53 protein-coding genes, 1 tRNA gene and 1 pseudogene (1 of these 55 only partly in view) are annotated in these 55,470 nt (G+C 71.9%); 33 read left to right on the forward strand and 22 right to left on the reverse strand.

What is annotated here, in order from left to right; genetic code table 11:
- The first annotated feature begins 29 nt into the window (after positions 1-29).
- Both ACZ4VA_RS28825 and ACZ4VA_RS28830 read left to right on the forward strand, forming a co-directional pair.
- Positions 30-88: transfer RNA gene (locus ACZ4VA_RS28825), tRNA-Ser, on the forward strand.
- Positions 89-517: 429 nt separating this feature from the next.
- Positions 518-1,570, forward strand: coding sequence for a DUF6215 domain-containing protein (locus ACZ4VA_RS28830; RefSeq protein WP_468083013.1), 1,053 nt, complete (start codon positions 518-520; stop codon positions 1,568-1,570).
- A 26-nt stretch (positions 1,571-1,596) separates the two neighbouring features.
- Here the strand turns inward: ACZ4VA_RS28830 and ku are convergent, their stop codons facing one another.
- Entirely contained in the window at positions 1,597-2,709 is a 1,113-nt protein-coding gene (gene ku / locus ACZ4VA_RS28835; RefSeq protein ID WP_452919648.1) for a non-homologous end joining protein Ku, read from the reverse strand.
- Between the two features lie 51 nt (positions 2,710-2,760).
- Between ku and ligD the strand changes: the two genes are divergently transcribed.
- Positions 2,761-3,645 carry a non-homologous end-joining DNA ligase gene (gene ligD, locus ACZ4VA_RS28840; RefSeq protein WP_356169334.1) on the forward strand — a complete coding sequence of 295 codons (885 nt, stop codon included), beginning with the start codon at positions 2,761-2,763 and terminating at the stop codon, positions 3,643-3,645.
- 321 nt (positions 3,646-3,966) lie between these two features.
- On the opposite strand, the gene ACZ4VA_RS28845 is transcribed toward ligD, so the two are convergent.
- Positions 3,967-4,911 (reverse strand): alpha/beta hydrolase family protein, encoded by a 945-nt coding sequence (locus ACZ4VA_RS28845; RefSeq protein WP_389390467.1) that lies wholly within the window; start codon positions 4,909-4,911, stop codon positions 3,967-3,969.
- Positions 4,912-5,056: 145 nt separating this feature from the next.
- Here ACZ4VA_RS28845 and ACZ4VA_RS28850 point away from each other — a divergent pair, with 145 nt between their 5' ends.
- Positions 5,057-5,647, forward strand: a complete 591-nt coding sequence (locus tag ACZ4VA_RS28850) for a TetR/AcrR family transcriptional regulator (RefSeq protein ID WP_355779986.1) — start codon at positions 5,057-5,059, stop codon at positions 5,645-5,647.
- A 642-nt stretch (positions 5,648-6,289) separates the two neighbouring features.
- Here ACZ4VA_RS28850 and ACZ4VA_RS28855 read toward each other — a convergent pair.
- Entirely contained in the window at positions 6,290-7,093 is an 804-nt protein-coding gene (locus tag ACZ4VA_RS28855; protein WP_468083016.1) for a nuclease-related domain-containing protein, read from the reverse strand.
- A 117-nt stretch (positions 7,094-7,210) separates the two neighbouring features.
- On the opposite strand from ACZ4VA_RS28855, the gene ACZ4VA_RS28860 reads away from it, so the two are divergent.
- The 7 genes from ACZ4VA_RS28860 to ACZ4VA_RS28890 all read left to right on the forward strand — a co-directional run bounded on the left by ACZ4VA_RS28860 (position 7,211) and on the right by ACZ4VA_RS28890 (position 14,410).
- Complete coding sequence (locus ACZ4VA_RS28860) at positions 7,211-7,717, forward strand: protein-tyrosine phosphatase family protein (protein WP_355794956.1); 507 nt, start codon at positions 7,211-7,213, stop codon at positions 7,715-7,717.
- A gap of 244 nt (positions 7,718-7,961) precedes the next feature.
- Positions 7,962-8,744: a hypothetical protein gene (locus ACZ4VA_RS28865; RefSeq protein ID WP_389390471.1), complete on the forward strand. Its 783-nt coding sequence runs from the start codon at positions 7,962-7,964 to the stop codon at positions 8,742-8,744.
- The gene (locus ACZ4VA_RS28870; RefSeq protein ID WP_468083018.1) at positions 8,741-10,087 is read left to right on the forward strand and encodes an ATP-binding protein; all 1,347 of its coding nucleotides are present in this window, start codon (positions 8,741-8,743) and stop codon (positions 10,085-10,087) included. Before ACZ4VA_RS28865 ends, ACZ4VA_RS28870 begins: the two co-directional genes overlap by 4 nt.
- Positions 10,088-10,372: 285 nt before the next feature.
- A complete protein-coding gene (locus tag ACZ4VA_RS28875; protein ID WP_355786164.1) occupies positions 10,373-10,840 on the forward strand; it encodes an SH3 domain-containing protein in 468 nt (155 codons plus the stop codon).
- Positions 10,841-10,935: 95 nt separating this feature from the next.
- Positions 10,936-12,303: an FtsW/RodA/SpoVE family cell cycle protein gene (locus ACZ4VA_RS28880; protein ID WP_355786167.1), complete on the forward strand. Its 1,368-nt coding sequence runs from the start codon at positions 10,936-10,938 to the stop codon at positions 12,301-12,303.
- Entirely contained in the window at positions 12,300-13,757 is a 1,458-nt protein-coding gene (locus tag ACZ4VA_RS28885) for a penicillin-binding transpeptidase domain-containing protein (protein ID WP_355786170.1), read from the forward strand. The genes ACZ4VA_RS28880 and ACZ4VA_RS28885 overlap by 4 nt, the downstream gene beginning before the upstream one ends.
- A 125-nt stretch (positions 13,758-13,882) precedes the next feature.
- On the forward strand, positions 13,883-14,410 hold the full coding sequence (locus ACZ4VA_RS28890; protein ID WP_468083021.1) for a DUF3291 domain-containing protein: 528 nt from the start codon (positions 13,883-13,885) through the stop codon (positions 14,408-14,410).
- A gap of 6 nt (positions 14,411-14,416) precedes the next feature.
- Here ACZ4VA_RS28890 and ACZ4VA_RS28895 read toward each other — a convergent pair whose 3' ends face one another.
- Positions 14,417-15,331 carry a hypothetical protein gene (locus tag ACZ4VA_RS28895; RefSeq protein WP_468083023.1) on the reverse strand — a complete coding sequence of 305 codons (915 nt, stop codon included), beginning with the start codon at positions 15,329-15,331 and terminating at the stop codon, positions 14,417-14,419.
- A gap of 28 nt (positions 15,332-15,359) precedes the next feature.
- Positions 15,360-16,469 (reverse strand): ferritin-like domain-containing protein, encoded by a 1,110-nt coding sequence (locus ACZ4VA_RS28900; RefSeq protein WP_355793966.1) that lies wholly within the window; start codon positions 16,467-16,469, stop codon positions 15,360-15,362.
- 153 nt (positions 16,470-16,622) lie between these two features.
- Between ACZ4VA_RS28900 and ACZ4VA_RS28905 the strand changes: the two genes are divergently transcribed.
- The 4 genes from ACZ4VA_RS28905 to ACZ4VA_RS28920 all read left to right on the forward strand — a co-directional run bounded on the left by ACZ4VA_RS28905 (position 16,623) and on the right by ACZ4VA_RS28920 (position 20,028).
- Positions 16,623-17,552, forward strand: coding sequence for an AurF N-oxygenase family protein (locus tag ACZ4VA_RS28905; RefSeq protein WP_468083025.1), 930 nt, complete (start codon positions 16,623-16,625; stop codon positions 17,550-17,552).
- A 122-nt stretch (positions 17,553-17,674) separates the two neighbouring features.
- Positions 17,675-18,400, forward strand: a complete 726-nt coding sequence (locus tag ACZ4VA_RS28910) for a TetR/AcrR family transcriptional regulator (protein ID WP_389390476.1) — start codon at positions 17,675-17,677, stop codon at positions 18,398-18,400.
- Positions 18,401-18,410: 10 nt separating this feature from the next.
- Entirely contained in the window at positions 18,411-18,755 is a 345-nt protein-coding gene (locus ACZ4VA_RS28915) for a hypothetical protein (protein ID WP_356168647.1), read from the forward strand.
- 103 nt (positions 18,756-18,858) lie between these two features.
- On the forward strand, positions 18,859-20,028 hold the full coding sequence (locus tag ACZ4VA_RS28920) for a C40 family peptidase (RefSeq protein WP_356168644.1): 1,170 nt from the start codon (positions 18,859-18,861) through the stop codon (positions 20,026-20,028).
- Here the strand turns inward: ACZ4VA_RS28920 and ACZ4VA_RS28925 are convergent.
- From ACZ4VA_RS28925 to ACZ4VA_RS28945, 5 genes are read right to left on the reverse strand one after another with little or no spacing between them, the layout of a single operon-like run.
- Positions 19,992-21,254 (reverse strand): styrene monooxygenase/indole monooxygenase family protein, encoded by a 1,263-nt coding sequence (locus tag ACZ4VA_RS28925; RefSeq protein ID WP_452919677.1) that lies wholly within the window; start codon positions 21,252-21,254, stop codon positions 19,992-19,994. The genes ACZ4VA_RS28920 and ACZ4VA_RS28925 overlap by 37 nt on opposite strands.
- 31 nt (positions 21,255-21,285) lie before the next feature.
- On the reverse strand, positions 21,286-21,948 hold the full coding sequence (locus tag ACZ4VA_RS28930) for a GTP-binding protein (protein WP_356168641.1): 663 nt from the start codon (positions 21,946-21,948) through the stop codon (positions 21,286-21,288).
- Positions 21,929-22,330 (reverse strand): DUF742 domain-containing protein, encoded by a 402-nt coding sequence (locus tag ACZ4VA_RS28935; RefSeq protein ID WP_356168638.1) that lies wholly within the window; start codon positions 22,328-22,330, stop codon positions 21,929-21,931. Before ACZ4VA_RS28935 ends, ACZ4VA_RS28930 begins: the two co-directional genes overlap by 20 nt.
- On the reverse strand, positions 22,327-22,830 hold the full coding sequence (locus ACZ4VA_RS28940) for a roadblock/LC7 domain-containing protein (RefSeq protein WP_356168635.1): 504 nt from the start codon (positions 22,828-22,830) through the stop codon (positions 22,327-22,329). Before ACZ4VA_RS28940 ends, ACZ4VA_RS28935 begins: the two co-directional genes overlap by 4 nt.
- Positions 22,827-25,646, reverse strand: coding sequence for a sensor histidine kinase (locus ACZ4VA_RS28945; RefSeq protein ID WP_468083030.1), 2,820 nt, complete (start codon positions 25,644-25,646; stop codon positions 22,827-22,829). Before ACZ4VA_RS28945 ends, ACZ4VA_RS28940 begins: the two co-directional genes overlap by 4 nt.
- A gap of 369 nt (positions 25,647-26,015) precedes the next feature.
- Between ACZ4VA_RS28945 and ACZ4VA_RS28950 the strand changes: the two genes are divergently transcribed.
- Entirely contained in the window at positions 26,016-26,804 is a 789-nt protein-coding gene (locus tag ACZ4VA_RS28950; RefSeq protein ID WP_356168629.1) for a protein phosphatase 2C domain-containing protein, read from the forward strand.
- A gap of 141 nt (positions 26,805-26,945) precedes the next feature.
- On the opposite strand, the gene ACZ4VA_RS28955 is transcribed toward ACZ4VA_RS28950, so the two are convergent.
- A complete protein-coding gene (locus tag ACZ4VA_RS28955) occupies positions 26,946-27,440 on the reverse strand; it encodes a MarR family winged helix-turn-helix transcriptional regulator (protein ID WP_355787061.1) in 495 nt (164 codons plus the stop codon).
- A gap of 296 nt (positions 27,441-27,736) precedes the next feature.
- Here ACZ4VA_RS28955 and ACZ4VA_RS28960 point away from each other — a divergent pair, with 296 nt between their 5' ends.
- The gene (locus ACZ4VA_RS28960) at positions 27,737-28,576 is read left to right on the forward strand and encodes a lysozyme (protein ID WP_356168625.1); all 840 of its coding nucleotides are present in this window, start codon (positions 27,737-27,739) and stop codon (positions 28,574-28,576) included.
- 99 nt (positions 28,577-28,675) lie between these two features.
- Here the strand turns inward: ACZ4VA_RS28960 and lon are convergent, their stop codons facing one another.
- Positions 28,676-31,102 carry an endopeptidase La gene (gene lon / locus ACZ4VA_RS28965; protein WP_468083033.1) on the reverse strand — a complete coding sequence of 809 codons (2,427 nt, stop codon included), beginning with the start codon at positions 31,100-31,102 and terminating at the stop codon, positions 28,676-28,678.
- 174 nt (positions 31,103-31,276) lie between these two features.
- Between lon and ACZ4VA_RS28970 the strand changes: the two genes are divergently transcribed.
- The 6 genes from ACZ4VA_RS28970 to ACZ4VA_RS28995 all read left to right on the forward strand — a co-directional run bounded on the left by ACZ4VA_RS28970 (position 31,277) and on the right by ACZ4VA_RS28995 (position 39,124).
- Positions 31,277-31,945 carry a GNAT family N-acetyltransferase gene (locus ACZ4VA_RS28970; RefSeq protein ID WP_468083035.1) on the forward strand — a complete coding sequence of 223 codons (669 nt, stop codon included), beginning with the start codon at positions 31,277-31,279 and terminating at the stop codon, positions 31,943-31,945.
- A 41-nt stretch (positions 31,946-31,986) separates the two neighbouring features.
- Positions 31,987-32,664, forward strand: coding sequence for a spermine/spermidine synthase domain-containing protein (locus tag ACZ4VA_RS28975; RefSeq protein ID WP_355785389.1), 678 nt, complete (start codon positions 31,987-31,989; stop codon positions 32,662-32,664).
- A gap of 113 nt (positions 32,665-32,777) precedes the next feature.
- Positions 32,778-33,515 (forward strand): response regulator transcription factor, encoded by a 738-nt coding sequence (locus ACZ4VA_RS28980; RefSeq protein ID WP_054236710.1) that lies wholly within the window; start codon positions 32,778-32,780, stop codon positions 33,513-33,515.
- A 40-nt stretch (positions 33,516-33,555) separates the two neighbouring features.
- Positions 33,556-34,656: a HAMP domain-containing sensor histidine kinase gene (locus ACZ4VA_RS28985; protein WP_355785386.1), complete on the forward strand. Its 1,101-nt coding sequence runs from the start codon at positions 33,556-33,558 to the stop codon at positions 34,654-34,656.
- 280 nt (positions 34,657-34,936) lie between these two features.
- Complete coding sequence (locus ACZ4VA_RS28990) at positions 34,937-38,761, forward strand: multifunctional oxoglutarate decarboxylase/oxoglutarate dehydrogenase thiamine pyrophosphate-binding subunit/dihydrolipoyllysine-residue succinyltransferase subunit (RefSeq protein WP_356168614.1); 3,825 nt, start codon at positions 34,937-34,939, stop codon at positions 38,759-38,761.
- A gap of 180 nt (positions 38,762-38,941) precedes the next feature.
- Positions 38,942-39,124, forward strand: a complete 183-nt coding sequence (locus tag ACZ4VA_RS28995; RefSeq protein WP_005312030.1) for a DUF6104 family protein — start codon at positions 38,942-38,944, stop codon at positions 39,122-39,124.
- A gap of 187 nt (positions 39,125-39,311) precedes the next feature.
- Here ACZ4VA_RS28995 and ACZ4VA_RS29000 read toward each other — a convergent pair whose 3' ends face one another.
- Complete coding sequence (locus tag ACZ4VA_RS29000; RefSeq protein WP_356168610.1) at positions 39,312-40,250, reverse strand: hypothetical protein; 939 nt, start codon at positions 40,248-40,250, stop codon at positions 39,312-39,314.
- A 180-nt stretch (positions 40,251-40,430) separates the two neighbouring features.
- On the opposite strand from ACZ4VA_RS29000, the gene ACZ4VA_RS29005 reads away from it, so the two are divergent.
- Both ACZ4VA_RS29005 and ACZ4VA_RS29010 read left to right on the forward strand, forming a co-directional pair.
- Positions 40,431-41,285, forward strand: a complete 855-nt coding sequence (locus ACZ4VA_RS29005) for a DUF4097 family beta strand repeat-containing protein (protein WP_355786278.1) — start codon at positions 40,431-40,433, stop codon at positions 41,283-41,285.
- 1 nt (position 41,286) lies between these two features.
- Complete coding sequence (locus ACZ4VA_RS29010) at positions 41,287-42,369, forward strand: helix-turn-helix transcriptional regulator (protein WP_355786281.1); 1,083 nt, start codon at positions 41,287-41,289, stop codon at positions 42,367-42,369.
- 307 nt (positions 42,370-42,676) lie between these two features.
- On the opposite strand, the gene ACZ4VA_RS29015 is transcribed toward ACZ4VA_RS29010, so the two are convergent.
- The 4 genes from ACZ4VA_RS29015 to ACZ4VA_RS29030 all read right to left on the reverse strand — a co-directional run bounded on the left by ACZ4VA_RS29015 (position 42,677) and on the right by ACZ4VA_RS29030 (position 46,205).
- On the reverse strand, positions 42,677-43,243 hold the full coding sequence (locus tag ACZ4VA_RS29015) for a Clp protease N-terminal domain-containing protein (protein ID WP_356168606.1): 567 nt from the start codon (positions 43,241-43,243) through the stop codon (positions 42,677-42,679).
- Positions 43,243-43,452 carry a helix-turn-helix domain-containing protein gene (locus tag ACZ4VA_RS29020; RefSeq protein ID WP_010984411.1) on the reverse strand — a complete coding sequence of 70 codons (210 nt, stop codon included), beginning with the start codon at positions 43,450-43,452 and terminating at the stop codon, positions 43,243-43,245. Before ACZ4VA_RS29020 ends, ACZ4VA_RS29015 begins: the two co-directional genes overlap by 1 nt.
- A gap of 132 nt (positions 43,453-43,584) precedes the next feature.
- Positions 43,585-44,550 carry a zinc-binding dehydrogenase gene (locus tag ACZ4VA_RS29025; protein ID WP_355788302.1) on the reverse strand — a complete coding sequence of 322 codons (966 nt, stop codon included), beginning with the start codon at positions 44,548-44,550 and terminating at the stop codon, positions 43,585-43,587.
- 431 nt (positions 44,551-44,981) lie between these two features.
- A complete protein-coding gene (locus ACZ4VA_RS29030; protein ID WP_355788304.1) occupies positions 44,982-46,205 on the reverse strand; it encodes an NAD(P)-dependent malic enzyme in 1,224 nt (407 codons plus the stop codon).
- 540 nt (positions 46,206-46,745) lie between these two features.
- Here ACZ4VA_RS29030 and ACZ4VA_RS29035 point away from each other — a divergent pair.
- Genes ACZ4VA_RS29035 through ACZ4VA_RS29045 form a run of 3 tightly spaced genes read left to right on the forward strand, consistent with a single transcriptional unit; the run spans position 46,746 to position 49,456 of the window.
- Positions 46,746-47,699: an ABC transporter substrate-binding protein gene (locus tag ACZ4VA_RS29035; RefSeq protein WP_355788307.1), complete on the forward strand. Its 954-nt coding sequence runs from the start codon at positions 46,746-46,748 to the stop codon at positions 47,697-47,699.
- Positions 47,700-47,729: 30 nt separating this feature from the next.
- Positions 47,730-48,668, forward strand: a complete 939-nt coding sequence (locus ACZ4VA_RS29040; RefSeq protein WP_355788310.1) for an amino acid ABC transporter permease — start codon at positions 47,730-47,732, stop codon at positions 48,666-48,668.
- A complete protein-coding gene (locus ACZ4VA_RS29045; RefSeq protein WP_356168598.1) occupies positions 48,665-49,456 on the forward strand; it encodes an amino acid ABC transporter ATP-binding protein in 792 nt (263 codons plus the stop codon). The genes ACZ4VA_RS29040 and ACZ4VA_RS29045 overlap by 4 nt, the downstream gene beginning before the upstream one ends.
- Positions 49,457-49,535: 79 nt before the next feature.
- Here the strand turns inward: ACZ4VA_RS29045 and ACZ4VA_RS29050 are convergent, their stop codons facing one another.
- Positions 49,536-50,315 carry a class I SAM-dependent methyltransferase gene (locus tag ACZ4VA_RS29050; protein WP_355786291.1) on the reverse strand — a complete coding sequence of 260 codons (780 nt, stop codon included), beginning with the start codon at positions 50,313-50,315 and terminating at the stop codon, positions 49,536-49,538.
- 100 nt (positions 50,316-50,415) lie between these two features.
- Here ACZ4VA_RS29050 and ACZ4VA_RS29055 point away from each other — a divergent pair, with 100 nt between their 5' ends.
- Complete coding sequence (locus tag ACZ4VA_RS29055) at positions 50,416-51,045, forward strand: CGNR zinc finger domain-containing protein (RefSeq protein ID WP_356168594.1); 630 nt, start codon at positions 50,416-50,418, stop codon at positions 51,043-51,045.
- Here the strand turns inward: ACZ4VA_RS29055 and sodX are convergent.
- Positions 50,949-51,383: a nickel-type superoxide dismutase maturation protease gene (gene sodX / locus ACZ4VA_RS29060; protein WP_355792300.1), complete on the reverse strand. Its 435-nt coding sequence runs from the start codon at positions 51,381-51,383 to the stop codon at positions 50,949-50,951. The genes ACZ4VA_RS29055 and sodX overlap by 97 nt on opposite strands.
- A gap of 145 nt (positions 51,384-51,528) precedes the next feature.
- On the opposite strand from sodX, the gene sodN reads away from it, so the two are divergent.
- From sodN to ACZ4VA_RS29080, 4 genes are all read left to right on the forward strand, one after another.
- Positions 51,529-51,924: a superoxide dismutase, Ni gene (gene sodN, locus ACZ4VA_RS29065; RefSeq protein WP_023546844.1), complete on the forward strand. Its 396-nt coding sequence runs from the start codon at positions 51,529-51,531 to the stop codon at positions 51,922-51,924.
- A 171-nt stretch (positions 51,925-52,095) separates the two neighbouring features.
- Positions 52,096-52,521, forward strand: coding sequence for a helix-turn-helix transcriptional regulator (locus ACZ4VA_RS29070; RefSeq protein ID WP_356238259.1), 426 nt, complete (start codon positions 52,096-52,098; stop codon positions 52,519-52,521).
- A 61-nt stretch (positions 52,522-52,582) separates the two neighbouring features.
- On the forward strand, positions 52,583-52,999 hold the full coding sequence (locus tag ACZ4VA_RS29075; protein WP_355792291.1) for a VOC family protein: 417 nt from the start codon (positions 52,583-52,585) through the stop codon (positions 52,997-52,999).
- A gap of 100 nt (positions 53,000-53,099) precedes the next feature.
- Entirely contained in the window at positions 53,100-53,858 is a 759-nt protein-coding gene (locus tag ACZ4VA_RS29080; RefSeq protein WP_355792288.1) for a VOC family protein, read from the forward strand.
- Here ACZ4VA_RS29080 and ACZ4VA_RS29085 read toward each other — a convergent pair.
- The 3 genes and pseudogenes from ACZ4VA_RS29085 to ACZ4VA_RS29095 form a co-directional block, all read right to left on the reverse strand.
- Entirely contained in the window at positions 53,795-54,301 is a 507-nt protein-coding gene (locus tag ACZ4VA_RS29085; RefSeq protein ID WP_468083042.1) for a GNAT family N-acetyltransferase, read from the reverse strand. The genes ACZ4VA_RS29080 and ACZ4VA_RS29085 overlap by 64 nt on opposite strands.
- Positions 54,302-54,813: 512 nt before the next feature.
- Positions 54,814-55,134 (reverse strand): annotated as a pseudogene (locus ACZ4VA_RS29090) (DUF952 domain-containing protein); the annotation flags it as partial.
- Positions 55,135-55,354: 220 nt separating this feature from the next.
- A protein-coding gene (locus ACZ4VA_RS29095; RefSeq protein ID WP_355794040.1) for a YciI family protein crosses the window boundary here: on the reverse strand, positions 55,355-55,470 show its 3' end. It continues 298 nt past the right edge of the window; 116 of the gene's 414 nt are visible here — the last part of the coding sequence; the start codon falls outside the window, past its right edge — the gene reads right to left on this strand; its stop codon occupies positions 55,355-55,357.

Genomic DNA, 55,470 nt, shown 5'->3' on the forward strand with positions numbered 1-55,470 from the left:
CCACGTGCAGGGCTCTGACCTGCTGCGTTGCCTGGGACCTAAGCGGCCTCCGGAGCCGTGTGCGCAGGTTCGAATCCTGCCGGGGGCACCTTGCAGAAGGTGCCCAAAGACCCCGTCACCAGCGGAAACGCTGAGGCCGGGGTCTTCGCGTATGTGCAGGCGGATGCCGCCGGAAGTAGCCGTTTGTCAGTGATCACGCTGTGTGGGACTCGGCCTCCTGGCCAATGCCGGCTTCCGCCCGATCGGGTCGGAAACCGCCGACACCGTCATGCCCACCGAACTCACCGCATAGCCCTAAAACGAGATCACCTAGCGGCCGTTGAAGCACCACTTCAGCGCACGTGACCTGGCAAGGGCGTCCGCGTCTCGGGGTGTGGCGTGGGGCGGAGTATCGGCTGCTTTGGTTTGGATCGCGATGGCTTTCGGCGGGCGGGGCGGGGTGCCCGTGTTGGAGCGTGGGGGCGGAACTGTGGCTTCCGTCATGGCGGGGGTGATCTTGGGCTGATGTGATCTGCGGATGCTCGGTTTCCTTCTCCGTCTTCTGCCCTTCTGGGTTCGTGAGCCGTTGCTCATCGCAGGCGGGACCGTCCTCGGCGTACGGCTCGTGTATCTCGCCGTCCGCGATCCCGATCTGGCCACGGCCGGTTTCGGCGCGCTGTTCCTCGTGTTCACCGCCGTACGCGTCCACACGGTGGTCCGGGCTCTGCGCGCGCGCCGGAAGCCGGGTCCGGCAGTCGCCTCGGGTGGCGCCGTCGTCGATGAGCCTGCTCAGGTCCAGCCGCAGGCCCAGGTCCCGGCCGCGGCGGCGGCCCCGGCCCCGGCCCCGGCGCCGGCGCCGGCCGCGACGCTTCCCGGTCCGGCGGCTCCGGAGAAGGACCACAACGCGTGGGGCCAGGCCGTTGCCGCCGTGGCCGTGTTCGGGGTGCTCGCGCTCGCCGTCTGGGCCGGCCCGCGCTTCATGCCGGCCAACGACAACACCCCAAAGCCCGCCTCGTGTTCGGACGGGGAGCAGGAGGAGCTGCCGAAGGCCTTCAAGCGGACGCCCAAGCCCGTGACCGGTGACCAGCTGTGCGAGGCGCTCAACCGTCCCGGCCTGGCCAAGGCCCTCGGGACGCCCGGAGAGATCGCCATCAGTGCCTCCGGCACCGACAACACCGCTCCGCTCACCGATGGGAAGGTCGCCCTCCCGGAGGCCACGGTCACGTTCGACACGTACACCGTGAACGTCTCCGCCACGTACAACCACCTGACGGTCGACCAGTACGTGAAGCTGATGAAGTACGGGTCGGAGACGGACGTCAAGTCGCTCCACGTGCTCGGCCGGCCCGCGGTCCTGTCCTCGGACCACACCATGAAGATCGAGATCGATCTCGGGAGCGGCGGGTCCGGCGGACCCGTCGAACAGGGCCCCTTGGCACGGACGCTGACGGTCGCTCTGGACCGCGAAGACCGGGGCGGCTACTGCGACATCTCCGTGTACAGCGCGTCCGGAGCCCTCCCGGACGACAGTGTTCTCCTCACCCTCGCCGAGAGGGTACTTCCCAAGATTCCCGAGTTACCTGCTCGTTGAGGCGCCCGCATCCCGCTGCTCCCGCGTCACGCTGACGCGCGTTTGCGGGGCGTGGTCTTCTTGGCCGCCTTCTTCGCCGTAGTCCCCGCCGTCTTCTTCGACGCCGTCTTCTTGGCCGCCGTCGCCTTCTTCTCCGCCGTCTTCTTCGCCGCCGTCGACTTGGAAGACGTCGATTTCGCGGACGTCGTCTTCTTCGCCGCGGTCTTCTTCGCCGTCGACGTCGACTTCTTGCCGCCTACGTCCTTCGGGGCGGTGCCGGCGGACTTACGTGACGCCGTCTTCCTTGCCGGCCGCTTGCGTTCGGTGAGGTGCGTGACCTCCGCGTCCTCCCCTGCCGGGGTCTCCTCCCCCGCGCCCTCGCCTCGGGACTCCTTCGCGGCGCGCACACTCTTCTCCAGCGCCGCCATCAGGTCGAGCACCTTGCCGCCGGACTTCTCGCCCGCCGGCACGCTGGGTGCCTCCCCGCCGGAGGCCTTGGTGGCGATGAGTTCCTCGACCGCCTCGCGGTAGTCGTCGTGCAGCTCTTCGAGCTCGACCTCGCCGAGGGTGTCCATCAGGGCGTCGGCCAGGTCCAGTTCCTGGTCGCGCACGGTGACGCCGGAATCAGGGGCGACCCCTTCCGGCTCGCGGATCTCGTCCGGCCAGAGCATGCCGTGCATGGCGATGACGTCGTCCACGACCCGCAGCATGCCGAGGCGCTCCCGGCCGCGCAGGGCGAACTTGGCGATGGCGACCTTGTTGCTGCGTTTCAGCGCCTCGCGCAGCAGGGTGTACGGCTTCGCGGCGGGGACCCCGTTCGCGGAGAGGTAGTACGCCGTGTCCATCTGGAGTGGGTCGATCCGCTCCGCCGGCACGAAGGCGACGATCTCGATCGTCTTAGCCGTGTGGATCGGGAGCTGGGCCAGGTCGTCGTCGGTGATGGGGATGATCGTTCCGTCGGCGTCCTGGTACGCCTTGCCGATCTCGTCCGTCGTGACCTCTCGGTCCTCCAGTTCGCAGACCTTGCGGTAGCGGATGCGGCCGCCGTCCTCCAGGTGGATCTGGCGGAACGAGATCGAGTGGTTCTCGGTGGCGTTCACCAGCTTGATGGGGATGCTGACCAGGCCGAAGGAGATGGCGCCGTTCCAGATGGATCTCACGTGCCGTACCTTTCCGGTCGTTATCACCTGGTTTCGTGGGATTCTCATCGTATGACGCCGATTACCGAGGTGGAGGGGCGAAGGCTCGCGCTGAGCAACCTGGAGAAGGTCCTGTATCCGGCGACCGGCTTCACCAAGGGCGAGCTGCTGCACTACTACGCCACCAACGCCGGCGCGCTGCTGGCACACCTCCACGACCGGCCACTGTCCTTCCTCCGCTACCCGGACGGCCCGGACGGCCAGGTGTTCTTCGCCAAGAACGTGCCGCCCGGTACGCCCAGCTGGGTCACCACGGCCGAGGTCCCCCGTTCGGAGGGGCCCGCCCGGATGGTCATCGTCCAGGACCTGGCCAGCCTGATGTGGGCCGCGAACCTCGTCACGGAGTTCCATACGCACCAGTGGCGCATCGAGACGCCCGGGCTCGCCGACCGGATGGTCTTCGACCTCGACCCCGGGGCGCCCGCGACCGTCGTCGAGTGCTGCGAGGTCGCGCTGTGGCTGCGGGAGCGGCTGGCGGCGGACGGGATCGAGGCGTACGCGAAGACGTCCGGGTCGAAGGGGCTGCATCTCCTCGCGGGCATCGAGCCGACCCCGTCCGAGGACGTCTCCGCCTACGCGAAGAAGCTCGCCGTGGAGGCGGAGGCGGCGCTCGCCGGGCGCGTCACCCACCGGATGACGCGGAGCCTGCGGCCCGGCAAGGTCTTCGTCGACTTCAGCCAGAACGCCGCCCGGAAGACGACCGCGACCGCGTACACCCTGCGGGCGCGAGCCGAGCCGAGCGTCTCCACGCCGGTGACGTGGGACGAGGTCGCGGACTGCACCGATCCCGGCCACCTGGTCTTCCTGGCCGCGGACATCGAGCCCCGTCTCGAACGGTACGGGGATCTGCTGGCGCCCCTCCTGGATCCGGGGCACGCTCGGGCACTCCCGGGGTGAGCCCTGGGCCTACGCGGCCCCGGCCGTCCTGCGCCCTCGGCCGTCCTGCGCCCTCGGCGGAGGTGAGCCCCTGGGCGGAGGTGAGCCCCTCCGGCGCCTTCGAGCCGACGGTGTTCGGCGCTGGCCGTCCGGTGGGTGGGTCGGGGCCGTGCCGGTACATCCGGCCGTCGGTAGTTGTTGCCGGCCCCCGTTACCAGCGTTCCTCGGTCGGGTACGTCCCCGTCTCGACGGCCATTTGATGTACCGGCACGGCCCCTTCCGCCGGATCGCGACTGCGGGCCGTGGGGGCCGAGGGGCGTGCGTATACGGGTGCCCTGGCGGCTACTTGCTCTGCAAGTGGCCCAGGGGGTTCGGGGTGGTCTGCAGTACGGAGATCGCGTGCTGCCAGCTGTCGTCCTCCGGGGTCAGGGCCGTGCGCAGGTAGGCCCAGGTGAGGTGCTGGAGCAGGGCGACGCGTTCGGGGCTCGCGTCCGTCGTCTCCGCCGCGTCGTACCCGGAGACACCGCCCAGCGAGTGCTCCGCCCCGAAGAGGGTGAGCAGGCTCTTGCTGCCCGGGCTGAGGAAGTACGGGTCGGTGAACCAGTCGGGGCCCCTGGTCGTCAGCGCGGATCGGTCCTGGTCCCCCGCGACGATCAGCGCCGGTGTCTTCATGTCGTCGAAGGACGGGTTCATGAACGGGAAGTGCTCGGCCGCGAACGGGGACAGGTCATCGCCACCCTTGCCGGTCAAGGCGAGCAGCACACCCGCCGTCACCCGCGGGTCGGACATGTCCTCCCCCGGTACACCCTCGGCGTCCAGGACACGCGCGCCCAGCAGTGCGCTCACCGTCTGGGCTCCCCAGGAGTGGCCGGCCACGGCGACACGGCCGCGGTCGATCCGGCCGCCGAGGCCCGGTACGGCGGCCTCCAGGACGTCGAGTTCGTCCAGGACGCGCCGTACGTCCTCGATCCGGAAGCGCCACATGCGCGGCGTACGGGGGTCGTCGGCGGGTATGCCGAGCGTCCTGGAGTCGAGGTGGGTGGGCTGGAGGACGACGAAGCCGTGGGCGGCCCAGAAGTCGGCCAGCGGGGCATAGCCGTCCATCGACGAGCCGTAGCCGTGCGAGAGGACGATCACGGGCAGGTCGCCGCCGGTCGCGGGGGCGGACACCCGGACCTGGAGGTCTTCACCCCGGTCGGGGGCCTGGAGGATCACGGGCTTCGCGGAGACGACCGTGGTGGACGGTCCCACGATGTTCGACAGGGTGGTGGTGTTCGAGTCGGGCATGGCCGTACTTCCATTCGGTTACGGAGCCGGGTGTGACTTGGTGACGGGTGCGCGCTCTGCCATCATGAGCAAACGGAACCTCGTTCCGGAAACGATACGGAACAACGTTCCGCTTTAGCAAGCGCGAGAGTGGGAGGAGTGCGCGGTGAGCGACGGCGACGAGGGCGCGGGGCGGCCCGCCCGGTCCAAGCGGAGGGACGCGCGGCGCAACGAGGGGACCTTGCTCGACGCGGCCGCCGCGGTGTTCGTGCGGTCCGGCGTGGAGGCGCCCGTGCGGGACATCGCCGCCGAGGCCGGGGTCGGGCTCGGCACGATCTACCGGCACTTCCCGACCCGGGCCGACCTCATCATCGCCGTCTACCGGCACCAGGTGGAGGCCTGTGCGGAGGCGGGGCCGGCGCTCCTGGCCGACAGCGCGAGCCCGTACGCCGCGCTGGGTCTGTGGATCGACCGGTTCGTGGACTTCCTCGTCACCAAGCACGGGCTCGCCGCGGTGCTGCAGTCCGACAGCGCCGGGTTCGAGGCGCTCCACTCGTACTTTCTCGATCGGCTCGTGCCTGTGTGTGGGGAGTTGCTCGCGGCCGCGGCGGGGGCCGGGGAGATTCGGTCCGACGTGCAGCCGCTCGAGTTCATGCGCGGGGTCGGGAATCTCTGTATCGGGGCGGACAGTGACGCGCGCTATGACGCGCGGCGGTTGGTGGGGCTTCTTGTCGCGGGGTTGCGTCAGATGCCTTGAGGGGGGTTACGGGTGTTCCCTCGGCCTCTCCGCGCCGGGCGCCGTGTTTCGTGTCCGGGAGGGGCCGGCCCGGGGGGCCTACAGGGGTGCCGTTCGGTGTCCACTCCCCCGTATCCAGCGCCCGGCGCTATGGCTGAAGCCGAGGTGGGTCCACTCCCCCGCGTACACCAGCGCTCTGCACCTCGGTGAACGTCGGGGTGGGTCGGCGAGCCCGGCGCCTCGGGGTGCCGCGCGGGAGCCCACTCCCCCACCTACATCCAGCGCCCGGCCCTGGGGCTGAGGTCGGGGTGGGACGGCGAGCCCGGCGCTAGCGGGTTGCCGCCTGCGCCCACCCGTGCCGCCCCAGCGGCACGATTGCCCGCAGCTGGAGCGGGCGACCGCCCCTCGCCGCCCACCGGCGGGCACCTGAGCACCGGGCCCGCGCCCCGCAGCTCAGCCGCCCACGGACCGCAAGCCGCCATGGAACCGAAGGGGCCGTGCCGGTACATCAAATGGCCGTCGAGACGGGGACGTACCCGACCGAGGAACGCTGGTAACGGGGGCCGGCAACAACTACCGACGGCCGGATGTACCGGCACGGACCCGACCCACCCACCGGACGGCCAGCGCCCCGACGCCCACTGGACCCACGCCCCCGTCAGATCACACCCGTGACCACGTCTGGCGGTCCCGGGCCATCGCGTGGAGTGCTTCCACGTCCGCCGGTTTCAGGACGCCGCCCAGGCGTGCCAAGGACGGCAGGTCCGTGTCCCGCAGGACGCGGACGGAGCGCAGCGCGGCGGTGACCGTCACGGCGGTGGGTCCGGTCGCCACCAGTACGGGGTGGACCTCGGCCGTCAGGGCGTAGGACGCGCGGTCCGCCTCCGCCCGTACCGCCCTGAGCAGCGGATACGGCTCCCGGCGGCCGACCGTGACCATCGGGTCGGCGATCAGGACCCGTTGCTTGCGGGCGTACAGCGTCCGTACGGAGAACAGTCCCCCGGGGCCGATGACCAGGTGGTGGATGCGGTCGCCCCCGGAGAGCGGCACCGAGTGCAGCGTGTGCCACCCCGCACCCTCCAGCCCGTCCAGTGCCTCCCCCACCGCCTGCTCGGTGGCCAGCGCCCGCCGCCGGGGATCGGCGCGCAGCCGGTGCGGGGGCCCGGGGTCACGGTCGAGGGCGATCAGCAGCGCCTCGCCCGGCCGGTTGGGCGCCAGGTCGTCGTCCGGGTGCAGGGTGAGCCGGGCGAGCTCGGCGGGCGTCGGGACGGGCGGCGGTCCCACCGTCACCGGCCCGGTGAGGAAGGGCTCGAGCGCGTCGAGCACGTCCTCGCGCCGGTCCTCGCTGAGCAGGTTCACCCGGGCCGTCTGCCTGTCGTACCAGGCGACGTTCCTTCCGTCCGTGTGGCAGACGTACAGCCGCTCCTGGCCGTGCCGCCAGGTCGGTATGACGCGCAGTCCGCTCATGCACCATCACCCCATGACCATGGGAACAGGAGGGGTGCTCCAGGGGCAAGAAGCCGGTTACCTTTGGGAGGACTTGGCAGGGCCTGAGGCCTCGCAGGCCGTGAGGGGGAGGCACCGTTGCGGACCCGCGGCAGGCAATCCGGCGTTCCGGTTCCGGGCAGCCCGTGGAGCGAGATCGTCCCGGGCCTGTGGATGGGCGGCCACGAGTTCAGGGCGAGCTCGGGCCAGCACGAGTTCGCGGTGGTCCACGACGAGTTCGACCTGGTCCTGACGCTGCTGCGGCTTCCGGGGCACGGCCCGGACCCGGGTGTGGAGCACCACGTCTGGCCGATCCCGGACGGCCCCCTGGACGGTACGCAGCTGGCGGGCGTGATGCGCCTCGCGCAGACCGCGTCCGAGGCGGTCGACGAGGGCCGGCGGGTGCTCGTCCGCTGCTATCACGGCTACAACCGCTCGGGGCTCGTCGTGGGGCACGCCCTCGTCCGCGCGGGTCGCGCCCCCGAGGACGTGATCCGGCTCATCCGCTCCCGCCGTTCGCCCTGGGCGCTGCACAACGAGCTGTTCGTGGAGTACCTGCGGGCGGGTCTCGCGACGGCCCGGCTCCTGGAGGAGCTGACCGAGTGACGGGTCACCCGGTGAGCCGTCATTCCGTGAGCCGTCACCGGTGTCGGCGCCGGGCAGACAACTGAGGGCAGCCGACGGCGTCGGCACTCACCGGCGTCGACCCTTGCCCCTTGCCTCCTGCCGGACATAGGGAACTTTCCCACGAAGAACGCACATAACGTGAATAAGGTGTACCGGGCGACGGCGACCGGTTCCGCCGCCCGACGACCCGCCGGGGCGAGGCCGGCCCGCACGCAGGAGCCCAGTGAGACCCGACCGCCCACACCACCGCCCCCAGCCCCACCCCCACCACCACGGTCACCGCCGAGCCACCCCGGCGGGCCCCCGCACCGCCGCCGCCCTCGCCGCGCTCACCGTCCTGCTCCTGGCCACCGCCACGGCCTGCGGTGACGCCGGTGACCTGCGCGGGGCCGGGGCGACACCGACCGCCGTCGGGCCGACCCGGCTCTGGCCGGAGGTGCCGCCCGCCTCGACGCCCGCGCTCGACTACGGGGAGGCGGACACCGAGACGGTCGAGGGCGTGACGGCGCCGGGCGACGACATCCACCGGGTGGACCCGTTGGCCGTCGTGCGCGCGGAGGTGGCGGCGCATCCGGACGAGTACACCGGTCCGCACGCCCTGTACGCCGAGACGGCCGACCGCCTGAAGGACTGCGGCGGCAAGGGCGCGGGCGGCGCGAGGTGCCCGGTGCTGCGGGCGTACTACCGGGACCTCACCGGCGACGGGAAGGACGACATGGTGCTCGGCATCCGCTTCCCCGGCAACCAGCTGGCGGTGCGGGTGTACACGTTCGTGAAGCACGCGCTGGTGCAGATCATGGGCACCTCGGACAGCACGGCCGGCGTCGAGCTGGCGGGCCGGGCCGTGATCATCCGCTCGCCGTCGACACTGCCGGGATACGAGTACCGGACGGTGTGGACGTGGGACCGGCACCAGCACGCGATGCTGGCGACCCGGGACGAGATCCTGCGGGTGGGGACCCCGCGGCCGACGAGGTCGCCGGTGCCGTCCGAGAGCGCCTCGTGAGACCGGCCCTGCCGCGGTGGACGGCGACGCTGACCTGGAAGGCGGCCGCGTTCATCACGGTGATGTGCTGTGCGCTCGCCGCACTGCTCGGCCTGCTGGTCCACGTCTCGGTGACCAACCACACGGTGGGCGAGGCGCGGGAGCAGGCGCTCGACCGGCTCACGGCGGTGACGGAGGCGTACGAGGCCGGGGACCGGCTACCGCCCGGCGCCGGAGTGGACCTCCCGGGGCTGCCCGCGCGGCTGAAGGCGCTGGCGGCGGGCGGGCGGCGCGGCACGATGGTCGGCGATCACGACCCGCGCCCCACCATGTGGGCGGCGGGTCCGGCCGACGGCGGGCGGGCGCTGGCCGTCCGGGTGGACTACGCGCAGGGCGCCCACACCATCGACGCGCTGGACAGGGCGATCGTGTGGTCCTCGGCGCTGGCGATCGGGGCGACGCTGCTGGTGGGGGCGTTCGCGGTGACGCGGGTGACCCGGCGGCTGCACGGGACGGCGCAGGTGGCCCGGCGGATCAGCGCGGGCGACCTGGACGCGCGGGTGGACGACCCGCGCACGAAGGATCCGACGCGGCGGCAGGACGAGGTGGCCGCGGTCGCCGGGGCGCTGGACACGATGGCGTCGACGCTCCAGGGCAAGCTGCTGAGCGAGCAGCGGTTCACGGCGGACGTGGCGCACGAGCTGCGCACGCCGCTGACGGGGCTGCACGCGGCGGCGGAGCTGCTGCCCCCGGGGCGTCCGACGGAGCTGGTGCGCGACCGGGTCGCCGCCCTGCGCACGCTCACCGAGGACCTGCTGGAGATCTCCCGCCTGGACACCGGGGGCGAGCGGCTGGACCTGGACGCGCTATGGCTCGCGCCGCTGGCCGGGCGGGTGGCGCGGGGGTCGGGTACGGAGGTCCGCGTCGTCCGGGACGTGTGCGTGGAGACCGACCGGCGCCGGCTCGAACGGGTGCTCGGCAATCTGGTCGCGAACGCGCATAAGCACGGGCGGGCGCCGGTCGTGCTGACCGTCGACGGTCCGGTGGTGACCGTGCGGGACCACGGTGACGGGTTCCCGGACTATCTCGTGGCGCACGGCCCTCAGCGGTTCCGTACGGAGGGGGGTGCCCGGGGGCATGGGCTGGGGCTGACGATCGCGTCGGGCCAGGCCGAGGCGCTGGGCGCGCGGCTGTCCTTCGCGAACGCCCCGGACGGCGGCGCGATCGCGACGCTGATCCTGCCCCGGGCGCCGGCGGCTCTCCCGGACACGGACCCGCCGGACCCTGGATCACTCCCCGGATCACTCCCCGGATCACCCCCCAAGCCGGCACCGCGCCCGTCCGCGACCGAGCCGGGTCTCTGAACGTCCCCGACCGAGCCGGAGCCCTGGTCGGCGCGGGCCGACCGTGGGGTCCAGCCCGACCCCACCCACCCGGAGACGGCTCACCCCCGGCCGGCTCGGAACCGCCCCCAAGCCGACCCCCGCCAACCTGAGCCCAGCCCCGCCCCGGCCGACCCCGGGGACCCGATCCCCACCCCCGCCGCAACCCCCCGCACCTCCCCGATGGCTCACTGTGACGGGCGCGGTGTCACCGCCGCTCCTAGTGTGGCGAATAGTCAGCTTCGCCCCGTTTCTGGAGGAGCCACCATGACCCTGCGGTCCACGCTCACCCGCCTCGGCATAGCCGCCGCCGGCGGCGCCCTCGTCACCCTGGCCGCCACGACCTCGCCGGCCGTCGCGGACGACTGGGACGCCGACTCCGGCGCGAGCCAGCTCAGCGGCAGCCAGGAGTACAACGACACCCTGGGCTGGAACGAAGGCGGCCAGAACTGGAACAACAGCGGCCGCGACTGGAACCACGACGGCAACCACAGCGCCCGCCTCTACAAGGGCAGGGTCACCGCGCACGGCGGACTGGTGCTGCGTGACGCCCCGACGCGCGGCAGCGCGGTCATCCGGGTCGAGCCGTACGGCGCGATCGTCCACATCTTCTGCAAGACGCGGGGCGAGTGGGTCGGCGGGAACAACCTCTGGTACCTCCTGACGGACGGCACCTGGGCCTGGGGCTCGGCGAAGTACATCGACAACATCGGCGCGGCCCCCCGCTGGTGCTGAGCGTGCGTCCCGCGCCGCGACCCGAGGTCCACCACATTGGCCCGATTCTCGCGACATAACGGGACATCACGGCCCCCGCTTGCTACGTTCCGGACATGATCGAGGCCGGAACGACCGTGGCAGCGGATCCGCCCCCCTCCGCCGTACGGCTGCCCCGGCGCCGTGGCGTCGAGTTCTCCCTGATCGTGGTCGCCGTCCTGCTGTCGGTGTACGGCTACTGCGCCGTGGGTCTCGCGCAGCACGGCACCGTCCCGCCCGGCGCCGCCGGATACGGCGCCGGGCTCGGCGTGCTCGCGCTGCTGGCGCATGTCGCGGTGCGGCTGCGGGCGCCGTACGCCGATCCGGTGCTGCTGCCGATCGCGGTGCTGCTCAACGGGCTGGGCCTGGTGCTGATCTACCGGCTCGACCTGGAGACGCCGCGCGACCAGGCGGCCACCACGCAACTCGTCTGGTCCACGCTCGGTGTCGCGTTCTTCACCGTGGCCGTCGTGGTGCTGCGGGACCACCGGGTGCTCCAGCGCTACACCTACGTCTGCGTGGTCGCCGCGCTCGCCCTGCTCACCCTGCCGATCTTCTTCCCGTCGGTGAACGGGGCCCGGATCTGGATCAGGGTGGCCGGATTCTCCTTCCAGCCGGGCGAGTTCGCGAAGGTCCTGCTCGCGGTGTTCTTCGCCGGCTACCTGGCGGCGAACCGGCACGCGCTCGCGTACTCGGGCCGGCAGGTCTGGCGGTTCACCCGCCTCCAGCTGCCGACGGGGCGGGTGCTCGGCCCGATCGTCGCCATCTGGCTGCTGAGCGTCGGTGTCCTGGTCCTGGAACGGGACCTCGGCACCTCGCTGCTCTTCTTCGGCCTCTTCGTGATCCTGCTGTACGTGGCCACGGGCCGCACCGGGTGGATCGCGGTGGGCCTGCTGCTCGCGGTGGTCGGCGCGGTCGCCGTCGGCCGGCTGGAGCCGCACGTGCACAGCAGGGTGGAGGACTGGCTGCACCCGTTCGCGTCGATCGACGCGGGCCAGGGTCCGAACCAACTCGCCCAGTCCCTCTTCGCGTTCGCGGCGGGCGGGGTGACGGGCACCGGTCTCGGGCTCGGCCACTCGATCCTCATCGGCTTCGCCGCCAAGTCGGACTTCATCCTGGCGACGGCGGGCGAGGAGCTGGGGCTGGTCGGGCTGTGCGGGATCTTCCTGCTGTACGCGCTGCTGGTGGAGCGCGGTTACCGTGCGGGACTCGCGCTGCGCGACCCCTTCGGGCGGCTGCTGGCGATCGGTCTGGCCTCGATCCTGGCGTTGCAGGTGTTCGTGATCGCGGGCGGGGTGACCGGGCTGATCCCGCTGACCGGGATGGCGATGCCGTTCCTCGCCCAGGGCGGCTCCTCGGTCGTCACCAACTGGATCATCGTGGCGCTGCTCATCCGGATCAGTGATTCGGCGCGCAGCCAGTACGACGGGACGGCGGCGCCGTGACGAGATACATCCGCAGAGCGGCGGCCCTGTGCGCCGTGCTGTTCGTCGCCCTGCTGGTGAACGCCGTGCGCGTGCAGCTCGTCCAGGCTCCGTCGTACGACGGCAACCCGGCCAACCGCCGTGCCACGATCGCGCGTTACGGACAGCCCCGCGGGGACATCGTGGTCGGCGGCAGTGCGGTCACCGGGTCCAAGGACACGGGTGAGCAGCTGCGGTACGAGCGGACCTACCGGGACGGGCCGCTGTACGCGCCGGTGACCGGGTACGCCTCGCAGATGTACGGGACCTCGTTGCTGGAGAACGCGGAGGACGGGGTGCTGTCGGGCGCCGATCCGATGCTGGCGCCGCTGCCGCTGTGGAACGACTTCACGCGCTCCCGCAGTCCCGGCGGCGCGGTGGTCACGACGATCCACGCGGCGGCGCAGCGGGCGGCGTTTGCGGGCCTGGGCGGGCGCCGGGGCGCGGTGGCCGCGATCGAGCCGTCCACCGGCCGGATCCTCGCGCTGGTCTCGGCGCCGTCGTACGACCCGGGGCGGCTGTCGGGCACGGGTGCGCGGGCGAGGCGGGCGTGGGCCCGGCTGAACGGCGACGAGGCGAAGCCGATGCTGAACCGGGCCATCCGCCAGACGTATCCGCCGGGTTCGACGTTCAAGGTGGTGACGGCGGCGGCGGCGCTGGACTCCGGCACGGTGACGGACGTGGACGCGCGGACGAAGTCCCCGGACCCGTACACGCTGCCGGGGACGACGACCCGGCTGACGAACGAGGTGAAGGGCTGCGAGGACGCCTCGCTGCGCTTTGCCTTCGAGTGGTCCTGCAACACGGTGTTCGCGAAGCTGGGCGTGGACGTGGGCCTGGAGGACATGACGCGGGCGGTGACGGGCTTCGGCTTCAACGACCGGGGGCTGCGGATCCCGTTCGCGGTGGCGCCGAGCAATTTCGACACGGAGCTGGACCGGGCGCAGCTGGCGCTGTCGTCCATCGGGCAGTTCGACACGCGGGCGACTCCGCTGCAGATGGCGATGATCTCGGCGGCGGTGGCGGGCGGTGGCTCGGTCAGGGCGCCGTATCTGGTGGAGCGGACGACGACCGAGGCGGGCACGACGGTGCGGACGAAGGGCACGAGGTCCGTGCGCCAGGCGATGCGGCCGTCGACGGCGGTGAAGCTGCGGCAGATGATGACGGACGTGGTGGAGAAGGGCACGGGTGCGAACGCCGCGATCCCGGGGGCCACGGTCGGCGGGAAAACGGGCACCGCCCAGCACGGCATCGGCAACTCCGGTACGCCGTACGCCTGGTTCGTGTCCTGGGCGCAGGCGGCCGACGAGATGCAGCCGGCGGTGGCGGTGGCGGTGGTCGTGGAGGACGCGGCGGCCCGGCGCGGTGACATCAGCGGGGGCGGGGACGCGGCGCCGATCGCCCGGGCCGTGATGAAGGCCGTGCTCGACTCGTGAGGGGGGCGGGTGCGGGGCGGGGCGGCGACTGGCACATGGGCCTCGTGCGCGGCGCGGCGGGTTCGGCGCCCAGTGCGTGAGACGGGTCTGGCAGGTGCCCCGGAGGCCGACCTAACGTTCGGTACATGACCGATTCAGCCGCGTACGAACCCTCGCACCCGACCCTCTACGAACTGGCGCAGGTCAACATCGCCCGTCTCAAGGCACCTCTGGACTCACCCCAGTTGAAGGACTTCGTGGACGCCCTCGATCCGGTGAACGCCGCCGCGGACGAGGCTCCGGGGTTCGTCTGGCGGCTGCAGGACGACTCGGGCAACGCGACGGACGTCCCCGTCCTCGGCGACGACTGGCTCATCGTCAACCTGACGTCGTGGCGGGACACCGACGCCCTGACCGCGTTCATGTACCAGGGGCGGCACCGGGAGATGCTGGCCCGCCGCCGTGAGTGGTTCGAGCGGCTCCAGGAGGCGGTCACGGCCCTGTGGTGGGTCCCGGCGGGCCACCGTCCGACCGTGCAGGAGGCCGAGACGCGCCTCCTGCACCTGCGTGAACACGGGCCCACCGCCTACGCGTTCACCCTGCGGACGTCGTTCCCCGCGGGGCAGGCCGAGCCGGCCGGGCTGCCGGCCCCGTCGGTCGCCGCGTCCTCGTGACGCGGGTCAGCCGATCGGCTTCCTGATCTCGGAGCGCACCTTCAGCGTGGTCTCGGCGGCCGCCTCCAGGTCCACGTCGGAGGGGTCCTTCGTCATGGTCGCGGCGGTGATCTCGGCGACGGAGGCGCCGGTGTTGCCGTCCACCCAGCCGCACATGGGGATGGTCATCTTGGTGCCCAGCTGGTCCTTGGTGAGCACCTGGCAGGTGATGGTGGTGTCGGAGCCGGAGGGCTTGAAGTCCTTCGGCGGTACGGCGACCTCGGCGCCGTCGGAACCGGCGGCGCCCTCCATCATCTTGTCGCGGGCGGTCCCGGTGTTCTTGAACCGGCCGTACATGCCCGAGATGACGACGTTGCCCTTGGTGGCGTCGCCGCCGAGGCTGTACTGGCCGACCACGGCGGTGACGTCGCGTGCGTCCCAGGCGCCGTCCGCCTCGCCCTCGACCTTGGAGCCCTCGGAGTCCGAGAGGTCCTGGGCGAGTTCGTAGCGCTTGTCGAGCAGCGTCTTGGGCAGGGTGAGCTTGTACTCGGCCTCGGGGAAGCCGGCGTCGGTCTTCGAGCCGATCACCGCGAGCGCCACGACGATCACGACGACGAGGGCGACGACTCCGCCGACGATGCCGAGGACGAGGCCGACCCGGCGCTTCTTCGGCGGCGGCCCAGCCGGGGGCGCGCCCCAGCCCTGGGGCTGCTGGCCGGGCGCGCCGTACGGGGCCTGGGGCGGCGCCCCGTAGGGCGCGGCCTGCTGTCCGTAGGGGCCGGGCGACTGCTGCCCGTAGGACGGCGCGGGCGGCTGCTGGCCGTAGGGACCCTGGGGCTGCCGGCCGTAGGGGGCCGGGCCCTGGGGCTGCTGCCCGTAGGGGCCTTGGGGCTGCTGCCCGTACGGGTTCTGCGGATGCTGGGGCGGTGGAGGCGTGGACACGCCAGAACCGTACTCCAGACGGGTGACGTCAGGACTCGGCCGCCCCCGCTTCGATCGCCTCCCGCACCTCGGCCACCCGCTCCTGCTCCTCGGCCGCGAACCGTTCCGCGTCCAGTTTCTCCGCGATCTCCTCGTCCTGGGCCATGAGGAGGTCCAGGTTGGAGTTGCCCATGTCGAAGACGCCCATGTCCACGTAGGCCTGCTGGAGACGCTTGCCCCACAGGCCGATGTCCTTGACGCAGGGGACGATGCGGCTGAACAGCAACTGGCGGAAGAGGTGCAGGAATTCGGACTGCTCGCTGTACTCCTCGGCCTGGGCCTTGGGGATGCCGAAGTTCTCCAGGACCTCGACGCCGCGCAGCCGGTCGCGCATCAGGTAGCAGCCCTCGATGACGAACTCCTCGCGCTCGCGCAGTTCGGCGTCGGTGAGCTGCCGGTAGTAGTCGCGCAGGGCCATGCGGCCGAAGGCCACGTGCCGGGCCTCGTCCTGCATGATGTAGGCGAGGATCTGCTTGGGCAGGGGCTTGTCGGTGGTGTCGCGGATCATGCCGAAGGCGGCGAGCGCGAGGCCCTCGATGAGGACCTGCATCCCGAGGTAGGGCATGTCCCAGCGCGAGTCGCTCAGGGTGTCGCCGAGGAGCGACTGGAGGTTGTCGTTGATCGGGTAGAGCATCCCGATCTTCTCGTGCAGGAAGCGGGAGTAGATCTCCGCGTGGCGGGCCTCGTCCATGGTCTGGGTCGCCGAGTAGAGCTTGGCGTCCAGGTCCGGGACGGACTCGACGATCCGGGCGGCGCAGACCATGGCGCCCTGCTCGCCGTGCAGGAACTGGCTGAACTGCCAGGAGGCGTAGTGCTTGCGCAGCTCGCCCCGGTCGCGGTCGGTCATCTTGTCCCAGTACCGCGTCCCGTGGAGGGTCAGCGCCTCGTCTGGGGTGCCGAGCGGATCGTGGGGGTCGACCTCCAGGTCCCAGTCGATCCGCTTCTGGCCGTCCCACTGCTTGTCCTTGCCCTTCTGGTAGAGGGCCAGCAGCCGGTCGCGCCCGTCGTCGTACTCCCAGCTGAAGCGTGCCGCTCCGCTGGCCTGCACCCCCCAGAGGGGGTCTCCCGCGTTCATGGCGTAGAGCTCATACGTCGGCATACCTGGCAGGCTCACACGGGGTGGACGCGGGGTCAACAAGTCGCGCACAGGGGATTGACGAGCTTGCTGACAAGCAGTCTCATAAGACGTGACCGCCGGTAACCCCGATGTGCCCGGCACCTGTTCATCCGGTACGACGAGGTGGGAACAGTCATGACGACAGTCACGGAAGCCGATGTGCTGCGCGACGCGCTCGGCCTGCTCAAGGACCGGGAGCAGGTGGCCGAGCGCCTGCTCGACTCTTCCGCCAAGCACTCCTTCGACCCGGACAAGGAGCTGGACTGGGACGCTCCGTTCGAGCCGGGCAAGTGGTTCTGGCCGCCGGAGCTGGTCTCCCTCTACGACACCCCGCTGTGGAAGCGGATGAACGAGGAGCAGCGCATCGCGCTCTCGCAGCACGAGGCCGCGGCCCTCGCCTCGCTCGGCATCTGGTTCGAGATCATCCTGATGCAGCTGCTGGTGCGGCACATCTACGACAAGGCGGCGACGAGCGCCCACGTGCGGTACGCGCTCACCGAGATCGAGGACGAGTGCCGCCACTCCAAGATGTTCGCCCGCCTGATCAGCCGGGGCGGCACGCCGTACTACCCGGTCAGCCGGGTGCACCAGAACCTGGGCCGGCTCTTCAAGACCGTCTCGACCACGCCCGGCTCGTTCACCGCGACCCTGCTGGGCGAGGAGGTGCTCGACTGGATGCAGCGCCTGACGTTCCCGGACGAGCGCGTGCAGAGCCTCGTCCGCGGTGTCACGCGCATCCACGTGGTCGAGGAGGCCCGCCACGTCCGGTACGCCCGCGAGGAGCTGCGCCGCCAGATGATGACGGCCCCGCGCTGGTCCCAGGAGTTCACCCGGGTCACCTCGGGCGAGTTCGCCCGCGTGTTCTCGCAGGCCTTCATCAACCCCGAGGTCTACACGAACGTCGGCCTCGACCGGCGCGAGGCCGTCGCCCAGGTGCAGGCCAGCGGCCACCGCCGCGAGGTCATGCAGACCGGCTCCAAGCGGCTGACGGACTTCCTGGACGACATCGGAGTGCTGCGCGGGGTCGGGCGGCGCCTGTGGAAGTCCTCGGGACTGCTGGCCTGACGACCGGCCGGCGCTCCGCGGTGACGCGCGCACCGGACCCGACCGAAGGCCCGTACCGGACGGGTCCGGATCCGCGCCCGGTGACGGCGTGCCCGGGTGCGAACACGGTTACGCTGCCCGACATGACCTCGCAGGCTCCCACCCCCGCGTACCGCCGGCTGAGCGTCGAGGAGCGGCGCAGCCAGCTGCTCGACGCCGCGCTGTCCCTCTTCGCGCACCGCGCGCCCGAGGAGGTCTCGCTCGACGACGTGGCGGAGGCGGCGGGGGTGTCGCGGCCGCTCGTGTACCGCTACTTCCCCGGCGGGAAGCAGCAGTTGTACGAGGCGGCGCTGCGGTCCGCCGCCGAGGAGCTGGAGCAGTGCTTCGCGGAGCCGCCGGAGGGTCCGCTGACCCGCCGGCTGGGGCGGGCCCTCGACCGCTATCTCGCCTTCGTCGACCAGCACGACGCCGGGTTCAGCGCGCTGCTCCAGGGCGGCAGCGTCGTGGAGACCTCGCGTACGACGGCCATCGTGGACGGGGTGCGGCGGGCCGCCGCCGAGCACATCCTCACCCACCTGGAGATCGCGGACCCGGGGCCCCGGCTGCGGATGACCGTCCGGATGTGGATCACCTCGGTCGAGGCCGCCTCGCTGATCTGGCTCGACGAGGACAAGGAGCCGCCGCTGGACGAACTGCGCGACTGGCTCGTCGAGCAGTTCGTGGCGGTGCTCGCGGCGACGGCGGGCCGGGACGCGCAGGCCGCCGCCGTGGTGCGCACCGCGCTGGCCCTGGAACCGGCGGACGGCCCGGTGGGCGCGCTGGTCCGGCGCGTGCTGTCCGTGGTCGGCGACGCGGCGCACCTGCTGTGACACTGGTGGCGTGAAGAGCGAAGACACCCCCTTCGAGGGCGGCCCCCTGGACGGCCGTGTCCTGCCCGTCCTGCTCGGTATGACCGGGCACCCGCCGAAGGTGTACCGGGTCCCGGTGCCGGACGCCGCGGGCGGCCCGCCGACCGTCCTCGTCTACCGGCGCGTCCAGCGCGCGCACGGCGGCCGGTTCGGCCTGCACCCGGGGTGGAAGTACACGTACGACCCGACGGGCCGGACGGGCGGCGGACCGAGGTGGCCCTGGTCCAAGCCGGACGCCGGCGGACCGCCCGGCACCCCGGGGGGCCCGGAGCACGGTGCCACGCCGGGCGGCAAGCCGGACGACGCCGACGAGTGACGCCGTTGGGCCGAACCGCCCACCTTCCGCGCGCGGACCGCGCGCGGTCATCTGATCCTCACGGTGCGGGACGGAGACGCCGCCCCCCTGTGGAGGTGATGACATGTCAGGAAGGCTTCTGCGCCTGGTCTGTACGGCGGCGGTGACGGCCGGCGCGCTGCTCGCCCCCTCCCCCGCCCTGGCCGCCCCCGGACCCGGCACGGACTCCGGCACCGCCGCCTCCGTGCCCGAAGGCCGTTCCCTGGGGGTTCTGCTGACGGATCTTCAGAAGCTGTACCGGCAGGCCGAGCAGGCCACCGAGGCGTACAACGCGACCGAGGAGGAGCTGCGGGAGAAGCGGGCCGAGGCGGAGCGGCTGGAGAAGGAACTGGCCGCGGCACGGCTCTCGCTGCACGACAGCCGGGGCGCCGCCGGCCGGCTCGCCCGCCAGCAGTACCAGAACAGCAGCGAGATCTCCCCCTACGTCCGCCTGCTGCTCGCCCGCGACCCGCGGCACGCGCTCGACGAGGGACACGTGATCGGGCAGTTGGCGCGGGAGCGGGCCGAGACCGTCGACCGGCTCACCGGCCACGAGAAGCGCACGGACGGTCTGGCGCGGGACGCGCGCAAGGCCCTGGACGCCCAGCTCACCCTCACCGAGCGGCGGAAGAAGGACCGCGACGAGGTCCGGGGAAAGCTGGCCGAGGTCGAGGAGCTGCTCGCCTCGCTCAGCGCTGACCAGCTGGCGAAGCTCGCCGAGCTGGAGAAGTCGGGGGCAATCCGGGCGCAGCGGACGTTCATGGCGTCGGGCGCGCTGAGCAGCCGGCGTACGCCGTCGCGGGAGGGCGGCAGGGCGCTGGGCTACGCCGTGCGGCAGCTCGGGAAACCCTATGAGTGGGGTGCCGAGGGCCCGGAGTCGTACGACTGCTCGGGGCTGACCTCGCGGGCGTGGGAGCACGCCGGGCGGTCGATCCCGCGCACCAGCCAGGAGCAGTGGGCCGAGCTGGAACACGTTCCGCTGGGCGAGCTGCGGCCCGGAGACCTGGTGATCTACTTTCCCGAGGCCACGCACGTAGCCCTCTACCTCGGCGACGGCATGGTGGTGCAGGCGCCGCGTCCCGGCGCGCGGATCAAGGTGTCGCCGATCGCGGCGAACCCGGTGCTGGGGGCGGTGCGGCCCGACCCCGGCGGGGAGCCCCTGCGGCGGTTCACGCCGCCGAAGCTCCCCCGGGACGCCACGGACGGGTCCGACGAGGGCTACTCCTTCGCCGCGCCCGCGACCGAGGCGAGGTAGGCCTCGGTCTTCTCCGGCTCGAAGAAGAAGTTCTCGAAGTCCGCCGGGTCGTTGAAGCCGTTGGCGAAGCGGTCCGCGACCGGCTGGAGCTGACCGGCGGCACCGATCAGGTTCAGGACGTGCTCAGGGGGGACGCCGAGCATCGCGTTGGTCCACTTGGTGACGTGCCGGGCGGTGTCCCAGTAGCGGTCGAAGGTGGCCTGCATCCAGGTCTCGTCGAAGGGCTTGTCGCCCTGCTCCAGGATCGAGGCGAGGTAGGCGGCGGCGCACTTGGACGCCGAGTTGGAGCCCTGGCCGGTGATCGGGTCGTTGGCGACGACGACGTCGGCGACGCCCAGGACCAGTCCGCCGCCGGGCAGCCGTCCGATGGGGTTGCGGACGGTGGGGGCGTAGCGGCCGGAGAGGGTGCCGTTCGCGTCGGTCAGCTCGACCTTGGTGGCGCGCGCGTACTCCCAGGGCGTGAACTTCTCCATGAGTTCCAGGGTCAGGGAGAGGTGTTCGGCCGGGTCCTTGACGCCGTTGAAGGCGTCGAGGGGGCCGCCGGGTATGCCCTCCCAGAAGAGGATGTCGGCGCGGCCCGAGGTGGTGAAGGTCGGCATGACGAAGAGCTCGCCGACGCCGGGGACGAGGTTGCAGCGGACCGCGTCGTAGTCGGGGTGCTCGGGGCGCGGGCCCAGTCCGTGGACGTAGGCGACGGCGAGGGCACGCTGCGGCTCGGTGTAGGGCGAACGCGCCGCGTCGCGGCCGAACATGGAGACCAGCTCGCCCTTGCCGGCGGAGACCAGCACGAGGTCGTAGGTGCGGGAGAAGTAGTCGAGGTCGGAGACCGCGGCGCCGTGTATGACGAGCTGGCCGCCGCGCTGGGCGAAGGTCTCCATCCAGCCGGCCATCTTCACGCGCTGGTCGACGGACTGGGCGTAGCCGTCCAGCCTGCCCACCCAGTCGATGGCCCGCTGGGTGGGGCCGGGGTCGTGCGAGCCGGGCGCGGCGACGGAGACGCCGAGTCCCTCGATCTTCGGGGCCTGGGACTCCCAGAAGTTCAGCTGGAGGTCGCGCTCGTGCTGGAGTGCCGTGTCGAACATGCACTGTGTCGACATGACCCGGCCGGACCGGATCTCGTCCGCCGTCCGGTTGGACATCAGGGTGACCTCGTACCCGTGCGACTGGAGGCCGAGGGCGAGCTGGAGTCCGGACTGACCGGCTCCGACGACGAGTATCTTCCGCATGCGGGTCCTTAACTGTGCAGATGCGTACTTCTTATTCGGGTGTGACGTCGAGAGCGTGGCCGACCAGGGCCAGCAGGGTCTCCACGACCGAGATCCGGCGCCGCGCGTCCATGATCATGACAGGTATGTGTGCGGGCACGGTGAGGGCCTCGCGCACGTCCTCCGGGTCGAAGCGCTCGCTGCCGTCGAAGTGGTTGACCGCGACGACGTACGGCAGTCCGCAGCTCTCGAAGTAGTCGAGGGCGGGGAAGCAGTCCGTCAGGCGGCGGGTGTCGGCGAGGACCACCGCGCCGATCGCCCCGCGCACCAGGTCGTCCCACATGAACCAGAAGCGCTGCTGTCCGGGCGTGCCGAAGAGGTAGAGCACCAGGTCGTCGTCGAGCGTGATGCGCCCGAAGTCCATGGCGACGGTGGTGGTCAGCTTCTCGGGCGTCGCGCTGAGGTCGTCGGTGTCCTCGCTGGCCTCGGTCATCAGCGCCTCCGTCTGGAGGGGCGTGATCTCGGAGACCGTGGTGACCAGCGTGGTCTTGCCGACGCCGAAGCCGCCCGCCACCACGATCTTCGTGGCGATCGGGGCGCGCGTCCGGTCGGTCTGCCAGGCCCGCAGCTCCTCCTCGGGCTCGACGAGGCGGGAGACGTCGCTCTCGACGTCCGTGGAGACACCTGTGGTGGCGTCAGAGACGGCGGAGTCCACTCAGCACCCTTTCCAGCAGAGCGCGGTCCGGCTGTCCCGGGCCGTGACCGGTTCCGTACACACGGATCTTTCCCTGGTCCGCCAGGTCGCTCAGCAGCACGCGGACCACGCCGAGCGGCATCTTCAGCAGCGCGGCGATCTCGGCCACCGTGCGCATCCGGCGGCAGAGTTCGACGATGGCCCGCATCTCGGGCATGACCCGGGTGGCGAGCGAACCGTTCGTCAGTTCCCGGCGCTCCTCGGGGGCGTCCAGGGCCGCGACGAACGTCTCGACGAGCAGCACGTGCCCGAAGCGGGTACGGCCGCCGGTGAGCGAGTAGGGGCGCACGCGGGCGGGTTTGCGGTCGCCGCCGCGGACCGGCAGCCGGCTGGGGGTGCTCATCGGGCGCTCCCCACCGACTCGGTCTCCAGCGATCTGCGCAGTTCGCTGCGGAGTTCGGGGGTCAGCACGTGTCCGGCGCGGCCGACGAAGAGCGCCATGTGGTACGCCACGACGCTCATGTCGCAGTCCGGGGAGCCGTGCACGCCGAGCAGGGAGCCGTCGCTGATCGACATGACGAAGAGGCTGCCCTCGTCCATGGCGACCATCGTCTGCTTGACCCCGCCGCCGTCCATCAGCTTGGCGGCGCCGATGGTCAGGCTGCCGACGCCGGAGACGATGGTGGCGAGGTCGGCGGCGGACCCCTTGGGCCCGGCGTTCTTCTGCTCGGCCGCCGTGCGTGCCTCCGCGTTCCTCCCGGGGTCGGAGGAGAGCAGCAGCAGGCCGTCGGAGGAGACGACCGCGACCGACAGCAGTCCCGGCACCTCCTCGACGAGGTTCGTCAGCAGCCAGTGCAGGTTGCGGGCCTCACTGCTCAGTCCGAAGGTACTGGGCGCGGTCAACTGCTTGCCTCCTCGACTGTGCCCCCGGTGGCTGGTACGTCCTGTGCCGTGGGTACGGCGTCCGCCTCGGGCGCCCTGGTCTGCGACGTCTCCTCGGCGATCTCCGCCTCGACGTCGCGGCGGCCTTCCTGCGCGCCGCGGTGGAAGCCGCCGAGCCTGCGGCGCAGGGCCTCGGCGTCGACACCTCCGGTGCGCTGCCGGGGAGCCCGCGCGGGTGCCGAGATCTTCGGCGTTCGCTTGGGCAGCCCCTTGGCGGTGACCCGCTGCGGTTCGTCCTCGGCGCGTTCGTGTGCGTCGGGGCCGATGGCGTAGGGGTCGGTGGTGGTCTGGGCGGGGAGGTCGACGTCCGTGGGGGGCTCGGAGTCGGCCTCGGTCGTGGTCTCGTGCTCCGCCGCGGGGGCGGGGGCGGGGCGCTCGTCCGCCGGGGGTTCCGGGGCCAGCAGCTCCATGGTCGTCTCGGCGGGCCGTTCGGCCCCGGGGACGTCCGGGTCCTCGTGCGCGGTGGCGTCGGACTCGGACGCCGAGTGGTTGCGTACCGCTTCCTCGGCCGCCGCTATGAGCGGGTCGCCGGGTGCCTCGGCCGGGTCCTCGGGTGCGGCCGGCGCGGACGGCGACGGGACCGACCGGCCGCGCAGCACGTTGGAGTTGGCCTCGGCGTCGACTCCCGGCAGGGACAGCGCGGGGGCGCCTCCGGGGACGGGTGCGGACGCGGGCGCCGCGACGGCGGGCGCGGCGGCCAGCAGGGCGCGGGGCAGTACGACGACGGCGGCGACCCCGCCCTGCTTCTGCTCGCGCAGCTGTACGCGGACGCCGTGGCGGTGCGCGAGGCGGGCGACCACGTACAGGCCGAGCCCGAGTCCCTCGCCGCTCTCCTCGTCGTAGGCGTCGTCCGGGTCGAAGTCGGCGAGCCGGGCGTTGAGTTGGCTCATCCGCTCGGTGGTCATGCCGATGCCCTCGTCCTGCACGGAGAGCATCACCTCGCCGCTCTCCAGGAGCCATCCGGAGACCTCGACGGCCATGTCGGGCGGGGAGGACGAGGTGGCGTTCTCCAGCAGTTCGGCGAGCAGGTGGCTGATGTCGTCGGCGGCGAAGCCGGCGAGGTGCGCGTGCGGCGGCAGCGCGGCGATCCGGACGCGCTCGTACCGCTCGATCTCGCTGACGGCGGCCCGTACGACGTCGACCAGCGGGACCGGGCCGGCGTGCTGCTGGATGTGCTCGGCGCCGGCGAGGACCAGCAGGTTCTCGCTGTGCCGCCGCATGACGGTGGCGAAGTGGTCGAGCTTGAAGAGGGTGGACAGGCGCTCGGGGTCCTGCTCGCGCTCCTCCAGGTTCTCGATGACGGCGAGCTGCCGCTCCACGAGGCCGAGGGTGCGCAGCGCCAGGTTGACGAAGGTGCCGTGGATGCTGTGCCGCACCTGCTCCAGGTGGGCGGTGGCCGCGGCGAGTTCGGTGCGCAGCCGGTCGCGTTCGTCGGCCATCGTCTGGCGCTGGCCGATGAGGTGCTTGCGGTCGGCCTCCAGGGTGGCCTGCCGCTCGTGCAGCGCGGCGGCGTGCGCCCGCAGTGCGTTGACGGACCGTACGACCTGGGCGAACTCGTCGTTGCGGCCGGTGAACTTGACCGGTTCCTCGGTGGCCGGGTCGGCGGCGACCCGGGCGGAGCCGATCCGCAGGACGGCCAGCGGGCGGGTCAGGGTGCGGGCCATCGCGGTGGCGACGCCTACGGCGACCAGCAGCAGCGCCCCGAGGAGGGCGACCCGCAGTTCGAGTCCGGTGACGTCGTCGTCGCGCAGCCGCGCGAGGTCCTTGGTGCGGCGGTCGTTGAGGGAGGCCTCGACGCCGCGCATCAGCTCGACGCGGGCGGACAGCGACGCGTCGAGCTTCTTGACGGCCGTGCCGAGTTCGCCGTCGGAGAGGGTCGGCTGGTCGGTGAGGCCGGCGAGGTACTTGTCGGCCGCGGTGACGTCCGGTCCGTTGACCGTCGCGTCGTACGAGGCACGCGCGGACTTGGGCGCGGTCTCGCGGAAGTCGGCGAGGGCGGCGTCGGAGCGCAGGCGGGCCTGCTGGGCGGCGGCGGTGAGCGCGTCCCGCTGCTTGGTGTCGGCGTCCGACGAGCTCTCGGTGGTGGTCGGCAGTCCGGTCACCGGGTCGATGGAGGTCCGCTCGGAGCGCGGGACGTTGAGTGCGGCGAGGAGCAGTCCGCGGGCGGCGGCGGCTTGCTGGACGGCGCTGTCGAGTTCGGCGAGGGAGTACGCGCCGGAGCCCGCGCGGGGCGGCATCAGCTCGGCCAGTTCCCCGGCCAGGGCGTGCAGTTCGGTGATGGCCTCGGAGTACGCCTGGTGGGCTTCGAGGGCGGTGCTCTTGCCGGTGAGCGCGGCTCTGCGCACGGTGGCGACCGCGTCGAGGTCCTCGCGCAGCGCGGCGGGGGCGTCGGTGTCGGCGCGCAGCTCCTCGACCTGCCGGTCCACCCGGGCGCTGCGCTGCTCGGAGGGCGCCTTGGTCTTGGGCCGGCCGGCGGCGATGTACGAGGTGACCTCGTCCCGCTCGTCGGCCAGCGAGTGCGCGAGGGTGAGCGCCTCCTGCGTCTGGCGGGCGAGCGTCACCAGGTCCTGGGAGTCGCTCAGCCGGCCGGAGGCGGCGAGGACGGTCGGAGCTCCGGCTCCCGCGATGGCCGCCGCGACGACGGCCACGGCGACGATGAGCCGGTTGCGTACGTGGGCGGGACGGCCCCTGCCCGCGGAGTCGGCGGCGGCGTCGCCGGTCGCACCCTCCTTGGAGGCCGTCTGCTTGCCTGTGCGCCGAGGCCGCATTTTCTGCACCGGTGCTCGCATTCCTGACTCGTGTACCCATGGGCCCGGGTGACGTTCCGTCAACTGGGGCGTCCGCCGCCCGGTACGGCTCCCGACCCTCCCAGTGCCGGTGGGCAGTGGTCCCGCATCGTCCGAGCCGCCACCCGAAGGAGTGAACATCGGCGAGGAGTTGGCGGGCAAGTTCCCGTGGCGCGTGCCAGGGCCTCGCGCGGCGGGCCGGTTGGACGTCGGCGGCGGGCTTTGGCAGTATTCGCCGCCGCGCTTCGCCGGAGTCGATCATTACGTGGCAAACCCGGCGCCGGGCCGCCGTCGAGCGCCCGTCCGGTGGCGTCGGCGCCCTCGCCCCGCCCGTGTGAAGGGCTCGTGCAGACTGGCTGGATGCGCACCGAACTCGTCACGCGGCCGGGTGACCCGGGCCGCCCCAATGAGGACTTCGTCGCGGTCGGACTTCCGGCCTCAGGACAGGGCGGTGCCCTGGTCGTGCTCGACGGGGTGACGCCTCCGGCGGGCGACGCCGGGTGTCGGCATTCGGTCCCCTGGTTCACCGCGCGGCTGGGCGGGGCACTGACCGAACTATCCGTTTCGCAACCGGATGTGACGCTGTCCGAGGTGCTGGCGGAGGCGATCCGCCGGACGGCCGCGGCCCACGCCGACACGTGTGACCTTTCTCACCCGCGCACGCCCCAGGCAACCGTCGTCCTCGCACGCTGGTCCGCTCACACGGTCGATTACCTGGTGCTCTCGGACTCGGCGCTGCTGCTCCAGGCGCCAACCGGCGAGGTGACCGCGGTGCTGGACGACCGCCTGTCGCGCATCCCGATGGCGTCCCTGGCGACGGACGCCGTGGCGGACGCGACGGTGCGCAACAAGGAGGGCGGGTTCTTCACCGCGGCGGCGGACTTCGCGGTGGCCCGGCGCGCGGTGACGGGCTCGGTGCCGCGTGCGGACGTGCGTGCCCTGGCCGCGCTGACCGACGGCGCGGCCCGCTGGACGGAGAGGTTCCACCAGGGCGACTGGGCCGACCTGTTCACCCTCGTCCGCAAGGAGGGCGCCGAGTCCCTCGTCGAGCGGACGCGGGCGCTGGAGACGGCGGACGCGGTGCGGCGGACCCACCTGCGCCGGAGCAAGACGCACGACGACGCGACGGTGGCGTACGTGGAGCTGTAGGACGCGGCGACCGGGGGGGTGTTGAGCCTCGGGACCCTCCGGCTCGGTCGCAGGGATCCGCCGGCCGGTGGGAGGAACCCGCGGGACCCGCCGGCCGGTCGCAGAGGGCCGCGGGGCGGGCCGGCCGGGCTGCCGGGGCGCCTACTCCCCCTCCACCCGCCGGTTCAACTGGTTCAGCAGCCGGGCCAGTTCGGCGACCTCGCGGGGGTCCCAGCCCGCGAGCTGGCGGACGTAGCGGGCCCGTCGCGCCTCGCGTACCGCCCGGAAGCGCACCCGGCCCTCCTCGGTGAGGTGGACGAGCCAGGCGCGGCCGTCCGCCGGGTCGGGCTCCCGGGCGACCAGGCCGAGTTCCTCCAGGGCGCGCAGCTGGCGCGACATGGTGGCCTTCCCGACCCCGATGTACGCGGCGAGTTCGGTGGCCCTCTGCCGGCCGCACTCCTCCAGCCGGACGAGGAGTCCGTACGCGGAGGACTCCAGATCGGGGTGGACCTCGCGGGCCATCTCCCCGGAGGAGGCGCGGGCGCGCCGCAGAAAGACGGTCAACTCCCTTTCCAGCGCCGGGAATTCCTGGTCCACACCATTCCCCGACGCCGTGGACTCGACGCGAGGCCCGTCCTCGTTCCCGTGCTCGTGCACGTCAGCACCCCTGACCCGGTTTCCCGATCCTGAAAGTTTCCGCCAAAAGTGGCCGTTGCCGCAGCTCCGCCAGTATTTCGCAGGAGTAGACCAACGGCAGCCTCCGGACCCTCTTCCCACCCGGACTTCTACGTGCGTAGCTTCTTCAGCAGGCAACTACTGGCATGCCCACGCCATCGACCGGTCACGACGACCCGTTTCTCTCCCCCGAGAGCGCGCGCGGCTGCCCGTGGTTCTCCCCCGCTTTCCCCCCACCGAGCGTCACCGCGCACCACCGAACCCCTCGGAGGCACGCCATGCCCGTGCTCAGACGCGAGAACACCCGCCCGCCGCGCTCCCCCCGGCGCCTGCCCACGGCCGGGATCCTGCTCGCCGCCCTCTCCCTCCTGCTGACCCTTCCGGCGTCCCTCGCCCAGGCCGCCGACACGCCCGCCCGAGGCTCCGCCCACATGGGCATGGGCGTCCTCGCACACGACGGCCGGGACGGGACGCCGTCCACCGGTGACGCCACGCAGACGGAGGGCGTCGACGTCAGCAGCCACCAGGGCAACGTCGCCTGGTCGACCCTGTGGAACAGCGGGGTCAGGTGGGCCTACGTGAAGGCGACGGAGGGGACGTACTACACGAGCCCCTACTTCGCCCAGCAGTACAACGGCTCCTACAACGTCGGCATGGTGCGCGGGTCATACCACTTCGCGACCCCCGACACGACCGGCGGCGCCACCCAGGCGAACTACTTCGTGGACCACGGCGGCGGCTGGTCCCGGGACGGCCGGACGCTGCCGGGCGCCCTCGACATCGAGTGGAACCCGTACGGCGCGGCCTGCTACGGCAAGACCCAGAGCGCGATGGTCACCTGGATCCGGGACTTCCTGAACCAGTACAAGGCACGCACCGGCCGCGACGCCGTCATCTACACGGCCACCACCTGGTGGACCCAGTGCACCGGCAACTACGGCGGTTTCGCCGCGGCCAACCCGCTGTGGATCGCCCGCTACGCCGCCGACCCGGGCACGTTGCCGGCCGGCTGGGGCTTCTACACGATGTGGCAGTACACGTCCTCGGGCCCGACGGTCGGCGACCACGACAAGTTCAACGGCGCCCTCGACCGCGTGGTCGCCCTCGCCAACGGCTGAGCCCCGCCGCCCGGGCCGGGCCGCCCCGGTCACCCGCACCACGGCACGGAAAGGCCCGGACCCCTGGGGGCCCGGGCCTTCCTCGACCGGCGGTGTCCGTCACGCCGCCACCGGTACCTCCGCCCCCGCGGTGTTGGTCGCCGGGGCGAGGGCCAGTTCCAGGACCTGGCGGACGTCCGTGACGGCGTGGACGTCGAGCTTCTCCAGGACCTCGGCCGGGACGTCGTCCAGGTCGGCCTCGTTGCGCTTGGGGATGATCACCGTGGTCACCCCGGCGCGGTGGGCGGCCAGCAGCTTCTGCTTGACGCCGCCGATGGGCAGCACCCGGCCGGTCAGGGACACCTCGCCGGTCATCGCCACGTCCGTGCGGACCAGGCGGCCGCTGAGCAGCGACGCCAGGGCCGTCGTCATGGTGACGCCCGCGCTCGGCCCGTCCTTGGGGACCGCGCCGGCCGGGAAGTGGATGTGCACACCCCGGTCCTTCAGGTCGCCGACCGGCAGCTCCAGCTCGGCCCCGCGCGAGCGCAGGAAGCTGAGCGCGATCTGCGCGGACTCCTTCATCACGTCGCCGAGCTGGCCGGTCAGGGTCAGCCCCGCGGCGCCCGTCTCCGGGTCGGCCAGCGACGCCTCCACGTAGAGGACGTCACCGCCGGCGCCGGTGACCGCGAGTCCGGTGGCGACACCGGGCACCGCCGTCCGCCGCTCCGCCGGGTCCTGCGCGGACTCGGGCACGTGGTGCGGCCGTCCGATCAGCGCGCGCAGGTCGGCGTCGGTCACCGTGAACGGCAGCTCCCGCTCGCCCAGTTCGTGCTGGGCGGCCACCTTGCGCAGCAGCCGGGCGAACGACCGCTCCAGGTTCCGGACGCCCGCCTCGCGGGTGTACTCGCCGGCGAGCTTGCGCAGCGCGCTCTCGTCGAGCGTGATCTCGTCCTTCTCCAGACCGGCCCGCTCCAGCTGGCGCGGGAGCAGGTGGTCGCGGGCGATGACGACCTTCTCGTCCTCGGTGTAGCCGTCCAGGCGGACCAGCTCCATGCGGTCGAGCAGGGCCTCCGGGATGGCTTCGAGCACGTTGGCCGTGGCCAGGAAGACCACGTCGGAGAGGTCGAGCTCGACCTCCAGGTAGTGGTCGCGGAAGGTGTGGTTCTGCGCCGGGTCGAGCACTTCGAGCAGGGCCGCGGCGGGGTCGCCGCGGAAGTCGGAGCCGACCTTGTCGATCTCGTCGAGCAGCACGACCGGGTTCATCGACCCGGCCTCCTTGATGGCGCGGACGATCCGGCCGGGCAGCGCGCCCACGTACGTACGGCGGTGGCCGCGGATCTCGGCCTCGTCCCGCACGCCGCCGAGGGCGACCCGGACGAACTTGCGGCCCATGGCGTGCGCGACGGACTCGCCCAGCGAGGTCTTGCCGACTCCGGGGGGTCCGACGAGCGCCAGCACGGCACCGCCGCGCCGCCCGCCGATCACACCGAGGCCGCGCTCGCTGCGCCGCTTGCGCACCGCGAGGTACTCGGTGATGCGCTCCTTCACGTCCTGGAGTCCCGCGTGCTCGGCGTCCAGGATCGCGCGTGCGCCCTGGATGTCGTACGCGGAGGCGCTGTCGTCGGTGCGCTCGTTCCACGGGAGTTCGAGCACGGTGTCGAGCCAGGTGCGGATCCAGGAGCCCTCGGGCGACTGGTCGCTCGCGCGCTCCAGCTTCTCGACCTCCTTGAGGGCGGCCTCGCGGACCTTCTCGGGGAGGTCGGCGGCCTCGACGCGGGCGCGGTAGTCGTCGGACTCCTCGCCGTCCTGGGAATCGCCGTTCAGCTCGCGCAGTTCCTTGCGTACGGCTTCGAGCTGGCGGCGCAGCAGGAACTCGCGCTGCTGCTTGTCGACGCCTTCCTGGACGTCCTTGGCGATGGACTCGGCGACGTCCTGCTCGGCGAGGTGCTCGCGGAGCTGTTCGGTGGCGAGCTTCAGCCGGGCGACCGGGTCGGCGGTCTCCAGCAGCGCCACCTTCTGTTCCGTGGACAGGAAGGGCGAGTAGCCGGAGTTGTCGGCGAGGGCGGAGACGTCGTCGATGGCCTGGACGCGGTCCACGACCTGCCAGGCGCCGCGCTTGCGCAGCCAGCTGGTGGCGAGGGCCTTGTACTCCTTGACCAGGTCCGCGACCTGGCCGGGCAGCGGGTCGGGCACGGTCTCCTCGATCCGGGTGCCCTCGACCCAGAGGGCGGCGCCGGGGCCGGTGGTCCCCGCGCCGATCTTCACGCGCCCACGGCCGCGGATCAGCGCGCCCGGGTCGCCGTCGGCCAGGCGGCCGACCTGCTCGACGGTGCCGAGCACGCCGGTGCCCGGGTACGACCCGTCGATGCGTGGCACCAGCAGCACCTTCGGCTTGCCCGGTTCGGACCGCGCGGCGGCCTGGGCGGCCTCCACGGCGGCGCGGACGTCGGCGTCGTTCAGGTCCAGCGGAACCACCATCCCGGGCAGCACGACCTCGTCGTCGAGCGGCAGCACGGGCAGGGTGAGCGGTGTGGACGTCGAAGCCATGATCTCCCCTTCGGCAGTCAAGTTGAGCTATGCCGACTCAATGCGCCTGGGCCGTTGATTGTTCCCCGGGCCGCGTTCGCTCTCAGCGATCACCTCTGCCGCCCGGGGCGAGGACCCGCGTACCGTCCGAGAGGTAATACTCCATGACGACCAATGACCATTACGGGGGATGCGGTGACCGGGATCGTACGGGCCTGGGTGGACGGGTGGGTCGTCTCGCGCGGGGCGGCGCCGCCCGCGGTCGAGCCCTGGGGGTTCACGGTCGACGTGGGACTGCCGGAGCACGTGACCCGGCACGTCCTCGCGGCGACCGGGGACGCCGTCGAGGAGTCGGCCGTGCGCGAGGTGGCGGACACGGTGACCGGGGCCGGCGTGTGGCTCAAGGTCTTCGCGGACCCGGGGGTCGTGGGGCCCTGGCTCGGCCGCGGCTGGCACGTGGACCCGGAGCCGGGGTTCCTCATGACCGGCCCGCTGGCCACCGCCGGCCCGGCGGACCCGGGAGCGGCCGACGGCGGACGCGCGCTGCCGGACGGCTACCGGCTGCGCACCTGGTCGCGCGGCGGCGCCGGGCACGCCCTCGTCCTCGCGGCGGACGGCTCGTGGGCCGCGCACGGGCACGTCGCCCCGACCGGCGCGACCGCGGTCTTCGACCGGATCGAGACGGCCCCCGCGCACCGCCGCAGGGGCCTCGGCCGGACGGTGATGCGCGCGCTCACCGGTCTGGCGGTCGCCGGGGGCGCCGGCACGGGAGTCCTGGCCGGCACACCGGAGGGGCGGGCGCTGTACGAGTCCCTGGGGTGGCGAGTGGACGCGCCGCTGACGAGCGCCCGGTTCACCGGATAATTCCGCGGGACCGCGGCGCCGCTGATGCCAGGATGGGCGCCATGACTGCCACGTACGACACCCCTGTGGTCATCGATCGCCGGGAGGGCCCGTACGGCGAGGTCGTGCTGCGGCGCCACGGAGGGCTGCTGCAGATCATCGCCAACGGCTGCTTCCTGATGGACACCTCCGACGGCCGCTCGGAGCGGCTGCTCGTCGACGCCGCGTACGACGCCCTGGACGGACGCGCGCTGCCCAGCGTGCTGATCGGCGGGCTCGGCGTCGGCTTCTCGCTCGCACACGCCGCCGCCGATCCCCGCTGGGGCCGCATCACGGTCGTGGAGCGCGAACCGGCCGTCATCGCCTGGCACCGCGAGGGCCCGCTGTCCGCCCTGTCCGCTGACGCCCTCGCCGACCCGCGGACCGCCGTCGTCGAGGCCGATCTCGTCGCGTACGTCAATGAGACATCCGACACGTACGACGCGCTGTGCCTTGACATCGACAACGGACCCGGCTGGACGGTCACCGAGGGCAACGACAGCCTGTACTCGCAGGCCGGACTGGCAAGCTGCGCAAGGGCGTTGAGGCCCGGCGGGGTGCTCGCCGTGTGGTCCGCGCAGCCCTCTCCGGAATTTGAAGGAACCTTGCGGAATGCCGGATTCCAACAGGTGCGTACCGAAGAGATCCCCGTTGCCCGGGGCGTTCCCGACGTGGTGCATCTCGCGGTAAGGCCTGGATAGCCGAGCCGTGGTGACTGCCCGTACTCTGCTTCCCTGACGCCGATCATTCAAGCGTCAAGCGCAGTCATGGGATCACCCCACGGATTCCGGAAAGCACACTTCAGGGGCGGGCGATGGAGCAGACACACACCTCCCACAACGGCACGGCGGCGACACCCGGCGCACAGCGCCGGGTGCTGGTGGTCGAGGACGACCCGACGATCGTCGACGCCATCGCGGCCCGTCTGCGAGCCGAGGGATTTCTCGTCCAGACCGCCGGTGACGGCCCGGCCGCCGTCGACACCGCCGAGGCCTGGCAGCCCGACCTGCTGATCCTCGACATCATGCTGCCCGGCTTCGACGGCCTGGAGGTCTGCCGCCGCGTGCAGGCCCAGCGCCCGGTGCCGGTGCTGATGCTCACGGCCCGCGACGACGAGACGGACATGCTGGTCGGGCTCGGCGTCGGCGCCGACGACTACATGACGAAGCCGTTCTCGATGCGGGAGCTGGCCGCCCGCGTGCACGTCCTGCTGCGCCGCGTGGAGCGTGCCGTGGTGGCCGCCTCCACGCCCCGCAGCGGCATCCTGCGGCTCGGCGAGCTGGAGATCGACCACGCGCAGCGCCGGGTCCGCGTCCGCTCGGAGGACGTGCACCTGACGCCCACCGAGTTCGACCTGCTGGTCTGCCTGGCGAACACCCCGCGCGCGGTGCTCTCCCGCGAGCAGCTGCTCGCCGAGGTCTGGGACTGGGCGGACGCCTCCGGCACCCGCACCGTCGACAGCCACATCAAGGCCCTGCGCCGGAAGATCGGCGCCGAGCGGATCCGTACGGTCCACGGCGTGGGCTACGCGCTGGAGACCCCGACTCCCTGAGCCGGGCCGCTGATCGGGACCTCGTGAGGGGGCGGATGTGATGACCGGGTCCGGGGGACGCAAGGGTGCGGGCCCCTGGGGAGGCGTGCGCCCCTTCTCGATCAAGACGAAGCTCGGCACGCTGGTCGTGGTCTCCGTCTTCATCACCACCGGTCTGCTGATGATCGCGGTGCGCACCGAGACCGAGCTGCGCTTCATCACCGTCTTCTCGATGATCGCCACGCTCCTGATCACGCAGTTCGTGGCGCACTCGCTCACCGCCCCGCTGGACGAGATGAACACGGTCGCCCGCTCCATCTCGCACGGCGACTACACACGCCGGGTGAGCGACGGGCGCCGCGACGAGCTGGGCGACCTGGCCCAGACGATCAACCTCATGGCGGACGAGCTGGAGGCCCAGGACCGCCAGCGCAAGGAGCTCGTGGCGAACGTCTCGCACGAGCTGCGCACCCCCATCGCCGGCCTGCGCGCCGTCCTGGAGAACGTGGTGGACGGCGTCTCGGCCGCCGATCCCGAGACCATGCGCACGGCCCTCAAGCAGACCGAGCGCCTCGGCCGCCTGGTGGAGACCCTGCTCGACCTCTCCCGCCTCGACAACGGCGTGGTCCCGCTGAAGAAGCGCCGCTTCGAGGTCTGGCCCTATCTGTCGGGCGTGCTGAAGGAGGCCAACATGGTCGCCTCCGCGCGCGCGGGGATCGCCTCGGGCTCCGGCAGCCACACGCGCACGGACGTCCATCTGCACCTCGACGTGTCCCCGCCGGAGCTGACCGCGCACGCGGACCCGGAGCGGATCCACCAGGTCGTCGCCAACCTCATCGACAACGCCGTCAAGCACAGCCCGCCGCACGGCCGGGTGACGGTGAAGGCCCGCCGGGGCGCCTACCCGGAGTCGCTGGACCTGGAGGTCCTGGACGAGGGCCCGGGCATCCCGAAGTCGGAGTGGCACCGGGTCTTCGAGCGGTTCAACCGCGGCGGCGTGCCCTCGCCGCACGGCCCCGGCAGCGACGGCGGCACGGGGCTGGGACTCGCCATCGCCCGCTGGGCGGTCGATCTGCACGGGGGCCGGATCGGAGTGGCCGAATCCCAGCGCGGTTGCCGGATCCAGGTCACCCTTCCGGGCCTGCCTTCGATGCCGAGTTGACGTAGGGTTCGAAGCGGAGCCTCAAGATCCACCTCTGTCCGTCCTGGCGGACACGTGTGAGCAGGCACAGGCCCGCACCCCAAGGGCGGTGCGGCCGGGCAGGCGTGCCCGTTCCGAAGCGGAACCACGCTTGTTTCCCGCCATTTCCAGCCCCGAAACACGCATTCTGATGTGACTTACACGACGATGACCAGCCCGGCCTGACCTTCTCGGCCAGGGAGGCGTAGCCTTTATTCCCGCTGTCCATCACCTTGTGAAGCGGAAGAGGGCGGTTGCCGCCGTGTCGCCACAGTCCCCCAGTAACTCGAGCATCTCGACCGACGACCAAGCCGGGAAGAACCCCGCCGCGGCCTTCGGTCCCAATGAGTGGCTCGTCGACGAGATCTATCAGCAGTACCTCCAGGACCCGAACTCGGTAGACCGAGCCTGGTGGGACTTCTTCGCCGATTACAAGCCGGGCGGCGCGACCGCCACGGCTGCGGCGGGTACTGCGGCCACGGGGGCCGCAGGCACCAGCGCCCCGGCTCCGGCTCCGGCTCCGGCCGCACCCGCCGCTCCGGCGAAGACCGCGCCAGCGGCTCCCGCGGCTCCGGCCCAGGCCGCCCCGGCGCAGGCTCCGGCCGCTCCGGCAGCCGCTCCGGCGGCGCCGAAGCCCGCTGCCGCCGCCCCGGCTCCCGCCAAGGCCGCTCCGGCCGCCGCGAAGCCGAAGGCCGCCGAGCCCGCGGGCGAGGCCCCCGAGGGCCCCGAGTACGTGACCCTGCGCGGTCCCGCCGGTGCCGTCGCGAAGAACATGAACGCCTCGCTCGAGCTGCCCACGGCCACGTCCGTGCGCGCCGTGCCGGTGAAGCTGCTCTTCGACAACCGCATCGTCATCAACAACCACCTGAAGCGCGCCCGAGGCGGGAAGATCTCCTTCACCCACCTCATCGGGTACGCGATGGTGCAGGCCATCAAGGCCATGCCGTCGATGAACTGGCACTACGCGGAGAAGGACGGGAAGCCCACCCTCGTCAAGCCGCCGCACGTCAACTTCGGCCTCGCCATCGACCTGGTGAAGCCCAACGGCGACCGCCAGCTGGTCGTCGCGGGCATCAAGAAGGCCGAGACGCTGAACTTCTTCGAGTTCTGGCAGGCCTACGAGGACATCGTCCGCCGCGCCCGTGACGGCAAGCTGACGATGGACGACTTCTCCGGGGTCACCGTCTCGCTGACCAACCCCGGCGGCCTCGGCACCGTCCACTCCGTCCCGCGCCTGATGCCCGGACAGTCGGTCATCATGGGCGTCGGCTCGATGGACTACCCGGCGGAGTTCCAGGGCACCTCCCAGGACACCCTGAACAAGCTCGGCATCTCGAAGGTCATGACGCTCACGTCGACCTACGACCACCGGGTCATCCAGGGCGCCGCGTCCGGCGAGTTCCTGCGGATCGTCGCGAACCTGCTGCTCGGCGAGAACGGCTTCTTCGACGAGATCTTCGAGGCGCTGCGCATCCCCTACGAGCCGGTCCGCTGGCTCAAGGACATCGACGCCTCGCACGACGACGACGTCACCAAGGCCGCGCGGGTCTTCGAGCTGATCCACTCCTACCGGGTCCGCGGCCACGTCATGGCCGACACCGACCCGCTGGAGTACCGCCAGCGCAAGCACCCCGACCTGGACATCACCGAGCACGGGCTCACCCTCTGGGACCTGGAGCGCGAGTTCGCCGTCGGCGGCTTCGCGGGCAAGTCCCTGATGAAGCTCCGCGACATCCTCGGCGTCCTGCGCGACTCGTACTGCCGCACCACCGGCGTCGAGTTCATGCACATCCAGGACCCGAAGCAGCGCAAGTGGATCCAGGACCGCATCGAGCGCTCGCACACCAAGCCGGAGCGCGAGGAGCAGCTGCGCATCCTGCGCCGGCTGAACGCCGCAGAGGCGTTCGAGACCTTCCTGCAGACGAAGTACGTCGGCCAGAAGCGCTTCTCCCTGGAGGGCGGCGAGTCCGTCATCCCGCTGCTCGACGCGGTGCTGGACTCGGCCGCCGAGTCGCGCCTGGACGAGGTCGTCATCGGCATGGCCCACCGCGGCCGCCTGAACGTCCTCGCGAACATCGTCGGCAAGTCGTACGCGCAGATCTTCCGCGAGTTCGAGGGCAACCTCGACCCGAAGTCGATGCACGGCTCCGGCGACGTGAAGTACCACCTGGGCGCCGAGGGGACCTTCACCGGCCTGGACGGCGAGCAGATCAAGGTCTCGCTGGCGGCCAACCCCTCGCACCTGGAGGCGGTCGACCCGATCCTGGAGGGCATCGCCCGCGCCAAGCAGGACATCATCAACAAGGGCGGCACGGACTTCACGGTCCTGCCGGTCGCCCTGCACGGTGACGCGGCCTTCGCCGGCCAGGGCGTCGTGGCCGAGACGCTGAACATGTCCCAGCTGCGCGGCTACCGCACCGGCGGCACGGTGCACGTCGTCATCAACAACCAGGTCGGCTTCACCGCCGCCCCGGAGTCCTCGCGCTCCTCGATGTACGCCACCGACGTGGCCCGCATGATCGAGGCGCCGATCTTCCACGTGAACGGCGACGACCCCGAGGCCGTCGTCCGCGTCGCTCGCCTGGCCTTCGAGTTCCGCCAGGCGTTCAACAAGGACGTCGTCATCGACCTCATCTGCTACCGCCGCCGCGGTCACAACGAGTCGGACAACCCGGCGTTCACCCAGCCGCTGATGTACGACCTGATCGACAAGAAGCGCTCGGTGCGCAAGCTCTACACCGAGTCCCTGATCGGTCGCGGCGACATCACCCTGGAAGAGGCCGAGCAGGCGCTGCAGGACTACCAGGGCCAGCTGGAGAAGGTCTTCACCGAGGTCCGCGAGGCCACCTCGCAGCCGGGTGAGGCGCCCGTCTCCGACCCGCAGGCCCAGTTCCCGGTCGCCGTGAACACCGCGGTCTCCGCGGAGGTCGTCAAGCGGATCGCCGAGTCCCAGGTCAACATCCCCGACCGGGTCACCGTCCACCCGCGCCTGCTGCCCCAGCTGCAGCGCCGCGCGGCGATGGTCGAGGACGGCACGATCGACTGGGGCATGGGCGAGACGCTCGCCATCGGCTCCCTGCTCCTGGAGGGCACCCCGGTGCGCCTCTCGGGCCAGGACTCCCGCCGCGGCACGTTCGGCCAGCGCCACGCGGTCCTCATCGACCGGGAGACCGGCGAGGACTACACCCCGCTGCTGTACCTGTCCGAGGACCAGGCCCGTTACAACGTCTACGACTCGCTCCTCAGCGAGTACGCGGCGATGGGCTTCGAGTACGGCTACTCGCTCGCGAGGCCGGAGTCCCTGGTCATGTGGGAGGCCCAGTTCGGCGACTTCGTCAACGGCGCCCAGACGGTCGTGGACGAGTTCATCTCCTCGGCGGAGCAGAAGTGGGGCCAGACGTCCGGCGTCACGCTGCTGCTGCCGCACGGCTACGAGGGCCAGGGCCCGGACCACTCGTCCGCCCGCCCGGAGCGCTTCCTCCAGCTGTGCGCGCAGAACAACATGACGGTCGCGATGCCGACCCTGCCGTCGAACTACTTCCACCTCCTGCGGTGGCAGGTGCACAACCCGCACCACAAGCCGCTGGTGGTCTTCACCCCGAAGTCGATGCTGCGCCTGAAGGCGGCCGCGTCGAAGGCGGAGGAGTTCACGACGGGCCAGTTCCGCCCGGTCATCGGCGACGCGTCGGCCGACCCGGCCGCGGTCCGCAAGGTGGTGTTCTGCGCCGGCAAGGTCTACTACGACCTGGAGGCGGAGCGCACCAAGCGCGGTGTCACGGACACGGCCATCATCCGCATCGAGCGCCTGTACCCGCTGCCGGGTGCCGAGCTCCAGGCGGAGATCGCCAAGTACCCGAACGCCGAGAAGTACCTGTGGGCCCAGGAGGAGCCGGCGAACCAGGGCGCGTGGCCCTTCATCGCCCTCAACCTGATCGACCACCTGGACCTGGCGGTCGGCGCGGACGTCCCGCACGGCGAGCGGCTGCGGCGCATCTCGCGTCCGCACTCGTCCTCCCCGGCGGTGGGTTCGGCCAAGCGCCACCAGGCCGAGCAGGAGCAGCTGGTGCGTGAGGTGTTCGAGGCCTGAGCCTCTGAGCACCGCCGAGCGAGCACGAGCCGGCCCCGCCGCCCCACCGGGCGGCGGGGCCGGCTTCGTCGTCGGGGGGGGGGAGCCGGAGGCGGTACGGGGAGGCGTGCGGGTGCCGCCTAACCTGGAGGGGTACGACCCCCGGCCGGTCAGCGCCGGCCCAGCCCCAGGAGAGCATCCGTGTACTTCACCGACCGTGGCATCGAGGAACTGGAGAAGCGGCGCGGCGAGGAGGAGGTCACCTTCGAGTGGCTCGCCGAGCAGCTGCGCACGTTCGTCGACCTCAACCCGGACTTCGAGGTGCCGGTCGAGCGGCTCGCGACCTGGCTGGCGCGGCTGGACGACGAGGACGACGAGGAGTAGGACGGCCCCCGGCACGGACGGGGACCGCCGCCGTACGGCTCGCCCTCGGCTGCGGCGGCACCGTCCTGCTGGCCGCGGCGGCCCGGCGCGGGGCCGGACCGCCGCGGGAGCCACGGCAGGAGCTGATCGACCGGTGAACCCGGCCGGTGACCCGGCGGCCGGGGTCAGCCGAGGGGACGGCGGGGCGTCAGCCGCGGTCGCGGAGGCGGTCGTACGCGAGGCCGAGGACGCCGTGGGTCAGCAGCAGGGCCCCGGAGGCGATCCAGCCGCCGCTGCGGCACCGGACTCCGTAGGCGCCGACGGCCAGCCCCACGGCGAGCTGCACGGCCGCCAGTGCCCGCACCGGCGGCCGGTGGCCGCCCGGTGCGGGCCGGTGTCCGAGGTGACCGGCCCGGACGGCCCGGAACGCGGGCTCCGCATGGGCGTCCTCGACGGCCCCGGGCTCCAGGCGAACGTCTTCGGCGGCCCCAGTTTCTACGCCGACTTCCGGACGGACGCCTTCAGGCACCGTCCCGGCGTCCTCGTGGCCGTCGGACCAGGTGATCGTGCGGGCGCCGGGCAGGGCGCGGGCGTTCTCGCACAGGCGGCCGGCCGGGAGGCCGGGGGCCAGGCCGTCCGGCAGGGTCACGCCCGCGCGCATGAGGACGGCGAGCAGACCGCGCAGGCGGGCCCGGGCGTCGGCCGCCGCGTCGGGCCGGGTCAGCCGCTCCAGTGCCTCCATGTCGAGGACGGGGTCGAGGCCGAGGCGAGCGGCGAAGGTGCGCATCGCCTCGTCCTGGGCCACCGGGGTGCCGTTCGTGAGCCATTCGTAGCTCACGGGGCGGCGGAATCCCGAGGCCAGGCTGTAGCCGCTGCGGTCGGCGTCCCACCACAGGGCGAGCACCGGCCAGGGAGCGCTCACGGCGAGGGCCGCCGCCCAGCCGGTCAGGACCCGGTCGACCGGTTCGGTGCCATCGGCCCAGGGCGTGCCCGCGGGCACGAGGGCGCTCCACTCGCCGCCGGCCCCGATGAGCTCCATCCGCTCCCGCAGCAGCCGGGCGGCGGGGGCCACGGTGTCGGGGTCCGCCCGGCAGAGCAGGACGGCGCCGGCGGGCGAGGCCGCGGGCACGTCGGGGGTGGTCGGCATGCTTCTACGGTAGGTCGACCCGCGCCCGAAGTGCCCCTTTTGTTGCCCCCGATGGCCATGGTGACCCTGCGTCACGTTCACGGAAACGAGTGTCTTGACTTTCCGGACCCGCGATATATCGTGTTCCGTGGAAGACGCGATATGGCGTGTCGCGTCCCATCCGGCCGAGGAGGTCGCATCATGTCCGAGTGGTCCGTCGCAGAGCCCGGGAAACTGACGTTCGACGACCCCGTGACGACGCTCCACGTGCGCATCGTCAACGGAACGGTGAACGTCGTGGGCACCGACGAGGGTTCCGCCCGGCTGGAGGTCTCCGAGCTGGAGGGCCCTCCCCTGGTCGTGAAGCAGACGGGCGGCACCCTGACCGTCGCCTATGAGGACCTCCCCTGGAAGGGCTTCCTCAAGTGGCTCGACCCGATGGGCTGGCGCCGCAGCGCGGTCGTCTCGCTGGCCGTCCCGGCGGGGACCCGGATCGAGGTGGGCGTCGTGGGCGCCGCCGCCGTGGTGTCCGGCACGGACGGCCGGGTGGAGGTCAAGGGCGTCTCGGGCGACACGACCCTGGTCGGAATAGCGGGCCCGGTCCGCGTGAGCACCGTCTCGGGGAATCTGGAGGCCCAGGCGGTCACCGGCGACCTGCGCTTCAACTCCGTCTCGGGCGACCTGACCGTCGTCGAGGGCTCCGGTTCCTGCGTGCGGGCCGAGTCCGTGAGCGGCTCGATGATCGTGGACCTCGACGCCACGGCCAGCGCGACCGACGTCCAGCTGACGAACGTGTCGGGTGAGATCGCCGTCCGGCTGCCGCATCCGGCGGACGCCGAGGTGGAGGCCAACACCGCGAGCGGCACGGTCTCCAGTGCCTTCGAGGACCTGCGGGTCAGCGGGCACTGGGGCGCCAAGACCATCACCGGCCGGCTGGGCGCGGGCAACGGCAGGCTGAAGGCGACGACCACCTCCGGCTCCATCGCCCTGCTGCGGCGGCCACCCGCGGAGGACGAGCCGCCGACCGACGGACCGACCGACAAGAAGGTGCTCTGAGATGCCTCCCGTCTTCGCCCACGGCCGCCTGCGGCTCTATCTGCTCAAGCTGCTGGACGAGGCCCCCCGCCACGGGTACGAGGTGATCCGCCTCCTGGAGGAGCGCTTCCAGGGGCTGTACGCCCCCTCGGCCGGCACCGTCTACCCCCGCCTCGCCAAGCTGGAGGCCGAGGGACTGGTCACCCACACCACCGAGGGCGGCCGCAAGGTGTACGCCATCACGGACGCGGGCCGCGCCGAACTGGCCGACCGCAGCGGTGAGCTGGCCGACCTGGAGCTGGAGATCCGCGAGTCGGTCGCCGAGCTCGCCGCCGAGATCCGGGCCGACGTGCGGGGCGCCGCGGGCGATCTGCGGCGCGAGATGCGGGCGGCGGCCCGGGAGGCCCGGCGCGGGTCCCCGGGGGACTCCGCGGCCGGCGAGCGGCAGGGGCACGCGGGCGGCTTCGGAACCGCCGCCGGTTCCGGCGACTTCGGCGACAAGGAGTCGTGGCGGCTCGCGAAGGAGGAGATGCGGCGGGTCAAGCAGGAGTGGAAGGAGCAGGCCCGGCGCGCCAAGGACGAGAGCCGGCGCGCCCGCGACGAGGCCCAGCGGGCCCGGCGGCAGGCCAAGGAGGCGCAGGAGAAGGTGCGCGCTCAGGCCCAGGAGGAGATGCAGCGCATGGCCAAGCGGGTCCAGGAGCAGGTGCAGGACCACTTCGCCCGCGGCGACTGGCCGACCGGGGTGCGCGAGGGCCTCAGCGAACTGGCCAAGGAGTTCGGCGACTTCGGCAAGGACTTCGGCAAGGGACTCGGCAAGGACTTCGGCTTCGGCCGCCCTGGACCGGCGACCCCGCCCGGACCGGAGCCCGAGTACACGGTCACGCGCGAGGACTTCCCCGCCGGATACGAGCCCTCCTGGGCGCACGAGGACTCCACCGGCGACCCGGCCCGCGACCTCGACCGTCTCCTGGACCGCTTCCGCGACGACATCCGCGACGCGGCCCGCGACCACGGCGTGACCGAGGCCCAACTGCGCGACGCCCGCCACCACTTGTCGACGGCGGCGGCACACATCGGAGCGACCCTGCGCGCCCCGAAGCCCTGAGCGGGCCGGCCCGGCGGGCAGTAGGGCGCGGGGTGGGCCCTCGGGGTCGCCCGGGGGCCCGGGTCGGCGCGATGTCGACCGGCGATCCAGACCGGACGCGACGCCACCCCGCGTCACGGAGCCGCGAATTGTTCCCGTCAGCCCGGCTCATGGGCGGGCGGCCATCCGGCAACCCGGGCCGCCGTACGTCTCCCGGCAGCTGAGGCCCGCCGTATGTCACCCGACGACCCGGACCCGCCGTAGGTGCCCAGGCGGCCCAGACCCCTGGGGCCACACCCGACGGCCAGGGGTCGGGCCGTGGGGGCCGTCACCCCGCCTTCGCCGCTCCCCCGCCCCAGAGGACGCGTCGCACGCCGTCGTACGTCACCCCGTGGTCGGCCAGGACCTCGGCGGGGACGCCGGGGCGGGCCGTGAGGGCGAGGAGCAGGTGCTCGTCGCCGATGTGCCGTTCCCGGTGGGCGAGGGCGACCCGGAGGGACTCGGTGAGCAGGTCCTTGGCCCCCCGGGTGAAGGAGGGCCGGCCCGGCCACCGGCCCCGGAGGCCACCGCCACCGGCGGCCAGGGCGCCGGAGCCGTGCGCCTCCTCGACGCGGGAGACGATCTCGGTGAGGTCGATACCGAGCCCGGAGAGGGCGTCGGCGTCGGCGCGGGTGAACCCTCCGCGGCGGCGGGCCTCGGCGAGGTCCCGGGCCACCGCGTCCCGGCGGTCGGCCAGCCCGAGCGAGGTCAGGGCGAACGACCCGCGGCTGCCCTTCCGGTCGAGCAGGGCGAGCAGCATGTGCGCCTCCTCGACCCGCTTCTCCCCCGCCTGTTCACAGTGCTCGACGGCACCCGTGACCACGGCGCGGGCGTCCTTGGTGAATCGCTCGAACATCACTGCCTCCCGTACTTCTTGTGCACGGCCTGTCTGCTCACGCCGAGTTCGGCCGCGATCTCCTGCCACGACCAGCCCTGGTTGCGCGCACTGCGCACCTGGACGGCCTCCAACTGCTCCAGCAGCCTTCGCAGGGCGGAGACGGCCCGCAGGCCGATCCGCGGATCACGGTCACCCGCACGCTCGGCGAGATCCGTCGCTTCGGTCATGATGTCAACGTACGTTGACACACGAGCCCTGTCAACCATGGTTGACATGACAGGCGCGGTGGAACGAAGGCGGACATGCCGACGGCGGGCCCGGAGAGTCCGGACCCGCCGTGGGGTGGAGCGGAGGGGGCGTCAGCCCGTGGTGAGCACGATCTTGCCGAACTGGTCGCCCGACTCCATCCGCGCGAAGCCCTCGCGGGCGCGGTCGAGCGGGAGGACGTCGTCGATCACGGGCCGCACACCGGTCGCGGCGCAGAAGGACAGCAGGTCCTCCAGCTCGTCCTTGGTGCCCATCGTGGAGCCGACGACCTTGAGTTCCAGGAAGAAGATCCGGGTCAGCTCCGCGTGGGAGGGGCGGTCCCCGCTGGTGGCACCGGAGATGACCACGGTGCCGCCGGGACGCAGGGACTTGACCGAGTGGGACCAGGTGGCGGCGCCGACGGTCTCGATCACGGCGTCCACCCGCTGCGGCAGCCGCGCACCGGACTCAAGGGCCTCCACGGCACCGAGCTCGACGGCACGCTTGCGCTTGGCCTCGTCGCGGCTGGTGGCGAAGACACGCAGCCCGGCTGCCTTGCCGAGCACGATCGCGGCGGTGGCGACACCGCCGCCGGCGCCCTGCACGAGGACGGAGTCACCGGGCCGTACGCCCGCGTTGGTGAAGAGCATGCGGTACGCCGTCAGCCAGGCGGTCGGCAGGCAGGCGGCCTCCTCGAAGGAGAGCTCCTTGGGCTTGGGCAGCACGTTCCATGTCGGGACGGACACCTGTTCGGCGAAGGTGCCCTGGTAGCGCTCGGTGAGGATCGAGCGCGGTTCGTCCGGTCCCACGCCGTGGCCGCTCTGGCCGATCACGGAGTGCAGGACGACTTCGTTGCCGTCCTGGTCGACGCCCGCGGCGTCACAGCCGAGGATCATCGGCAGCTTGTCGTCGGACAGGCCGACTCCACGCAGGGACCACAGGTCGTGGTGGTTGAGGGAGGCGGCCCTGACGTTCACGGTCGTCCAGCCGGGCCTCTGCTCGGGGGCCGGGCGCTCCCCCAACTCCAGGCCGTTCAGCGGCTGGTCACGGTCGATTCGGGCGGCGTAGGCAGCGAACATGACCATGACGATAGGCTCCGCCCCTCCCCGAAGGAACCACACCACTCTGTGACACGCGTCCCGTCACAAACCGGAAGGGCCAGGGGCCTGGGGCCAGGCCGGCCCATCCAACCTTCGAGCACGAGCGCACCCCGCGCCCCCCCAGGGGGGCATTCAGCGCATCCGGGGTTCGAGCACGGGCGCGCCCCACGACCCAGGGGGGGGCAAAGTCAGCCCGTCCGGCGTTCGAGGACGAGCGCGGAGCGCGAAGGGGGGTCCGGGGGCGCAGCCCCCGGGGACGGGACGGGTAGGGGCGGAGGGGGCGAAAAACACCCGACCGGACCACCTGGCAGGTAAAAAATAGGGCGCCGCCGAAACCCCGGCGGAAAACACGCGGCCCCGCCGGGACGCATCCCGACGGGGCCACAGGCACAGACACAGGCACCGGCACCTCAGCGCCGAGCCACCCCCTCCGCCCGAGCGGCAGCGGCAACCGCGGCGGTCACCGCAGGAGCCACCCGCTCGTCGAACGGCGAGGGGATCACGTAGTCCGCGGCGAGGTCGTCCCCGACCACCGCGGCCAGCGCCTCGGCCGCCGCGATCTTCATCGTCTCCGTGATCCGGGAGGCCCGGACCTGGAGCGCACCGGCGAAGATGCCGGGGAAGGCGAGCACGTTGTTGATCTGGTTCGGGAAGTCGGACCGGCCGGTCGCCACGACGGCCGCGTACTTGTGCGCGACCTCCGGGTGGACCTCGGGGTCCGGGTTGGCCATGGCGAAGACGAACGCGCCCTCCGCCATCGAGGCCACCGCCGGCTCCGGGACCGTGCCGCCGGAGACGCCGATGAAGACGTCGGCGCCCGCGAGCGCCGACTCCAGCGAACCGGAGATGCCGGCCTTGTTGGTGATCTCGGCGAGCTCCCGCTTGACCGGGGTGAGGTCGTCCCGGTCCCGCGACACGATGCCCTTGCGGTCCGCGACGGCGACATCGCCGAGCCCCGCCTCCAGCAGGAACTTGGCGATGGCGATCCCGGCCGCACCGGCGCCCGAGATCACCGCGCGCAGCTCACCGAGCGAGCGCCCGGTCAGCCGTGCCGCGTTGCGCAGGGCGGCGAGGGTGACGACGGCGGTGCCGTGCTGGTCGTCGTGGAAGACCGGGATGTCCAGGCGCTCCTGGAGCTTGCGCTCGATCTCGAAGCACCGGGGTGCCGAGATGTCCTCCAGGTTCACGCCGCCGAAGGACGGGGCGAGCCGGACCACGGTCTCGACGATCTCGTCGACGCCCGTGCAGTCGAGGGCGATCGGCACGGCGTCGACGCCGCCGAACTGCTTGAAGAGGATGGCCTTGCCCTCCATGACGGGGAGCGAGGCCTCCGGACCGATGTCACCGAGTCCGAGCACGGCCGTGCCGTCGGTCACGACGGCGACGACGGACGACTTCCACGTGTAGTCGTGGACGAGTTCCGGCTGCTCGGCGATGGCGCTGCACACTTTCGCCACGCCGGGCGTGTACGCCAGGGACAGGTCGTCCTTGTCGCGGATCGGCACGGTGGCCTGCACGGCCATCTTGCCGCCACGGTGCAGCGCGAATGCCGGGTCGAAGGAATCGAGGGGCTCGGCCCCTCCCTCCTGATCCGTACTGCTGTCGCTGCGAGGATTGACGATCTCCGCTGCCACTTTGTTTTACCCCTTAAGTCTTCAAGGTTTGAGGGTGACCACTCCTGGTTGAGGCGTGGGCGGGCACCGCGTATGCCCTGCCGCCGTGGTTGCGTACGGGCGTATACGCGACGGGCGCGCCGCACACGCGCCCTGAGCCCCGGATGAGGGGTGTAAGGAACCTTCTTACCCGACGGACCACGCCCCGGACGAGTCCATAGTGCGAAGGTCACACGCGCGTGACATGACTCATGCCCGGATATGTGGACAAGTCCTCGCTTGGTCCTCAAGCCGCACAAGTGCGCAGAAGCGGTCGCTCACAAAGAGCGGAGTACCGAAGATCTTCCGGCCGGAAGGGGGGATTCCCGCACAAGATCCGGCCCGGGTGGACCGGCATGGTGTGGTCCGGCGGTGACCCGTTATCCGATTTTGACATAGCGAGTCACCTGAATACGCAAGTCCGAATGGCAAGATGCCGTCATCACACGAGGTCGCGACACCCGATGGTGTGTGTTCTCGTCGACCCATCGGCAACTCCCTCATCCGCCGGAGGAACCCACCATGACCGCAAGCTCCACCCGTCGTACCCCCGCCGCCCGGTCCCGGATAGCAGCGGTCGGTGCGATCGCGGTCGCCGGCGCGCTGCTCGTCACCGGCTGCGGTGACCAGACCAAGGACACGGGGTCGGACAGCACGAAGACGAGCACCGCCCCGCTGGCGGACAAGCTCCCCCAGGCCATCCGTGACAAGGGCGTCATCAAGGTCGGCTCCGACATCGCGTACGCGCCGGTCGAGTTCAAGGACGACTCGGGCAAGACCGTCGGCATCGACCCCGACCTCGCGGACGCCCTGGGCAAGCAGCTCGGCGTGAAGTTCGAGTTCGAGAACGGCACCTTCGACACCCTGCTGACCGGTCTGCGCTCCAAGCGCTACGACATGGCGATGTCGGCCATGACGGACACCAAGGACCGTCAGGAGGGCATCGACTCCGAGACCGGCAAGAAGGTCGGCGAGGGCGTCGACTTCATCGACTACTTCACCGCCGGTGTCTCCATCTACACGCCCAAGGGCAAGACGCAGGGCATCAAGACCTGGTCCGACCTGTGCGGCAAGAAGATCGCCCTCCAGCGCGGCACGGTCTCCGAGGACCTCGCCAAGGCCGAGTCGAAGAAGTGCACCGGTGGCAAGAAGATCACCATCGAGGCCTACGACAACGACCAGCAGGCCCAGACCCGGCTGCGCGCCGGTGGCGCCGACGCCGGCTCCTCCGACTTCCCGGTCGCCGCGTACGCGGTGAAGACCTCGGGCGGCGGCAAGGACTTCGAGATCGTCGGCGACCAGGTCGAGGCCGCTCCGTACGGCATCGCGGTGGCCAAGTCCAGCACCCAGCTGCGGGACGCCCTGAAGGCCGCGCTCGACGCGATCATCAAGGACGGCTCGTACGACAAGGTCATCTCCAAGTGGGGTGTCGACGCGGGCGCTGTGAAGTCGGCCGAGATCAACGGCGGCAAGTGACCGCGACAGCGGCGCTGAAAGGCAACATCCGTGACTGCTGACATCGACAAGAAGACGGGCCCCGGGGACACTCCCCCGGCCGGACCGGAGGCCATCAAGGCCATTCCGGTCCGGCACTACGGCCGCTACGTCTCCGCCGTCATCGCGATCGCGATCTTCGTCGCGATCATCTACGCGTTCGGCCAGGGCAAGATCAACTGGAACGCTGTTCCGGACTACTTCTTCGACCACCGCATCCTCACGGGCGTCGGCAAGACGCTCCTGCTGACGGTGCTGTCGATGCTGATCGGCATCGTCGGCGGCATCATGCTGGCCGTGATGCGGCTGTCGAAGAACCCGGTGACGTCGTCCATCGCGTGGTTCTACATCTGGTTCTTCCGGGGCACCCCGGTGCTGGTCCAGCTGATCATCTGGTTCAACCTGGGCCTGGTCTTCGAGTACATCAACCTCGGTCCTATCTACAAGGACTACTGGTCGAGCTTCATGACGCCGCTGCTGACGGCGCTCCTGGGTCTCGGTCTGAACGAGGCCGCCTACATGGCGGAGATCTGCCGCGCCGGTCTGCTCTCGGTCGACGAGGGCCAGACCGAGGCCTCGCACGCGCTCGGCATGAGCCACAGCAAGACGCTGCGCCGGATCGTGATCCCGCAGGCGATGCGCGTGATCGTGCCGCCGACGGGCAACGAGGTCATCAACATGCTGAAGACCACGTCGCTGGTCTCGGTGGTCCAGTATCCGGAACTCTTCCGGTACGCCCAGGACATCGGCCAGACCTCCGGTGCACCGGTGGAGATGCTGTTCCTCGCCGCCGCCTGGTACCTGATCATGACCTCGGTCCTCAGCGTCGGGCAGTACTACGTGGAGCGCTACTACGCACGCGGTTCCAGCCGCAGCCTGCCGCCCACCCCGTTCCAGAAGATCAAGGCCAACCTGCTGTCGCTGGGCCGCCCGAAGGGAGGCGCGGCATGACCGCGAACGTGACCAAGGCGGACGACACCACCCCGATGGTGAAGTCCGAGGGTGTCCACAAGTCCTTCGGCCCCGTGGAGGTCCTCAAGGGCATCGACCTGGAGGTGAGGTCCGGCGAGGTCTTCTGCCTCATCGGACCCTCGGGCTCCGGCAAGTCGACGTTCCTGCGGTGCATCAACCACCTGGAGAAGGTCAACGCCGGCCGGCTGTACGTCGACGGCGAGCTGGTCGGCTACCGGCAGAAGGGCGACAAGCTCTACGAGCTCAAGGACAGCGAGGTCGCCCTCAAGCGCCGGGACATCGGCATGGTCTTCCAGCGCTTCAACCTGTTCCCGCACATGACGGCGCTGGAGAACGTCATGGAGGCGCCGGTGCAGGTCAAGGGCATCAGCCGGGCCCAGGCGCGGGAGCGCGCGGGCCAGCTGCTGGAGCGCGTGGGCCTCGCGGACAAGGCGCGCAACTACCCCTCGCAGCTGTCCGGCGGCCAGCAGCAGCGTGTGGCGATCGCCCGCGCGCTGGCGATGGACCCGAAGCTGATGCTCTTCGACGAGCCGACCTCGGCGCTCGACCCGGAGCTGGTCGGTGACGTCCTCGACGTCATGCGCGACCTCGCCGAGTCCGGCATGACGATGGTCGTCGTCACGCACGAGATGGGCTTCGCCCGGGAGGTCGGCGACTCGCTGGTCTTCATGGACGGCGGTGTCGTGGTCGAGTCCGGCAACCCGCGCGACGTCCTGACGAACCCGCAGCACGAGCGGACGCAGTCCTTCCTGTCGAAGGTGCTCTGACCGGTCGGCCGCGGCGGACGCCGCACGCGAAAGGGGCGGTACGGAAGTCTCCGTACCGCCCCTTCGCATGGGCCGGGCCTCACTTCAGGGCGAGGACCAGCGCGTCCGACGGCGAGCGCCACACCGGGCGCGCCTCGGCGAAGCCCTTCTCCCGCAGCACGCGGGCGTGCCAGTCGGCGGAGGGGGTGTCGCCGTCGGCGTGCTCGCCGTAGATCTCGAAGCGGCGGGCGGTCGGCCCGGCGAGCACCGGGTCGGCGGCGGCCAGCTCCCACCACTGGGCCCAGTCGAGGGCGCCGTCCTGCCGGGCTCGGTCCATCCGCTCGTGCCGGCGGGCGCGGTCCGCCGCGTTGATCCTCGGCGTGGACTCGTCGATCATGTGGTCGGCGTTCATGAAGACGCCGCCGTCGCGGACGAGTTCCGCGATCTGCCCGTAGAGGACCGCGAGGGGTTCGCAGTGCAGCCAGTGCAGGGCCGTCGCGGTCAGGACGGCGTCGTACGACGTGTACGGCAGTGCCGTCCGCCACTCGGGGTCCTTGAGGTCGGCGGTGACGAAGGAGACCCGGTCGTCCCCGTCGAAGGTGCCCCGGGCGATGGCGAGCAGGGCGGGGTCGAGGTCGACGCCGGTGCTGCGGGCGTCCGGGAACCGGTCGAGGAGCCGGGCGGTGACGGTGCCCGTGCCGCAGGCGAGGTCGAGGACGCGCGGCGCGGTGCCCACGAGGGCCTCCACCATGTCGAGCATCACCCGGAACCGCTCCTCGCGGTCGGGCATGTACCACTCCTGCTGCCGGTCCCAGCTCTCCTGCCACGCCTGCCAGTCGGTTCCGGCCGTCGCCCTGCCCGTTCCGGTCGTGCTCGTCATGGCCGCTCCTTCTCCACTCCACCGCGTAATACCCTGTAAGCACAGTCATCTCTTACCCGACCGCAGCCACGACGATAGAGCGCTCCAGTAAGGACTACAAGTGGAACTGGCCTATTACTCGGATTACGCGGTACGACTCGTCAACAGCGAGGAACCCGCCCGGGGCAAGGACGCGCTCACCTCGGTCGAGGCCATCCGCGACCTCTTCGCGGGCAACGCGTCCGCGGCCCGGCGCGCCACGGACGCGGACGTCACCCGCTTCCGCTCGGTGCGCGGCCGGCTGCGCGCGGTCTTCGAGGCGGCGGACTCCGGGGACGAGACGCTGGCCGTGGACCTGCTGAACTCGCTGCTGCTGGAGTTCCCCGTGAGCCCGCAGATCTCGGGCCACGACCACCGCGACGACAACGGGCGCCCGCTGTGGCACATGCACCTCGCGGACCACCCCTCGAACGTGACCGCGGGTTACGCCGCCATCGCCGCCATGGGACTGGCGTTCCACCTCACCGAGTACGGCGTCGACCGGCTCGGCCTGTGCGAGGCCGCGCCCTGCCGCAACGCCTTCCTCGACACCTCCACCAACCGCTCCCGGCGCTACTGCTCGGACCGCTGCGCGACCCGGGCCAACGTCGCCGCCTACCGCGCCCGCAAGCGCCTGGAGGCGGACCGGCCGGAAAGCACGGGCCTCGCCGCGGACAGCGCCCAGCGGGCCAGCGCGAGCGGCGACCGCTGACCGTCCCTGGGCGGCCGGTAGCGGAAGAGCACCTTCCCCAGGACCAGTTCCTCGGGGACCGTGCCGTAGTCGGTGCTGTCCCCGCCGGCGAACGCGTTGTCCCCGAGCACCCACCAGCCGCCCTCGCGCCGCTCCGCCGCGCGCTTGACGACGAGCAGGTCCTGCTGGAACGGATGCCGCAGCACCACGACGTCACCGGGGCGCACGCGAGCCCCGTACTGCACGACCAGGCGGTCCCCGTGGTGGAGCGTGGGCACCATCGACGGCCCCGTCACCTCGGCCACCCCGAAGGGCAGCACGGCCGTCCCGCGCTCGCCGTCCTGCGACAGTTCCGGCATCACCGGCACCTCCCCGGTCCGATCCTCCACCAGTCTCAGTCTCACCCCGGACTTTTGTCCTAAGCCCATGGGGGCACCCGCGAAATCCCGTCCCGCACGGAGTAATGTCCCACCTGAGAAGACGATCACGAGGAAGGACAGCTCAATGCTTTCCCGCCTGTTTGCCCCCAAGGTCAAGGTCAGCGCGCACTGCGACCTGCCCTGCGGCGTGTACGACCCGGCCCAGGCCCGCATCGAGGCGGAGTCGGTGAAGGCCGTCCAGGAGAAGATGGCCGGCAACGACGACCCGCACTTCCAGGCTCGCGCCACGGTCATCAAGGAGCAGCGCGCCGAGCTCGCCAAGCACCACGTGTCGGTGCTCTGGAGCGACTACTTCAAGCCCCCGCACTTCGAGAAGTACCCGGAGCTGCACCAGCTGGTCAACGACGCCCTCAAGGCCCTCTCGGCCGCCAAGGCGTCGACCGACCCGGCCACCGGCCAGAAGGCTCTGGACTACATCGCCCAGATCGACAAGATCTTCTGGGAGACCAAGAAGGCCTGATCCTCGGCCGCGCTCCCCGACCTGCGATCTCTTCGTCGCCCGGTCTTTCGACCGCACCCGGTCCGCACACCGCCCGAACGGCGGCGAGGCGGACCGGGTGCGGTCTTTCCGGTCCGCGGCCGGCTCGCGAAGCCCGGGACCGGGCGGGCCGCGCCGTGCCATCCTGGGGGCGTGACGCTGGAGGACCTGGTGCGGCTGCGGCGGGCTCGTGACCGCATGGACCGCGAATACACGCAACCGCTGGACGTGGCCGAGCTGGCGCGTACCGCGCTGATGTCGCCGGGGCACTTCCAGCGCAGTTTCCGCGCGGCCTTCGGCGAGACGCCGTACACGTACCTGATGACGCGCCGCATCGAGCGGGCCAAGGCGCTGCTGCGGCGCGGCGACCTCACGGTCACCGAGGTGTGCTTCGCCGTCGGGTGCACCTCGCTCGGGTCCTTCAGCTCCCGCTTCACCGAGCTGGTGGGCGAGACCCCGAGCGCGTACCGGGCCCGCCCGCACGACCACGGGGCGCCGATCCCCTCCTGCGTGGCGCAGCGCCTCACCCGTCCGGCCAGGCACCGCAAGCCGGAGGCGGAACCGGGTACGTGGCTCTGAGGATCCAGCTCGCGGCACGCGGCACGGGCGCGAAACGGACGGCAGGGCCTAGCGTGACGTCATGGATCTGAAACTGTCACAGTGCTTCATCGCCGTCGACGACCACGACAAGGCGCTCGCGTTCTACCGCGACGTCCTCGGTCTCGAGGTGCGCAACGACGTGGGGTTCGAGGGCATGCGCTGGGTGACCGTGGGCTCCCCGCTCCAGCCCGACGTGGAGATCGTCCTGGAGCCGCCGGCCGCGGACCCGAACACCTCGCCCGCGGACAAGCAGGCGATGGCCGAGCTCCTCGCCAAGGGCGTGCTGCGCGGGGTCATCTTCCGCACCGGCGACTGCGACGCCCTGTTCGAACGCGTCCGCGCCTCCGGCGCCGACGTGATCCAGGAGCCGATGGACCAGCCCTACGGCGTGCGGGACTGCGCGTTCCGCGATCCGGCGGGCAACCTGCTGCGCTTCAACGAGCCCCGCAAGGGCTGAGCCGGCCGCTGCACCGGAAAACGTCGTTGCGCGGCCGGGCGCTCCGGGAGACGGTACGGACCGTACGAACGTACGAACCGTCCGACAGGGAGCGCGCACCATGACCGAACCGATCCGGTGGAGCTACGCCTTCGTCGACCGGCCCGCCGCGCGGGCCGGGACGGCCCGCGACTTCTGGACGGCGGTCACCGGGACGCGTCCCTCCGCGCCCCGCGGCGAGTTCCTGACCCTGCTGCCCGACGGGGCCGACCCGTGCGTGAAGGCGCAGGGCGTCGACGCGGGCGAGGGCGGCGCGCATCTCGACCTCGCCGTCGAGGACGTCCCGGCGCTGGTGGCGGCGGCACGTGAGCTGGGCGCGGAGGTGCTCGCCGACCACGGGGAGTGGACCGTGCTGCGCTCCCCGGCCGGGCAGGCGTTCTGCGCGGTGCCCTGGCTCGGGGAGTCGGTGCGGCCGCCCGTGGTGCGGGGCCCGGAGGGCGCGACCAGCCGGCTCGACCAGGTGTGCCTCGACCTCGCGCCGTCCGTGTACGCGGCGGAGGTCGCGTTCTGGGGCGCTCTCACGGGATGGACGTCCCGCCCGAGCACGCTCCCGGAGTTCCACGTCGTCGAACCGCCCGCGGACCTGCCCGTGCGCATCCTGCTCCAGCGCCTCGGCACCGAGCGCCCCGCCTCCGCGCACCTCGACGTCGCCTGCTCCGACGTCGAGGCGGTACGGGCCCGGCACGAGGAGCTCGGCGCCACCGCCGTCGGCCGCGGGACCGGCTGGACGGTGATGCGGGACCCGGCGGGCGGCACCTACTGCCTGACGGGCCGTGACCCGGAGACCGGCGGGCGGCTCCCGTCCGCAGGCAGCGAGTAGCGGCGCTTCTCCCTGCCGCGGGCGCCGAGGCGGTCGTAGAAGCGGATCGCGCCCTCGTTCCAGAGGGGGGTCTGCCACTGGACCTCGCCGAGACCGAGGGTCCGCGCCTCCGCGAGCACCGCCTCCATCAGCAGCGGGCCGAGGCCGAGGCCCCGCCGGCCCTCGCGCAGGAAGAGGCAGTCCATGTGCAGGTACTCCGCGCCGTCCCAGGTGGACAGCTCGGGGGCGCAGGTCGCGTAGCCGACGATCTCGCCGTCGCCCGATTCCGCGACCAGGCACCGCAGCCGGGGCGCCGCGACTCCGAACAGCAGCGCTTCGAGGCGGCCGGCCAGTCCTGGGGCGGGCGGCCCGGCATGCTCGTAAGCGGCGTGCTCGGCGGCCAGCGCGGCCACGTGCGGGAGGTCCTCGCGCACCGCCCGCCGCACCCGTGGCGTGCCGGTCACCGCACCGCGCCCGTCAGGACGTCGGCACCCCACGCGGTCAGCCGGCGCGCTAGCGGACCCTCGCCGTCCAGGACGTGCCGGGCGAACGCGCCCCGCTCGTGGGCCAGCACCGCCGCCTCCCAGACGCACGGGGCGAGCCCCTGCCTGCCGGGCCGCAGCAGCGCCGGCTCACCGGCCGGTCCGGCGAACACCGCGAGGTCGGACATGTACCCCTCGACCCAGGTGTGCACGAGGACGTAGTCGCCGTCGCCTCCCGCGTGCACCAGCAGGACGGCGAGGCCCAGCGACCCGCGGGTCGCGCCCAGCGCCAGCTGGTCCGCCGCGATCCGCAGCGCGGCCGTCTCCTCGTCGTCGCCGACCACGCGCCCGGGCGCCTCGACGGCGTACACCTTCAGGAGGTGCCCGGCGCTTTCCCGCACGCCCAACGCCCTTACGGCGCGCGCGTGATGCCCGTCGGCGAGCGCGGTCAGGGCGGCCAGGTCCACGGCCGGCGGCAGTGCCGCACCCGCGTCCCAGGGCTCGACGTCCACCACGGCCTTCACCGGGATCGGCCCGTAGATGTGAGGGAACTCCTCGCCGCCGGGCTCCGGGGACTCGTGGCGGACCTCCGCGCCGAGCCGTCCGGTGTCGATCACCAGGACCACCAGTTCGTCGGGCCCGGTGTACGAGCCGTACAGGAAGTTAGCCACTCTCGGGAGCTGGTGGCGCAGCGAGCAGTGGATGAAGCCCTCCTCCTGGAGGGTCCGGCCGCGGGTGGACATCTCGTAGGTGCCCGCGGCGCGGGCGGCGTCCCACAGGGAGCGCTCGGTGATGTGCAACAGGTGTTCGGGCATGGCGCCACGCTACGTCTTCGGCCCCGCGGCCCGCCCCGCGGACAGGGCCGCTCCGGCAGGCTGGGGGACCGCTCGGCCGGTGGCCGGACCGCCGGGGCCTCCCGTACGGTGTCCTCGGCCGCGTCGACGGGCCCGTTCCGGCGGACGAGCGCGCCGAAGACCTGCGGCGCCCGCCGACGCAGCAGGTCCGCGATCTCGGTCGGTCCGCCGCGCGGCGGGGTCACACGTCCCCGGCGTCGCCGCCGACGGGCCGGATCACCACCGGATGGTCGGTGGCCCCCTCCGGTCCCGGACAGCGGGTCACGCGGGCGGCGATCTCGGTGACCCGGTCCAGGC

It is taken from the genome of Streptomyces sp. NPDC028308, assembly GCF_055565855.1.

What these genes read in the sequence shown, in the direction of transcription:
- ACZ4VA_RS28935 (WP_356168638.1), bottom strand. Translation starts at nt 22,330, where the DNA reads ATGAGCACCCCCAGCCGGCTGCCGGTCCGCGGCGGCGACCGCAAACCC.
- ACZ4VA_RS28960 (WP_356168625.1), top strand. Translation starts at nt 27,737, where the DNA reads ATGCCCGTGCTCAGACGCGAGAACACCCGCCCGCCGCGCTCCCCCCGG.
- ACZ4VA_RS28910 (WP_389390476.1), top strand. Translation starts at nt 17,675, where the DNA reads ATGACCTCGCAGGCTCCCACCCCCGCGTACCGCCGGCTGAGCGTCGAG.
- ACZ4VA_RS28980 (WP_054236710.1), top strand. Translation starts at nt 32,778, where the DNA reads ATGGAGCAGACACACACCTCCCACAACGGCACGGCGGCGACACCCGGC.
- ACZ4VA_RS29015 (WP_356168606.1), bottom strand. Translation starts at nt 43,243, where the DNA reads ATGTTCGAGCGATTCACCAAGGACGCCCGCGCCGTGGTCACGGGTGCC.
- ACZ4VA_RS28855 (WP_468083016.1), bottom strand. Translation starts at nt 7,093, where the DNA reads ATGAGCGGACTGCGCGTCATACCGACCTGGCGGCACGGCCAGGAGCGG.
- ACZ4VA_RS28905 (WP_468083025.1), top strand. Translation starts at nt 16,623, where the DNA reads ATGACGACAGTCACGGAAGCCGATGTGCTGCGCGACGCGCTCGGCCTG.
- ACZ4VA_RS29075 (WP_355792291.1), top strand. Translation starts at nt 52,583, where the DNA reads ATGGATCTGAAACTGTCACAGTGCTTCATCGCCGTCGACGACCACGAC.
- ACZ4VA_RS29050 (WP_355786291.1), bottom strand. Translation starts at nt 50,315, where the DNA reads ATGACGAGCACGACCGGAACGGGCAGGGCGACGGCCGGAACCGACTGG.
- ACZ4VA_RS29045 (WP_356168598.1), top strand. Translation starts at nt 48,665, where the DNA reads ATGACCGCGAACGTGACCAAGGCGGACGACACCACCCCGATGGTGAAG.
- ACZ4VA_RS28975 (WP_355785389.1), top strand. Translation starts at nt 31,987, where the DNA reads ATGACTGCCACGTACGACACCCCTGTGGTCATCGATCGCCGGGAGGGC.
- ACZ4VA_RS28950 (WP_356168629.1), top strand. Translation starts at nt 26,016, where the DNA reads ATGCGCACCGAACTCGTCACGCGGCCGGGTGACCCGGGCCGCCCCAAT.
- ACZ4VA_RS28845 (WP_389390467.1), bottom strand. Translation starts at nt 4,911, where the DNA reads ATGCCCGACTCGAACACCACCACCCTGTCGAACATCGTGGGACCGTCC.
- ACZ4VA_RS28875 (WP_355786164.1), top strand. Translation starts at nt 10,373, where the DNA reads ATGACCCTGCGGTCCACGCTCACCCGCCTCGGCATAGCCGCCGCCGGC.
- ACZ4VA_RS29020 (WP_010984411.1), bottom strand. Translation starts at nt 43,452, where the DNA reads ATGACCGAAGCGACGGATCTCGCCGAGCGTGCGGGTGACCGTGATCCG.
- ACZ4VA_RS29000 (WP_356168610.1), bottom strand. Translation starts at nt 40,250, where the DNA reads ATGCCGACCACCCCCGACGTGCCCGCGGCCTCGCCCGCCGGCGCCGTC.
- ACZ4VA_RS29025 (WP_355788302.1), bottom strand. Translation starts at nt 44,550, where the DNA reads ATGTTCGCTGCCTACGCCGCCCGAATCGACCGTGACCAGCCGCTGAAC.
- sodX (WP_355792300.1), bottom strand. Translation starts at nt 51,383, where the DNA reads ATGCCGGAACTGTCGCAGGACGGCGAGCGCGGGACGGCCGTGCTGCCC.
- ACZ4VA_RS29080 (WP_355792288.1), top strand. Translation starts at nt 53,100, where the DNA reads ATGACCGAACCGATCCGGTGGAGCTACGCCTTCGTCGACCGGCCCGCC.
- ACZ4VA_RS28985 (WP_355785386.1), top strand. Translation starts at nt 33,556, where the DNA reads ATGACCGGGTCCGGGGGACGCAAGGGTGCGGGCCCCTGGGGAGGCGTG.
- ACZ4VA_RS28925 (WP_452919677.1), bottom strand. Translation starts at nt 21,254, where the DNA reads ATGCGGAAGATACTCGTCGTCGGAGCCGGTCAGTCCGGACTCCAGCTC.
- ACZ4VA_RS28920 (WP_356168644.1), top strand. Translation starts at nt 18,859, where the DNA reads ATGTCAGGAAGGCTTCTGCGCCTGGTCTGTACGGCGGCGGTGACGGCC.
- ACZ4VA_RS28900 (WP_355793966.1), bottom strand. Translation starts at nt 16,469, where the DNA reads ATGCCGACGTATGAGCTCTACGCCATGAACGCGGGAGACCCCCTCTGG.
- ACZ4VA_RS29035 (WP_355788307.1), top strand. Translation starts at nt 46,746, where the DNA reads ATGACCGCAAGCTCCACCCGTCGTACCCCCGCCGCCCGGTCCCGGATA.
- ACZ4VA_RS29005 (WP_355786278.1), top strand. Translation starts at nt 40,431, where the DNA reads ATGTCCGAGTGGTCCGTCGCAGAGCCCGGGAAACTGACGTTCGACGAC.
- sodN (WP_023546844.1), top strand. Translation starts at nt 51,529, where the DNA reads ATGCTTTCCCGCCTGTTTGCCCCCAAGGTCAAGGTCAGCGCGCACTGC.
- ACZ4VA_RS29010 (WP_355786281.1), top strand. Translation starts at nt 41,287, where the DNA reads ATGCCTCCCGTCTTCGCCCACGGCCGCCTGCGGCTCTATCTGCTCAAG.
- ligD (WP_356169334.1), top strand. Translation starts at nt 2,761, where the DNA reads ATGACGCCGATTACCGAGGTGGAGGGGCGAAGGCTCGCGCTGAGCAAC.
- ACZ4VA_RS28890 (WP_468083021.1), top strand. Translation starts at nt 13,883, where the DNA reads ATGACCGATTCAGCCGCGTACGAACCCTCGCACCCGACCCTCTACGAA.
- ACZ4VA_RS28830 (WP_468083013.1), top strand. Translation starts at nt 518, where the DNA reads ATGCTCGGTTTCCTTCTCCGTCTTCTGCCCTTCTGGGTTCGTGAGCCG.
- lon (WP_468083033.1), bottom strand. Translation starts at nt 31,102, where the DNA reads ATGGCTTCGACGTCCACACCGCTCACCCTGCCCGTGCTGCCGCTCGAC.
- ACZ4VA_RS28880 (WP_355786167.1), top strand. Translation starts at nt 10,936, where the DNA reads ATGATCGAGGCCGGAACGACCGTGGCAGCGGATCCGCCCCCCTCCGCC.